General features: G+C 71.1%; 48 protein-coding genes and 5 pseudogenes (2 of these 53 running past the window's edge). 22 read left to right on the top strand and 31 right to left on the bottom strand.

Annotation, left to right across the window (positions count from 1 at the left end):
• From AC5DRG_RS42865 to AC5DRG_RS42835, 7 genes and pseudogenes are all read left to right on the top strand, one after another.
• Positions 1–44 (top strand): annotated as a pseudogene (locus tag AC5DRG_RS42865) (helix-turn-helix domain-containing protein); it begins 487 nt to the left of the window's first position.
• A 129-nt stretch (positions 45–173) separates the two neighbouring features.
• Positions 174–1,037: a Sco1979 family transcriptional regulator gene (locus AC5DRG_RS42860; protein WP_491805262.1), complete on the top strand. Its 864-nt coding sequence runs from the start codon at positions 174–176 to the stop codon at positions 1,035–1,037.
• Between the two features lie 103 nt (positions 1,038–1,140).
• Positions 1,141–1,956 carry an SAM-dependent methyltransferase gene (locus AC5DRG_RS42855; RefSeq protein ID WP_491805261.1) on the top strand — a complete coding sequence of 272 codons (816 nt, stop codon included), beginning with the start codon at positions 1,141–1,143 and terminating at the stop codon, positions 1,954–1,956.
• Between the two features lie 312 nt (positions 1,957–2,268).
• Positions 2,269–3,312, top strand: a pseudogene (locus tag AC5DRG_RS42850) (molybdopterin-dependent oxidoreductase); the annotation flags it as partial.
• On the top strand, positions 3,312–3,806 hold the full coding sequence (gene narJ, locus AC5DRG_RS42845) for a nitrate reductase molybdenum cofactor assembly chaperone (protein ID WP_491805260.1): 495 nt from the start codon (positions 3,312–3,314) through the stop codon (positions 3,804–3,806). The pseudogene AC5DRG_RS42850 and the gene narJ, both read left to right, overlap by 1 nt.
• Positions 3,803–3,982 (top strand): annotated as a pseudogene (locus tag AC5DRG_RS42840) (respiratory nitrate reductase subunit gamma); the annotation flags it as partial. The gene narJ and the pseudogene AC5DRG_RS42840, both read left to right, overlap by 4 nt.
• Positions 3,983–4,208: 226 nt before the next feature.
• Entirely contained in the window at positions 4,209–4,568 is a 360-nt protein-coding gene (locus AC5DRG_RS42835; protein WP_491805259.1) for a hypothetical protein, read from the top strand.
• 169 nt (positions 4,569–4,737) lie between these two features.
• On the opposite strand, the gene dnaK is transcribed toward AC5DRG_RS42835, so the two are convergent.
• The 8 genes and pseudogenes from dnaK to AC5DRG_RS42795 all read right to left on the bottom strand — a co-directional run bounded on the left by dnaK (position 4,738) and on the right by AC5DRG_RS42795 (position 15,111).
• Complete coding sequence (gene dnaK / locus AC5DRG_RS42830; RefSeq protein ID WP_491805258.1) at positions 4,738–6,609, bottom strand: molecular chaperone DnaK; 1,872 nt, start codon at positions 6,607–6,609, stop codon at positions 4,738–4,740.
• 111 nt (positions 6,610–6,720) lie between these two features.
• Complete coding sequence (locus tag AC5DRG_RS42825) at positions 6,721–7,521, bottom strand: glycerophosphodiester phosphodiesterase family protein (protein ID WP_491805257.1); 801 nt, start codon at positions 7,519–7,521, stop codon at positions 6,721–6,723.
• Between the two features lie 6 nt (positions 7,522–7,527).
• Positions 7,528–8,940, bottom strand: coding sequence for a magnesium transporter CorA family protein (locus AC5DRG_RS42820; RefSeq protein ID WP_491805256.1), 1,413 nt, complete (start codon positions 8,938–8,940; stop codon positions 7,528–7,530).
• Between the two features lie 130 nt (positions 8,941–9,070).
• Positions 9,071–9,499 carry an OsmC family protein gene (locus tag AC5DRG_RS42815; RefSeq protein ID WP_491805255.1) on the bottom strand — a complete coding sequence of 143 codons (429 nt, stop codon included), beginning with the start codon at positions 9,497–9,499 and terminating at the stop codon, positions 9,071–9,073.
• Between the two features lie 65 nt (positions 9,500–9,564).
• Positions 9,565–11,300: pseudogene (locus AC5DRG_RS42810) on the bottom strand (vWA domain-containing protein).
• Positions 11,301–11,362: 62 nt separating this feature from the next.
• Positions 11,363–12,424, bottom strand: coding sequence for an ATP-binding protein (locus AC5DRG_RS42805; protein WP_491805254.1), 1,062 nt, complete (start codon positions 12,422–12,424; stop codon positions 11,363–11,365).
• Between the two features lie 78 nt (positions 12,425–12,502).
• Positions 12,503–14,581 carry a phage holin family protein gene (locus AC5DRG_RS42800; protein ID WP_491805253.1) on the bottom strand — a complete coding sequence of 693 codons (2,079 nt, stop codon included), beginning with the start codon at positions 14,579–14,581 and terminating at the stop codon, positions 12,503–12,505.
• Positions 14,582–14,673: 92 nt separating this feature from the next.
• Positions 14,674–15,111, bottom strand: coding sequence for a hypothetical protein (locus tag AC5DRG_RS42795; protein ID WP_491805252.1), 438 nt, complete (start codon positions 15,109–15,111; stop codon positions 14,674–14,676).
• Positions 15,112–15,196: 85 nt separating this feature from the next.
• On the opposite strand from AC5DRG_RS42795, the gene AC5DRG_RS42790 reads away from it, so the two are divergent.
• Together AC5DRG_RS42790 and AC5DRG_RS42785 are read left to right on the top strand one after the other, a co-directional pair.
• Entirely contained in the window at positions 15,197–15,970 is a 774-nt protein-coding gene (locus tag AC5DRG_RS42790; RefSeq protein ID WP_491805251.1) for an MBL fold metallo-hydrolase, read from the top strand.
• Positions 15,967–16,587 (top strand): DedA family protein, encoded by a 621-nt coding sequence (locus AC5DRG_RS42785; RefSeq protein ID WP_491805250.1) that lies wholly within the window; start codon positions 15,967–15,969, stop codon positions 16,585–16,587. Before AC5DRG_RS42790 ends, AC5DRG_RS42785 begins: the two co-directional genes overlap by 4 nt.
• A 56-nt stretch (positions 16,588–16,643) precedes the next feature.
• Here AC5DRG_RS42785 and AC5DRG_RS42780 read toward each other — a convergent pair whose 3' ends face one another.
• The 7 genes from AC5DRG_RS42780 to AC5DRG_RS42750 all read right to left on the bottom strand — a co-directional run bounded on the left by AC5DRG_RS42780 (position 16,644) and on the right by AC5DRG_RS42750 (position 23,558).
• Positions 16,644–17,732 carry an MBL fold metallo-hydrolase gene (locus AC5DRG_RS42780; protein WP_491805249.1) on the bottom strand — a complete coding sequence of 363 codons (1,089 nt, stop codon included), beginning with the start codon at positions 17,730–17,732 and terminating at the stop codon, positions 16,644–16,646.
• Positions 17,729–18,976, bottom strand: coding sequence for an aminotransferase class I/II-fold pyridoxal phosphate-dependent enzyme (locus AC5DRG_RS42775; protein WP_491805248.1), 1,248 nt, complete (start codon positions 18,974–18,976; stop codon positions 17,729–17,731). The genes AC5DRG_RS42780 and AC5DRG_RS42775 overlap by 4 nt, the downstream gene beginning before the upstream one ends.
• Positions 18,977–19,028: 52 nt before the next feature.
• Positions 19,029–19,523 carry a hypothetical protein gene (locus AC5DRG_RS42770; RefSeq protein ID WP_491805247.1) on the bottom strand — a complete coding sequence of 165 codons (495 nt, stop codon included), beginning with the start codon at positions 19,521–19,523 and terminating at the stop codon, positions 19,029–19,031.
• Between the two features lie 344 nt (positions 19,524–19,867).
• Positions 19,868–20,662 (bottom strand): RNA polymerase sigma factor SigF, encoded by a 795-nt coding sequence (locus AC5DRG_RS42765; protein ID WP_491805246.1) that lies wholly within the window; start codon positions 20,660–20,662, stop codon positions 19,868–19,870.
• 191 nt (positions 20,663–20,853) lie between these two features.
• Positions 20,854–21,087, bottom strand: a complete 234-nt coding sequence (locus tag AC5DRG_RS42760) for a DUF6158 family protein (protein WP_491813310.1) — start codon at positions 21,085–21,087, stop codon at positions 20,854–20,856.
• Between the two features lie 98 nt (positions 21,088–21,185).
• A complete protein-coding gene (locus AC5DRG_RS42755) occupies positions 21,186–22,805 on the bottom strand; it encodes an ABC-F family ATP-binding cassette domain-containing protein (protein WP_491805245.1) in 1,620 nt (539 codons plus the stop codon).
• 60 nt (positions 22,806–22,865) lie between these two features.
• Positions 22,866–23,558, bottom strand: coding sequence for a histidine phosphatase family protein (locus tag AC5DRG_RS42750; protein WP_491805244.1), 693 nt, complete (start codon positions 23,556–23,558; stop codon positions 22,866–22,868).
• A gap of 68 nt (positions 23,559–23,626) precedes the next feature.
• Between AC5DRG_RS42750 and AC5DRG_RS42745 the strand changes: the two genes are divergently transcribed.
• Positions 23,627–25,120 carry a bifunctional phosphatase PAP2/diacylglycerol kinase family protein gene (locus AC5DRG_RS42745; RefSeq protein ID WP_491805243.1) on the top strand — a complete coding sequence of 498 codons (1,494 nt, stop codon included), beginning with the start codon at positions 23,627–23,629 and terminating at the stop codon, positions 25,118–25,120.
• A gap of 123 nt (positions 25,121–25,243) precedes the next feature.
• A complete protein-coding gene (locus AC5DRG_RS42740; protein WP_491805242.1) occupies positions 25,244–26,065 on the top strand; it encodes a class I SAM-dependent methyltransferase in 822 nt (273 codons plus the stop codon).
• Positions 26,066–26,073: 8 nt separating this feature from the next.
• Here the strand turns inward: AC5DRG_RS42740 and AC5DRG_RS42735 are convergent, their stop codons facing one another.
• The 3 genes and pseudogenes from AC5DRG_RS42735 to AC5DRG_RS42725 all read right to left on the bottom strand — a co-directional run.
• Positions 26,074–26,355 carry a gas vesicle protein K gene (locus AC5DRG_RS42735; protein ID WP_491813309.1) on the bottom strand — a complete coding sequence of 94 codons (282 nt, stop codon included), beginning with the start codon at positions 26,353–26,355 and terminating at the stop codon, positions 26,074–26,076.
• The gene (locus AC5DRG_RS42730) at positions 26,352–26,525 is read right to left on the bottom strand and encodes a gas vesicle protein (protein WP_491813308.1); all 174 of its coding nucleotides are present in this window, start codon (positions 26,523–26,525) and stop codon (positions 26,352–26,354) included. Before AC5DRG_RS42730 ends, AC5DRG_RS42735 begins: the two co-directional genes overlap by 4 nt.
• A gap of 31 nt (positions 26,526–26,556) precedes the next feature.
• Positions 26,557–27,831, bottom strand: a pseudogene (locus tag AC5DRG_RS42725) (transketolase); the annotation flags it as partial.
• A gap of 183 nt (positions 27,832–28,014) precedes the next feature.
• Here AC5DRG_RS42725 and AC5DRG_RS42720 point away from each other — a divergent pair.
• Positions 28,015–28,362, top strand: coding sequence for a VOC family protein (locus tag AC5DRG_RS42720; protein ID WP_491805241.1), 348 nt, complete (start codon positions 28,015–28,017; stop codon positions 28,360–28,362).
• Positions 28,363–28,380: 18 nt separating this feature from the next.
• Here the strand turns inward: AC5DRG_RS42720 and AC5DRG_RS42715 are convergent, their stop codons facing one another.
• The gene (locus tag AC5DRG_RS42715; RefSeq protein WP_491805240.1) at positions 28,381–30,342 is read right to left on the bottom strand and encodes a DUF5107 domain-containing protein; all 1,962 of its coding nucleotides are present in this window, start codon (positions 30,340–30,342) and stop codon (positions 28,381–28,383) included.
• Positions 30,343–30,484: 142 nt separating this feature from the next.
• Between AC5DRG_RS42715 and AC5DRG_RS42710 the strand changes: the two genes are divergently transcribed.
• Entirely contained in the window at positions 30,485–30,832 is a 348-nt protein-coding gene (locus AC5DRG_RS42710; RefSeq protein ID WP_491805239.1) for a DUF6204 family protein, read from the top strand.
• Here AC5DRG_RS42710 and AC5DRG_RS42705 read toward each other — a convergent pair.
• From AC5DRG_RS42705 to AC5DRG_RS42680, 6 genes are all read right to left on the bottom strand, one after another.
• On the bottom strand, positions 30,804–31,355 hold the full coding sequence (locus AC5DRG_RS42705) for a GNAT family N-acetyltransferase (RefSeq protein WP_491805238.1): 552 nt from the start codon (positions 31,353–31,355) through the stop codon (positions 30,804–30,806). The genes AC5DRG_RS42710 and AC5DRG_RS42705 overlap by 29 nt on opposite strands.
• A 32-nt stretch (positions 31,356–31,387) precedes the next feature.
• Positions 31,388–31,630, bottom strand: coding sequence for a LapA family protein (locus AC5DRG_RS42700; protein WP_491805237.1), 243 nt, complete (start codon positions 31,628–31,630; stop codon positions 31,388–31,390).
• 229 nt (positions 31,631–31,859) lie between these two features.
• Entirely contained in the window at positions 31,860–32,801 is a 942-nt protein-coding gene (locus AC5DRG_RS42695; RefSeq protein ID WP_491805236.1) for a S66 peptidase family protein, read from the bottom strand.
• The gene (locus AC5DRG_RS42690) at positions 32,798–34,750 is read right to left on the bottom strand and encodes a S9 family peptidase (RefSeq protein WP_491805235.1); all 1,953 of its coding nucleotides are present in this window, start codon (positions 34,748–34,750) and stop codon (positions 32,798–32,800) included. The genes AC5DRG_RS42695 and AC5DRG_RS42690 overlap by 4 nt, the downstream gene beginning before the upstream one ends.
• Before the next feature lie 16 nt (positions 34,751–34,766).
• On the bottom strand, positions 34,767–36,071 hold the full coding sequence (locus AC5DRG_RS42685) for a M20/M25/M40 family metallo-hydrolase (RefSeq protein ID WP_491805234.1): 1,305 nt from the start codon (positions 36,069–36,071) through the stop codon (positions 34,767–34,769).
• Positions 36,064–36,897: a M55 family metallopeptidase gene (locus AC5DRG_RS42680; protein ID WP_491805233.1), complete on the bottom strand. Its 834-nt coding sequence runs from the start codon at positions 36,895–36,897 to the stop codon at positions 36,064–36,066. Before AC5DRG_RS42680 ends, AC5DRG_RS42685 begins: the two co-directional genes overlap by 8 nt.
• A 122-nt stretch (positions 36,898–37,019) precedes the next feature.
• Between AC5DRG_RS42680 and AC5DRG_RS42675 the strand changes: the two genes are divergently transcribed.
• From AC5DRG_RS42675 to AC5DRG_RS42655, 5 genes are all read left to right on the top strand, one after another.
• Positions 37,020–37,805 carry an IclR family transcriptional regulator gene (locus AC5DRG_RS42675; RefSeq protein ID WP_491805232.1) on the top strand — a complete coding sequence of 262 codons (786 nt, stop codon included), beginning with the start codon at positions 37,020–37,022 and terminating at the stop codon, positions 37,803–37,805.
• Between the two features lie 123 nt (positions 37,806–37,928).
• A complete protein-coding gene (locus tag AC5DRG_RS42670; RefSeq protein ID WP_491805231.1) occupies positions 37,929–39,983 on the top strand; it encodes an oxidoreductase in 2,055 nt (684 codons plus the stop codon).
• 49 nt (positions 39,984–40,032) lie between these two features.
• Positions 40,033–41,286, top strand: a complete 1,254-nt coding sequence (locus tag AC5DRG_RS42665) for an aromatic ring-hydroxylating oxygenase subunit alpha (RefSeq protein WP_491805230.1) — start codon at positions 40,033–40,035, stop codon at positions 41,284–41,286.
• Positions 41,283–42,317 carry an FAD-binding oxidoreductase gene (locus AC5DRG_RS42660; protein WP_491805229.1) on the top strand — a complete coding sequence of 345 codons (1,035 nt, stop codon included), beginning with the start codon at positions 41,283–41,285 and terminating at the stop codon, positions 42,315–42,317. The genes AC5DRG_RS42665 and AC5DRG_RS42660 overlap by 4 nt, the downstream gene beginning before the upstream one ends.
• A gap of 82 nt (positions 42,318–42,399) precedes the next feature.
• A complete protein-coding gene (locus AC5DRG_RS42655; RefSeq protein ID WP_491805228.1) occupies positions 42,400–43,197 on the top strand; it encodes a hypothetical protein in 798 nt (265 codons plus the stop codon).
• Between the two features lie 18 nt (positions 43,198–43,215).
• On the opposite strand, the gene AC5DRG_RS42650 is transcribed toward AC5DRG_RS42655, so the two are convergent.
• Together AC5DRG_RS42650 and AC5DRG_RS42645 are read right to left on the bottom strand one after the other, a co-directional pair.
• Positions 43,216–45,576, bottom strand: a complete 2,361-nt coding sequence (locus AC5DRG_RS42650) for an ABC transporter permease (RefSeq protein WP_491805227.1) — start codon at positions 45,574–45,576, stop codon at positions 43,216–43,218.
• Positions 45,573–46,262 (bottom strand): ABC transporter ATP-binding protein, encoded by a 690-nt coding sequence (locus tag AC5DRG_RS42645; protein WP_491805226.1) that lies wholly within the window; start codon positions 46,260–46,262, stop codon positions 45,573–45,575. Before AC5DRG_RS42645 ends, AC5DRG_RS42650 begins: the two co-directional genes overlap by 4 nt.
• Positions 46,263–46,569: 307 nt before the next feature.
• Here AC5DRG_RS42645 and AC5DRG_RS42640 point away from each other — a divergent pair, with 307 nt between their 5' ends.
• Both AC5DRG_RS42640 and AC5DRG_RS42635 read left to right on the top strand, forming a co-directional pair.
• The gene (locus AC5DRG_RS42640; protein ID WP_491813307.1) at positions 46,570–47,733 is read left to right on the top strand and encodes a sensor histidine kinase; all 1,164 of its coding nucleotides are present in this window, start codon (positions 46,570–46,572) and stop codon (positions 47,731–47,733) included.
• Positions 47,730–48,407 carry a response regulator gene (locus tag AC5DRG_RS42635; RefSeq protein ID WP_491805225.1) on the top strand — a complete coding sequence of 226 codons (678 nt, stop codon included), beginning with the start codon at positions 47,730–47,732 and terminating at the stop codon, positions 48,405–48,407. The genes AC5DRG_RS42640 and AC5DRG_RS42635 overlap by 4 nt, the downstream gene beginning before the upstream one ends.
• A 20-nt stretch (positions 48,408–48,427) precedes the next feature.
• Here the strand turns inward: AC5DRG_RS42635 and AC5DRG_RS42630 are convergent, their stop codons facing one another.
• From AC5DRG_RS42630 to AC5DRG_RS42615, 4 genes are all read right to left on the bottom strand, one after another.
• Positions 48,428–49,153 (bottom strand): methyltransferase domain-containing protein, encoded by a 726-nt coding sequence (locus AC5DRG_RS42630; RefSeq protein WP_491805224.1) that lies wholly within the window; start codon positions 49,151–49,153, stop codon positions 48,428–48,430.
• A gap of 164 nt (positions 49,154–49,317) precedes the next feature.
• On the bottom strand, positions 49,318–51,798 hold the full coding sequence (locus AC5DRG_RS42625) for a SpoIIE family protein phosphatase (RefSeq protein WP_491805223.1): 2,481 nt from the start codon (positions 51,796–51,798) through the stop codon (positions 49,318–49,320).
• A 143-nt stretch (positions 51,799–51,941) separates the two neighbouring features.
• Positions 51,942–54,365, bottom strand: a complete 2,424-nt coding sequence (locus AC5DRG_RS42620; protein WP_491805222.1) for an MFS transporter — start codon at positions 54,363–54,365, stop codon at positions 51,942–51,944.
• 152 nt (positions 54,366–54,517) lie between these two features.
• Positions 54,518–54,961, bottom strand: a complete 444-nt coding sequence (locus AC5DRG_RS42615) for an SRPBCC family protein (RefSeq protein ID WP_491805221.1) — start codon at positions 54,959–54,961, stop codon at positions 54,518–54,520.
• A 170-nt stretch (positions 54,962–55,131) separates the two neighbouring features.
• On the opposite strand from AC5DRG_RS42615, the gene AC5DRG_RS42610 reads away from it, so the two are divergent.
• Positions 55,132–56,169 (top strand): Rv2578c family radical SAM protein, encoded by a 1,038-nt coding sequence (locus AC5DRG_RS42610; protein WP_491805220.1) that lies wholly within the window; start codon positions 55,132–55,134, stop codon positions 56,167–56,169.
• Between the two features lie 134 nt (positions 56,170–56,303).
• Positions 56,304–57,164: the 5' portion of an alpha/beta hydrolase gene (locus AC5DRG_RS42605; RefSeq protein WP_491805219.1), read on the top strand. 723 nt of this gene lie beyond the right edge of the window; the window shows 861 of its 1,584 coding nt (coding positions 1–861); it begins with the start codon at positions 56,304–56,306; its stop codon lies off the right edge, out of view.

The raw sequence follows: 57,164 nt of genomic DNA, 5'->3' as shown, positions 1-57,164 counted from the left end.
TCGAGACACTCCTCCCGGCCGACCCGGTGCCCGGGACCCGTTAAGCCCCACGACGCCGTCATCGAACAGGCCTGCGAACCCATCCCGGCAGGCGCCTCACCTTCACCCCTGTGAGAGTGCCGCGTGGACATGGCACACTGCCCGCATACTTCGGCGCGTAGGGGAGGCGTGGCGTGAGTGAGCGGCGGGCTGCGCCCACCGTTGGCCAGGTGGTGCTCGGCAGACGGCTCCAGGAGTTGCGCGAGGCGGCCGGCGTCAAGCGCGAGGAGGCCGCGAAGGTCCTTCGGGTGGCCTCGGCGACCGTACGGCGTATGGAGATGGCCGAGGTCGCGCTGAAGATCCCGTACGTGCAGGTGCTGTTGACGACGTACGGCGTGCCGGACGACGAGGCGGCCGTGTTCGTCGCGCTGACCGAGGAGGCCAACCAGCCGGGCTGGTGGCAGCGGTTCAACGACGTACTGCCGGACTGGTTCAGCCTGTACGTGAGCCTCGAAGGCGCCGCCCGCATGATCCGCTCGTACGAGCCGCACTTCGTGCCCGGGCTGCTCCAGACCGAGGACTACGCGCGCGCGGTGATGGACGCCGGGACCATCGGACAGACCAGCCCCGTGATGATCGAGCGGCACGTGTCCCTGCGGATGGCCCGGCAGCAGCTGCTGGAGAAGCCGAACGCGCCGCACCTGTGGACGATCATGGACGAAACGGTTTTGCGCCGTCCGGTGAGCGGACGCCCCGAGGTGATGCGCGATCAGCTCGACAAACTCCTGGAGTTCGCCGAGCGCGACCTGGTCACGCTCCAGATCGCCGAGTTCAAGGACGGCCCGCACCCGGGGACGTACGCGCCGTTCTCGCTGTTCCGCTTCGCCGAACCGGAGCTGCCGGACATGGTGTTCACCGAGTACCTGTCCGGCGCGCTCTACCTCGACTCCCGCAAGGAGGTCTCGGCGCATCTGGAGGTCCTGGACCACATGACGGCACGCGCCGCCTCGGCCCAGCGCACCAAGAAGATCCTGCGGGAGTACCGCGAGAACCTCTGACCACCCCGATAAGCAACACAACGCAGACGACACACGCCCCGCTCGACCCGTCCACCGCACCGCACCACACCGCCGTGAACCGCACCGCGAGGAGAATCGCCGCATGACCGGATCCGAGGCCGCACCCACCCACATCGACACCAGTCGGCCGCACCCGGCCCGTGTGTACGACTGGTGGCTGGGCGGCAAGGACAACTACCCGGTGGACGAGGAGCTGGCGCGCAAGATCCTCGCCGTGGACGGCACCGTGCTGCGCGGGGCGCGCGCCAACCGCCGGTACATGCAGCGGGCGACCCGTGCCGCCGCCGAGTCGGGGATCCGCCAGTTCCTGGACATCGGCACGGGCATCCCCACCGAGCCCAACCTGCACCAGGTCGCCCAAGGCGTCGCGCCGGACGCCAAGGTCGTGTACGCGGACAACGACCCGATCGTCCTGCGGCACGCGGAGGCGTTGCTGCACGGCTCACCGGAGGGCACCACCGAGTACGTGCACGCCGACGTCCGCGACCCCGACACGATCCTGAGCCTGGCCGCCGAGACCCTGGACCTCGCGCAGCCCGTCGCGCTGTCCCTGGTCGCGCTCACCCACTACCTGAGCGACGAGCCGGACGGCGACGACGTGCACGGCCTGCTGAAGCGGTACATCGACGCGCTCGCCCCGGGCAGCTACCTGGTTCTCTCCCAGGTGACCCCGGACCTCAACCCGGCGGCCATCGAGAAGGCGGCCGAGCACTTCCGGCGCAGCGGCACCCCCTTCTACCCCCGCTCGCTCCCCGAGTTCGCGCGCTTCTTCGAGGGTCTGGAGCTGCTGGGCCCCGGAGTGATCCCGGTGTCCGGCTGGCGCCCGGACCCGGAGGACGTGGCCCTCCAGGCGGAAGGCATCGTGCCCGTGTACGCGGGGGTCGCCCGCAAGGCCTGACCAGTACGGGAACCCGTACGGGTGCCGTGAACAGGTGCGCTCCCTTGCCGGCCCCTAGGTTGGAAGCCAGGGGCCGGCAAGGGAGCGCTTGTGACCGAAAGTGGCAGGAGCCACGACAAGGTCTTGAACCCTCCCCTGCCTGACGGCAGGGAGTTCCTGGCTCACGCTGCTCAGTCGCTCAGCGAGCGATCAAGTCTTACGCGATCATCACCAACCGGGTTGGAACCAGGCCGGTTGTCCCAAAGACCACGGGCGCTACTACGCCGGCTTGGTTCTCGCTCAGCACACGATCGGTTTACCAGCCGTCGCAGGCAGACCCAGCAGACGGACTACCCGCCGGTAGGCCCCGACCGCCCCGAGTACGAACCCCGCGGCGCCGCCTTCTCCTGGTACACGTACTCCCCCACCCGCGTGCGCTACCCGTACATCCGCGGTGTCCTCCTGGAGTTGTACCGCGAGGCCCTCACCCGCCTCGGCGACCCGGTCCTGGCCTGGGCGGACATCCAGGCCGACCCCGAGCGCCGACGCCGCTACCAGCAGGCCCGCGGCAAGGGTGGCCTGGTCCGCGCGACCTGGGACGAGGCGGTGGAGATCGTCGCCGCCGCACACGTCCACACCATCAAGGAGTACGGCCCCGACCGCATCGCCGGCTTCTCCCCCATCCCCGCGATGTCGATGGTGTCGCACGCGGCGGGCGCGAGATTCCATTCGTTGATCGGCGCGCCCATGCTGTCGTTCTACGACTGGTACGCCGACCTCCCGGTCGCCTCGCCGCAGGTCTTCGGCGACCAGACGGACGTACCGGAGTCGCGCGACTGGTGGGACGCCGCGTATCTGATGATGTGGGGCTCGAACGTCCCGGTCACCCGCACCCCCGACGCGCACTGGATGGCGGAGGCCCGCTATCGCGGCCAGAAGGTCGTGGTGGTCGCCCCCGACTACGCGGACAACGCCAAGTTCGCCGACGAGTGGCTGCACCCACACCCCGGCACGGACGACGCGCTCGCTCTGGCGATGGGCCACGTGATCCTCCTGGGCGACGAGCCGGAGAAGACGATCGCGGAGTCGGTAGGCATGACGACGACGGAGATCGAGGAGATGTACCGCCTGCTGGCGATCGCGAAGTACGAGGACCGCTACGTCATCCCGACGGCCGCCGTGGGCGACGCCCGCCGTCTGGAGGAGTCCGCCCTGCCGGACGACTGCAGCCTGGACTACGACGGCGGCCCCGGAATGGGCGGCGACGGCCCGTTCGGCCAGGACTCGGGCCGCAAGCAGCTGCCGCTGGTGTCGGTGGAGAACCTCCACGCGCTGCGCAAGCGACAGACATCCGACGAGGCGGAGGAAGAGACCTGATGCCAGGATTCGAGGTGCTGTACCAGGCGTCGGCACTCTGCCTGACGTACCCGGACGACGACTTCCGAGCCCGCCTGCCACTACTCCGCGAAGCGGCCCCACAACTACGGGAGTTCGTGGACCACGCGGCGATAACCCCCGCCCAGGAACTGGCCGCGCACTACGTCCAGGTCTTCGACTTCAAGAACCGCCACAGCCTGTACCTGAGTTGGTGGAACGACGGCGACACGAGGAGACGCGGCATGTCCCTGGTCCGCTTCAAGGAGGTATACCGAGCCCACGACTTGGAATTCACGGGCGAGGAACTCCCGGACTTTCTCCCGGCGGTACTGGAGTTCGCGGCCCGCACAGGCAACACGGACCTGCTGACGGACCACAGGGACGGCCTGGACCAACTCCGCGCCCGCCTGACGTCCTTCGGCACCCCGTACGCGTCGATATTGGACGCGGTATGCGCGACGCTGCCGCCGACAAGGGCGGGGGCCGCCCGATGAAGACATTCCTGTGGGCAGTCCTCCCGTACGTGGCCTTCGCCTCGCTCATCGCGGGCCTGATCTGGCGCTACCGCTACGACAAGTTCGGCTGGACAACCCGCTCGTCCCAGATCTACGAGTCACGACTCCTCAACATCGCGTCCCCGGCGTTCCATTACGGCATCTTGTTCGTGCTGGTGGATCCTGCTACTGATCTACCGCCGCCGCTCCCACCCCCGCCGCGTCCGGAGCGGGCGGGGTCCTGAGCTCTGTCTCCTGGAGGCTCCTGGTACGCCAGCCGTAGATCGTGCCGTGGTGCGGAGATTCGGTTGCGGCCACTGGTGATCACTGTGGGGAATGCGCTTCGCTCCGGTCGCTTACCCGACCGCCCACGCGGTGCCGACTCGGGTGGATACTGACTGAGTGCGCCAAGCATTCGTCCACGAAGCGATCGTGATCATGGAAGCGGGCGGCGATGCGCGAGCCCCAGGAGCGGCCATCACGGTCGCGCTCTGCGGGCACTGGGAGCACGAGCCGCCGTGCCCGCTCGCGCCGCACCACACCGCCGTGGAACGCTCCGGCGACAAGGTGCGACTACGAGTGCTGTTCGTAACCGAACCTGCGGCTGAGGCCGAAGTCCGCAGCCGGATCGAAGCAGCGTTGTCCCAGGCCGGCCTCGACAACCCGGACGGTGCCATCACGCGGTGGCAGTTCCGCAGCGCCCGGCCCGGCCTCGTCCGGGAGGATGAGGCCGGGCACGCCAGGCGACTCGTCCAGACCTAGAGAACGTCCTGAAGCCGGGCGCCACCCTGCCCGACGTCGGTGATGAGAACCGCAGTCGGCAGATCGGCTCCGCTACGACGGTCGTGAGCGCGGCCAGCGAGTGGAAGACGATCAAGCTGCCGTTCGGCTGAGCCGGGTCAGGGGCGGTGCACACCAACGCGGCCCACCCCTACGCCGCCCCACCCTTCGTATCCCTCTCCTCATCCACGATCTCCGCATCCACCACCCCCTCCTCATCCTGCGGCGACGCATGCTCCTCCCCGGGCGCCGCGTCCGAAGGGGCCTGCTGGGCGGCCTGGGCGTACATCGCCTGGCCCATCTTCTGGCTGACGGTGGCCAGTTTCTCGACTGCCGCCCGGAGGGCGACCGTGTCGGACTCGCGGTCCAGGAGGGACTTGACGTTCGTGATCTCCGATTCCACCTCGGACCTGGTGTCCGGCGGGATCTTGTCCTCGTTCTCGCGGATGAACTTCTCCGTCTGGTAGACGAGTTGTTCCGCCTGGTTGCGGGTTTCCGCCGCCTCGCGGCGTTTGCGGTCCTCGTCCGCGTACTGTTCGGCCTCGCGCATCATGCGGTCGATGTCGTCCTTGGGGAGGGCCGAGCCGCCCGTGACCGTCATCTTCTGTTCGCGGCCGGTCGCCAGGTCCTTCGCCGACACGTGCATGATGCCGTTGGCGTCGATGTCGAACGCGACCTCGATCTGTGGGACGCCGCGTGGGGCGGGCGGGAGGCCCGTGAGGTCGAAGACGCCCAGCTTCTTGTTGTAGGCGGCGATCTCGCGTTCGCCCTGGTAGACCTGGATGCCGACCGAGGGCTGGTTGTCGGTGGCCGTCGTGAAGATCTCCGAACGGCGGGTCGGGATCGTCGTGTTGCGTTCGATCAGCTTCGTCATGATGCCGCCCTTGGTCTCGATGCCCAGGGACAGCGGGGTGACGTCCAGGAGCAGGACGTCCTTCACATCGCCTCGGATCACGCCCGCCTGCAGCGCCGCGCCGACCGCCACCACCTCGTCCGGGTTCACGCCCTTGTGCGGGTCCTTGCCGGTCAGTTCCTTCACCAGGTCCGTCACCGCCGGCATCCGGGTCGAGCCGCCGACCAGGATCACGTGATCGATCACCGCGAGCTTGATGCCCGCGTCCTTGACCGCCTGGTGGAAGGGGGTCTTGCAGCGGTCGAGAAGGTCGGCGGTGAGCTCCTGGAACTGGGCGCGGGTCAGCTTCTCGTCAAGGTGGATGGGGCCCTCGGCGGAGGCGGTGATGTAGGGGAGGTTGACGGTCGTCTCGGAGGACGACGACAGTTCGATCTTCGCCTTCTCCGCGCCCTCCCGCAGGCGTTGCAGCGCCATCTTGTCGTTGCCGAGGTCGATGCCGTTCTGCCCCTTGAAGCGCTTGACCAGGTATTCGACCACCCGCTGGTCCCAGTCGTCACCGCCCAGGTGCGTGTCACCGTTGGTGGCCTTCACCTCGATGACGCCGTCACCGATCTCCAGCAGCGACACGTCGAAGGTGCCGCCGCCCAGGTCGAAGACGAGGACGGTCTGCTCCTCGCCCCGGTCGAGGCCGTAGGCGAGGGCGGCGGCCGTGGGCTCGTTGATGATCCGCAGGACCTTCAGGCCGGCGATCTCCCCCGCCTCCTTGGTCGCCTGGCGCTGGGCGTCGTCGAAGTAGGCCGGGACCGTGATCACGGCGTCCGTGACGTCCTCGCCCAGGTACGACTCGGCGTCCCGCTTCAGTTTCTGCAGGACACGGGCCGACAGCTCCTGCGCCTGGTAGCGGGTGCCGTCCACCGCGCCCTGGTCCGGGAAGCGCCAACTCGCCTCGCCCATATGGCGTTTCACCGAACGGGCGGTGCGCTCCACGTTCGTCACGGCCTGCCGTTTGGCCACCTCACCGACGAGCACCTCGCCGTTCTTGGCGAAGGCCACGACCGACGGTGTGGTCCTGGCCCCCTCCGCGTTGGCGACAACGGTGGCTTCGCCGCCCTCCAGGACGGCCACCACCGAGTTCGTGGTCCCGAGATCGATACCGACCGCACGTCCCATCGCCATCCCCTTCCGCCAGGGCGCTTCCAGGACTCCAGCACAAAACTTGAGTGCGCTCTTGTCAAGGGAGCGTAGAAGCAGACACCGGGGGAAGGGCGCCTGAGCGCGCGCTCAGGCCTTGTCCTCCGCGGCCGCCAGACCGCGGCCGCCGCCCGCGGCCCCGGCCTCCCCCGCAGCCCCTGCCTTCGGTGGCTGGTCCCGGAGAGATACCGCGCGCCGGGGCCGGTTCGTGATCAGTACGTCCACGCGCGGGTCGTCGAGGAAACGGCGCATCCTCGCCTCCTCGTCGACCGTCCACACCATCGTGAAGAGGCCGTGCCTTGCGGCCTCACGCAGCACATTGGCGCGCGCGAGCCGCTGGTGGACGGCGACACCGTGCGCCCCGCACGCGCGGATCCGCCGCATGGGGAACAGTTCGCCGAGCCGGGTGCCGGGCAGGCGCAGCAGCCCCGTCTCCCTGCGGTTGCGGCCCAGGGACAGGAGGGTGCGCACGCCGGGGAAGGTCTCCGTGATCGTGGCGATCGACGAGTCCTCCAGGGTCGTGGCGACGAAGCCGTCCACGCCGAGCAGGGCGATCGCGCGGTCGATCAGCTCACGCTCGTACCCGACCTCCTTCGGGTCCAGATGCCCGATCAGCTTGCCCGCGATCAGCGACATGACCTCGTCCACGACCGGTACCGGGTATCCGGCCCGGTCGCTCAGTTCCGCATGGGTGATACGGGACAGCAGCGGGCCCGTGTGAGCGACCCTGGCGTCGTGGTAGACGACGAAGACGCCGTCCGCCGTGCGCCGGATGTCGAACTCGACGTACTCCGCGCCCGACCGCAGCGCGTCCTCGTAGGCCTGCCACGTACCGGGGGTGGTCCTTTCGGATCCTCCCTTGTGCGCGGAGACAGCGGGTCGTCGCGGCATGGGCGGTCAACTCCCGGATGGATTGCGCGGAGGGGGAAGGGGAGCGGGAACGGGAGTGGGCAGCGGGACGGGGCCGTTGCCGGGCGGTGAGAGCACCGAGCCCGAGAACCCGCTGACCCGTCTGCGCAGGACGACTCCGATCACCGTCAGAACGATGAAGGGCAGCCAGGCCACCACGTACGCCACCCCGTACTCCCGCAGATCGAAGATGGAGCGGCCGGGGTCCACGTCCGTGGCGTTCACCCCGAAGTAGGCCAACAGCAGAGTGGCCGGCAGGGCGATCAGGGTGGCCACCGCGAGGAGGCCGGAGACAGTGCGCTCTCGGCGGTCGCCCCGTTCCGCGAGGGCCGCGTCGAGGGCCGCCGAGCGGGCGTTGATGACGGAGGTGAGGCGCTCGACCATGCGGGCCGAGTTGTCGAGGCTGTCGCGGATGCCGAGCGTGTCGCGCAGCGAGGCCTGGAAGCCCTCCATGAGCATCTCCGGGATCAACAGGCTGTCCACGTAGGCCTCGACGCCGAAGGCCAGGTCCAGTTGCAGTTCGTTCACCCCGGCCGAGAGACCCGAGATGAGCGAGCGGACCTCGTACGGCGAGTCCGTGGGCGCCTGTTCGTTGGCCCGCATCATGTCGAAGGCCGCGAGCCGGGTGCGCTGGAGGACGGCCAGGGCGGAGATCATGCCGAGGGCGACGAGGGTCAGGCCGTTCTCCACGTGCGGGGCCCAGCCGGCCAGCACGGAGACCCCGCGGCCGTGCGCGGACAGGGTTCCGCTGTGGTTCCGCAGGTTGGGCGGCATGGTGACGGTGAGCCGTGGGGTGCCGGGCGAGGGCATCCTGCCGCGGTAGACCATGTCGTTGAGGAGGACGGACAACCGCGTCTCGTCGTCGATGTCCACGCCGAGCAGGTCGTCCAGCAACTGGCCGCCGGGGAAGACGAGTTGATGCACGTTCTGTCCGAAGGCGAGGGGTTCGGGCGCGCCCAGCCGCTCGCTGAGCACGTCGAGCAGCGGCCTGCCGTCGAGTTCCATGGCGGCCCGGTCGAAACAGGTGGTGGCCAGCCAGGAGGCGAGGGCGCCCGAGGCGGTCTCCCCCTCGAAGTCGCAGTCGACGATCAGGGTCGCGTCACCGCGCGGGGTGGCCATGACCAGCACAGCGGCCGAGGCGAGGGCGAGCCCGTGGTCCGTGCCCGGTAGCCGCAGCGCCTGCGGGCTCACGGCCTCGGCCAGTACCGCCACGGGCAGCACCGCGTCGCTGGACACCAGGTGCGGCTCGAAGCGGCCGAAGTCCCAGCGGTCGACGAGCCGGCCCGCCCCGCCGCGCTCCGGTCGGATCCGGCCGGCCAGGCTGAACAACAGCAGGACGCGGGTGCGCTCGCGGATCGCCGAGTCGAGCACCGTCCCGTCGCTGGTCGCTCCCGGCACCATCCAAGTCCTTCCGACACCTGTGCGTACGACGTTCCTACCCCACCCAGGCCACGGCGACCCCGGACGAACAGCCGCGCGGACCACCTGCGACAGGCGGCCCACGCGACATACTGCTCGATGGTGGTGCGGCTCAGGCGAGCTTCGCGGACAGCGTGATCGGTACGGCCTTCAGGGCCTGGCTGACCGGGCAGTTGACCTTGGCGTCCTCGGCGGCGGCGACGAACCCGTCGTTGTCGAGGCCGGGCACCGTGCCCTCGACGGTGAGGCTGATGCCCGTGATGCCCTCACCCGGCTGGAAGGTGACGTCGGCCGAGGTGAGGAGCTTGGTGGCCGGGGTGCCCGCTCCCGCGAGGGCGTGCGACAGCGCCATGGAGAAGCAGCTGGAGTGCGCGGCGGCGATCAGCTCCTCGGGGCTGGTCTTGCCGCCCGCGTCCTGGGAGCGCGAGGCCCACGTGACCGGCTGCGCCTCGATGGCACCGGAGGAGTCGAAGTTGACGACACCGCTGCCCTCGAGAAGGCTGCCTTCCCAGACGGTGTGTGCGGAGCGCGTGGTTGCCACGATAAGTCCTTCCGAAATTCCGGCTGTGTCTTGTCCCTGCTGTGCCCATCCGATCACATTCCGGCTCACCGCACGTGGAACACCGGCCCACGTGCGGTGAACGGCAGTCGGGCGTCCTGGGGAACAGATAGGCGTGCTCGCGCCGCACCCGCAGCACGTCGCACCACCCGTCCGTGATCACCAGGATCGGCGCGCCGGGCGGGAAGTCGTCCGCGCGGTGCAGCAGGTCGATGCCCGGCTGCAGGACCGTACCGCCGCGGCCACGCACCCGTACGCGCCCCGCGATCTCCGTGACCGGGAGATAGCCCGCGTCGTGCGGTGCCGCGTCGCAGAAGACGACGCGTGCGGCCGGTACGTCACGGGCCTCGGCGTACGAGGCGATCGCGCCCAGCGCCTTGCCGAGGAGGGTGCGGCTCATGGAGCCGGAGGTGTCCAGGACGACGCCGAAGGTGCAGCGGGCGATCTCCTCGGGCGGGAAGTAGTGGCCCGCGCGCGGAATGTCGGGGGTCGAGGACTGGCGGCGCGAGGGACGGGCGTACGTCCGTACCGGCTCCGGGCGTGGCACGAGCTCGTCGAACCAGCGGGCGAGTTGGGCGTCCCACGGCAGCGGCGGATGGCTGAGCGCCCGGATCTCCTCGACCAGACCGCCGGGCAGGTATCCGCGTGCCTGCTGCTGGTGCAGGTCCAACCCCCGTGCCAGGCCTCGGCGGTAGAGGTCGTCGAGGTCGACGTAGTCGCGGGGCGGGCCGAGCGGGCCGCCGAGGATGTCGCCGGCGCCCTTGCCGCGCAGGGTGGACAGGCGGCGCATCCGGCGCAGGTCGCCGGCGATCCGGTCGTAGACCTCCTCGGCCGAGAGGTCCTTCAACTCCGGGTCGAACAGGAGGCCTTCGGGCATCGTGCCGATGTCCATCTCGCACAGCCAGCCGTTGATGACGTAGTCGGCGGCGATGTTGAAGAGGTACGGGTCGCGGGTGCCGCAGCGGTCTCCGTGGCGCAGGGCCGCGTGCAGCATTTCGTGGGCGAGGATGAACCGCCATTCCTCGTCCTCGAATTCGCGCAGCGGGTTGACGTAGATCTCGCCGGCCTCGGCGTTCACGGCCGCTACGGAGATGTCGTGGGCGCGGGCGAGTTCGGCGTCGGCGACCAGGGTGATGCCGGCCGCGATACCGCCGAGCAGCGGGTAGGAGGAGACGAACCAGCTCAGCGCCCGCTCCCACGGCTGGAGCCGGGTGGGGCCGCCGCGCATCGAGGCGCGGCGGCCGCCGGCCACGTCCATCGCGGTGGCCACGGTGCGGGTGAGGGCGTGTGCGAAGGCGAGCTGCCAGTTCGGCGGGGTGCCGCCCCGCCAGGTGTCCCAGGGCACGAGCAGCTGGTCCGGTTCGCCGCCCGCGGTACCGCAGCGGTCGTAGGCGGGCGGGATGCCGTCGCGGCGCCAGCGCGCGGCGAGCTGTTCCTCGTCGCCGTCGGGGTAGGACGGGGGCAGGTCCTCGGGGGTGGTGCCGACGGGGAAGCCGAGCAGGAAGCGGTTGACGACCGCGCAGCGGGCGGCGAGGTCGTAGCGGTCGGGCTGTTCGCGCCGGCCGGCCGCCGCCGGGACGTGGCCGAAGCCCAGGTGGATGACGCCGTGCGCGACGGCCCAGGCCCAGTCGGCGGGTTCGGCCCGGCGGGTGGGGTGGATGTGCAGCACGCCGTCGGAGTCGACGCGGACGAGGCCGTTCGTGGGGGCGTCCGCGCACTTCTCCTGGCGGCAGGTGCTGAAGCCGATGGCGGCGAGCGCCCGGTTGGCGCGCACCAGGCGCATGCCCTCGGCGAACGCCTCCGCAGCGAGGTCCTTCTTGGCCTTTTCCCGGCCACGGGCGCGGCTCACTGCCGCGCCTCCACCAGCCTCGGCATGTCGCGGGCCGCCTCGACCAGGAACCACGCCGGCAGCAGGGGGTTGCCGTCGGTGTCGGGGGCGATGACGCTCTGCGCGACCTCGACGGAGATCTCGGCGAGCTGCACGAGCAGGGACTTGGCGCGGTAGGCGGTCTGCTGGCCGTTCGCCGAGAGGTGGTCCTTGCTGGCGGGCAGCTCCTTGACGAGCCGGCCGCGGAAGGATTCGGCGAGGTAGTAGAGCAGGTCGCGGTCCTCCATGCGGTGGGGCCAGCGGGCGTCGCCCTTGATGATCGCCTCGATGCCGTACTGGCTGCGCACGATCTTGACGTAGCCGCAGAAGGCGACCGCGTGCGCGGGCGTCAGCGTGCCGTGCGCGATGACCTTCAGGGTCTCCTCGTCGAGGCCCTGGCCGAAGGAGTGCAGCGCGTCGGAGAGCATGTGCCAGGAGCGGGGCGTGGAGAACGGCTCCTCGGTCTTCGGCGGCTTGGACCACAGGTGGTCGGGCCGGTCGGTGAGGTGGTCGAGGATCCACGGGTGGATGCCGTTGCCTGCGGCCCAGCCGAGCCAGTCCTTGGCGGAGGCCTCCAGGTGGACATGGGCGAGGCGGTTGACCAGCGCGGAGGCGATCGGGCGGGCGAGCGCGTTGTCGGTCGCGCGGTTTCCGGCGCCGATGACGATCGAGCCCTGGGGCAGCTCGTAGTTGCCGATACGGCGGTCGAGGATGAGGGAGTAGAACGCCTTCTGCACATCGGGCGTGGCCGCGTTCAGCTCGTCCAGGAACAGGCAGTACGGCTCGTCGCGGGCGATGGCCTCCGGCGGGCAGAACACGGACCGCCCGTCACGGATCTGCGGCACGCCGATCAGGTCCTCGGGGGCGAGCTGCGTACCGAGCAGACTCACGCATTCCAGACCCAGCGACTCGGCGAACTCCCTTACCAGGGAGGACTTTCCGATGCCGGGAGCGCCCCAGAGGAAGACGGGACGCACGGTCGCGAGGCCGAGCAGCAGTTCGGGTATGCGGGCGGGAGTGACGGTGACAGCTGCTTGCAAGCAGCGGCTCCTTGAGAGGTTCGAGAAGGGCCGAATGCGAACAGTGTGTGCCTACGACTCCCCCGGCGCACCCGGTTTTCAGGCGACCCGCTCCTCGGGCTCCGCCTCCAGCGGCACCTGCGGACCGTCCGACTCGCGCAGCCAGCGTCGCAGGACGCGGTGGATGTGCTCGGCGCCCACGAGTTCCTCCCCGTCCTCGACCGACATGGAGAAGGCGAACGGCGACAGCAGGAACGGTCTGCCCTGGGCGCCGCCGAGGCCGCCGTGCGAGCCGATCTGCTCCTCGAAGGCGAGGACCTCGCCGTCGGCGGGGTCGTACCAGGAGTTGACCATGATGTCGGCGGTGTGCGGGAAGGAGTGGGTGCGGCGGACGACGTCGGCGGCGCCGGGCCCGAAGTCGGCGAGCGGGCCTGGCCGTTCGCCGAGCTGGTCGAGCGGGATCTCGGCGCCGTGCGCGCCCAGCACGACCCCGCCGTGCTCCTCACTCCGTACGAGGACGAAGCCGACGCCGGGATGGTTGGCGAGCGTCGTCAGCAGCGCGGGGTGGCGGGCGTCGATCTCCTCCTTGCTCATCCGGTGCGGCACGTCCGGGAAGGAGATCAGCCCGAGGTTGCCGGAGGCCAGCACGATCGGCTCCGAGCGGCGCGAGGGGCGGTACTCCTCGCGCCCCTCCTCGACGGGCCGCCGCAGCGCGGCGCGCACGGACGCACGCGCCTCGGCCCCGCTGTGGGTGCGTCGCGCCTTGCGCGGTACGGGCAGCCCGCAGCCGGCCCGCACGAGGTCGCCGAGGGAGAGGCCGTAGCGGCCGCGGAAGGTCTCGCCGGGGCTCTGGCCGTGGTCGGAGAGAACGACCATCCGGTACGGGCGCGGGGCGTGCTCGGCGACCTTGCCGATCAGCGCGAGCGAACGGTCCAGGCGCTGGAGCACCTGCTCGGTGTCGCGGCTGTGCGGCCCGGAGTGGTGCGCCACTTCGTCGTACGCGACGAGGTCGGCGTAGACCGCGCTGCGCCCGGCGAGCAGGTCGCCCATCACCGCGGCGACGACGACGTCCCGCTCGACGACGGTCGCGAAGGCGCGGATGAGGGGGTAGAGGCCGCCGCGCTTGACGCGGGGGCGCTGCTTGCGGGCGCGGGCCCGGAGGGACTGGCCGATCTCGCGGCCGACCTCGGCGACGAAGGACAGGGCGGTGCGGACGGCGTTGGCGGGGTCGGAGAAGTACGCGAAGTAGCCCGCCCGGGAGCGGTTCTCCTTGCCGCGTCGGCGGGTGGCGATGGACAGCACGAGGGCCTGTTCGTCGGCGCCGCCGCTGAAGAGGTTGCCGCGGCTGGCGCCGTCGAGGGTGAGGAGGCCGCCGTCGCCGGTGAACTCGACGGCGCGGTGCTGGAGTTCGGCGGCGCTGGCCGGGCGGTTGCAGACCATCACCTCCTGGTTGTCCTTCTCGTACCAGCGGAAGGCGGGGATGTCGTGGTTGCTGCCGTGCAGGATGCCGAGCTGGCTCGCGCCGGTCTGACTGGACCAGTCGGTGCGCCAGGGGGTGAGCCGGTGGGTGGCCCGGCCCTCGGCGCCGAGCCACCGGGCGACGGTCGGCATCAGCCCCTTGCCGATCGCGTCGAGCAGGACGTCGTGGCCGACGCCGTCGAGCTGGAGGAAGAGGGTGCCGGGGCTGGACGGGCCCGGGGGCAGTGCTCTGCGGCGGCGGTCGGCGAGGCGGTAGAGCCTGCGCCGGTAGGCGTCGTCGTCGCGCACGGCCAGGGCACCGCCGGTGGCGGAGGCGACGGCGGACATCACCGCGGCGACGACGACAGCGGTCTCGGGTGCCACCTCGCCGCGTCCGGACGGGTTGATGCGCAGGGCGATCAGCAGCAGCGACCCGTTGAGCGCGAAGACGAGCAGCCCAAGGACGAGCGCGGGCACGAGCAGCAACAGCCGGACCAGGAGGGGCCAGACGAGCGCCGACAGCAGACCGAAGGCACCGGCGCCGAGAGCCGCCGTGACGGCGATACGGGTGGCGCTGTCGCCGTCCGGCGACTGGAGCTGGAAGTCCGGCAGGACGCCGGCGAGTACGAGCATGGTGACCGTGGAGACGGCCCACACCGCGACGCTCCGCCCGACCTGGCTGACGACCCGCCGCCAACGCCCTCCGCCCACGCCCAGCACACCTCACGTCCCGGCCCGTCGTCCGCGTGGGCCTGTACCCACAGTGTCACAACGGCTGGGGGCAGCCCTTTGTCACCCGGACCCGGCCCGCTCTAGCGACCGTCGTACCCCGCCGTCGGCATCGACAGCCGCCGGTGCACACGCGCCTTCATCTGGGCGTCGTACGCCGGTTCCGCCCGCCCGACCGTCTCGACCCGCACCCCGCGCCGCGCGCACTCGGCGGTGAACTCCTCGACGGACGCCAGCGCGCTCTCCAGGACCCGGCGGCTGGGCGCGACGAACAGGTCGAGGCCGGGGCGGACGCCTTCCCACAGGGCGCTGTGGTCGGGGCGCAGCCCGCGGACGAGGAGTTCCCGGGTGACGACATAGCCCCGCTCGGCAGCCCAGCGGGCGCACATCGCGTGCTGGCTGCGGGAGTCCACGAGGAAGGGATCGTCGTCCAGTTCCTCCAGCGGTGTCAGACTCGCGATCGCCGTGACACGGACCGGTGTCGCCGCTGACCCGCCGGGGGCACCCCGTACCTGTCCCATGGCGTCCCCCTCACCTCCGGGTTTCAGGCGCCGAGACTACTCCTGCCCGTAGGCTTCGGGGGAGTCGCGCGAAGGAGGCAAAGAGGTGCCGGTGGAGATCACCTGGTGGGGTCACGCCACCTGCACGGTCGAGGACTCGGACGTACGGGTGCTCACCGACCCTCTGTTCGCCCGCCGGCTCGCGCATCTGCGCCGGCGCCGCGGGGCGGTGCCGGCGCCCGACGCCTGGCGCGCGGACGTGGCGCTCGTCTCCCATCTGCACGCCGACCACCTGCACCTTCCCTCGCTGGCGAAGCTTGCCGAGGGCACGCGCCTGCTCGTGCCCCGGGGCGCACGACGGGCGGTACCGGGGCTGCGTCGGCTCGGCCACCTCCAGGTCAGCGAGGTGGAGGCCGGCGACGAGACCCGGGTCGGCGCCCTTGTCGTACGGGCCGTGCCCGCGCGGCACGACGGGCGGCGGCTGCCGGTCGGGCCGCACCGCTCCCCCGCTCTCGGCTATGTCGTCGAGGGCGAGGCACGAACGTACTTCGCCGGGGACACCGGTCTGTTCGACTCCATGGCGAAGGAGGTCGGTCCGGTCGACGTGGCGCTGCTGCCGGTGGGCGGCTGGGGGCCGTATCTCGGCGAGGGGCATCTGGACGCGGGGCGGGCCGCCGAGGCGCTGGCCCGGCTGGCGCCGCTGAGCGCTGTTCCGGTGCACTACGGCACGTACTGGCCGATCGGGATGGATGCCGTGCGCCCCCATGAATTCCACACGCCGGGCGACGAGTTCGTGCGCCTCGCCGCCGAGTACGCGCCCGGGGTCGCCGTGCACCGGCTCGGGCACGGGGAGAGTGTGCGCCTGGAGGTCGCACGGTGACGCTGCTCGCCGTGGCCTCTACGGCCGTGACGCCGGAGAGCACCCAGCAGGCGATCGGCTATCCGTCGCTGTTTCTGCTGGTGTTCTTCGGGGCGTTGGTGCCGGTGGTGCCTACGGGGGCGCTGGTGAGTTCGGCGGCCGTGGTGGCGTTTCATCAGACGGCGCCGTTCGCGCTGGCGTTGGTCTTTGTGACGGGGGCGCTGGCCGCGTTTCTCGGTGACGTGACGTTGTACTGGCTGGGGCGGCGGGGGATGGGGTCGAAGAACGGGTCGCGGTGGCTGGAGGCGATTCGCTCGCGCGCGCCTGAGGAGCGGCTTGCGCAGGCGCAGGTGCGTCTCGCGGATCACGGGGTTGCGGTGCTGGTGTTGTCTCGGCTGGTGCCGGCCGGGCGGATTCCGGTGATGCTGGCCTGTTTGATTGCCAAGTGGCCGTTGCGTCGGTTTGCTCGGGGCAATCTGCCTGCCTGTCTGGCGTGGGCTGTGACGTACCAGTTGATCGGGATCCTCGGTGGGTCGCTGTTCAATGAGCCCTGGGAGGGCGTGGTTGCGGCGGTCGCGCTGACCGTTGCGATCAGCGCGGCGCCTAGCGTTTGGAAGCGGGTTCGATCTGCTGGGTGACGGTGCATTGCGGAGTGCGGGATTCGTTGTGGCTGGTCGCGCAGTTCCCCGCGCCCCTAGGTGAGCTGCAGTACCCGTGAGCCTCCAACTGGAAGGTCCCACAGGTTCTCTCTCGCCAGGCCCGCCTTCTCCCACGCCGCCCTCGCCCGCGTGAGCGGCTCAAGAACCGGCTCCGCCGACAGGACGAACGTTGCCCAGTGCATGGGGGCCATCCGTTGTGCGCCCAGGTCCTGGGCCGCCCTTACCGCCTCCTCCGGGTCGCAGTGGACGTCGCTCAGCCACCAGCGTGGGTTGTAGGCGCCGATGGGGAGCAGGGCCAGGTCGATGCCGGGGTAGCGGCGGCCGATGCGGGAGAACCAGTGGCCGTAGCCCGTGTCGCCCGCGAAGTAGACGCGCTGGCCGTCGGAGGCCGTCAGGACCCAGCCGCCCCAGAGGGAGTGGCAGGTGTCGGTGAGGCTGCGCTTGGACCAGTGGTGGGCCGGGACGAAGTCGAAGCGGACGCCGTCCAGTTCGGCCGCCTCCCACCAGTCCAGCTCGGTGACGCAGGTGAACCGGCGGCGACGGAACCAGGTGCCGAGGCCGGCCGGCACGAACACCGGGGTGTCGCGCGGGAGCCGGCGCAGTGTGGGGGCGTCCAGGTGGTCGTAGTGGTTGTGGCTGATGACGACCGCGTCGACGCGCGGCAGTGTGCTCCAGGCGACGCCGACGGGGGTGATGCGGGCCGGGGTGCCGAGGATCCGGCGGGACCAGACGGGGTCGGTGAGGACGGTGAGCCCGCCGATGCGGACCACCCAACTGGCGTGGCCCGCCCAGGTGACGGCGACCGTGCGCGCGTCCACGCGGGGCAGCGGGCCCGGTTCGAAGGGCAGCCGTGGGATGTCGGCGAGGCCTTCGGGGCTCGGCCGCACGGAGCCCTCGCGGGCGAAGCGGGCGACGGCCTTGAGGCCGGGGAGGGGCGCGGTCAGGCGGTCGTGGAAGGTCCTCGGCCATACGCGCCGCTCGCCCAGAGGGAGGGGGTCGGCCAGTGGCGGGGAAGGGGGCGCGAAGGGGGGTATGGGTGCCGTGGCTGTCGGGTCGCCGGGGGCGTGCGGGGACGTGGGCGGGGTGGTCGCGGTGGCCGTGGTCGACTCGGACTGCTGCGTCATCGAGGAGGCTCCCATCGCTGAGCGTCGTCGCGGAGATCGTCGAAGACCGACGTCACATGGATCAACGCGCGTTGCACGTGTGGCAGTTCCAACGGCAAGGGTGACATGAGGCATTCCGCGCGTTCCGCATCAGTTCCGGCCAGCAACGCGCCCGTGGACAACCGCACGCGCAGCGCCCCGAGATCGTCGCCGAAGCGGTGGCCCCCCGGCGCGGGCATGCCGAGCCGGACGGCGAGGAAGTCCTCCAGATCCTGCGCGTCGCCGACGCCGTGCGCGGTGAGCGCGGTACGCAGCGGGCCGAGGTCGACATACAGATGGCGGCCGGCCTGCGGGGGCCGGGCGAGGGCGCCCGCGGAGACGACGGCCCGGTGCGCGGCGGCGGCCACGCGCGCGTGCAGGCCTACGGCGGCGGCCAGCCGCGCGGTGACCGGCTCGGGCTCTGAGAGCGCGTATGCGGCCGCCTCGGCGACCGGGGCGGCGACGCAGGCGCCGAGCGCGGTGAGCACGTCGAGCACGCGCGCGTGCAGCCCGTCCCCGGTGTCGCCCGCCGGGAACCTGGCCACCGCCGCCGGCCAGCCCGACGGCAGCAGGGCGCCGGCCAGGTCGGTGACGACGGTGACCCGGTCGGGCAGCATCTCGGCGGGGCTGAGCAGCACGGTGGCGTGCGGGGCGTGCACGGTGTCGCGCCAGGTCTCGTCGCTGACCAGGTGCAGCCCCTCACCGGTGGCGGCCTCGATGGCCTCGTGCAGCACCTCGGGCGGTGCCACGGTGGCGGTGGGGTCGTCGGCGACGGACAGCACGAGCAGCCGCGGATCACCGCCCTCATCACGCACCCGGCGCACGGTCTCCAGCAGGGCGTAGGGATCCGGGACACCCCCGCATTCGACCGGTGTCGGCACATGGAACACGGGTCTTCCCAACAGGCGTGCGTACGGCGCCCACCAGGCGGCACAGGGCCGCGGGACCAGGACGTCACCTCCGATGGCGGCGGTCAGCGCGACCAGCAGCGCGGGCGCGCCCGGGGTGGCGGCCACCCGGTCCGGCTCGGCGGGCAGGCCACGCCGGGCCCAGTACCCGCACGCGGCCTCCCGGAGACCGAGCCCGCCGCCGACCGGCTCGGCCCCGGCGCGGGAGGCGGCCGCGGCGAGCACCGCGGAGAGCTCGGGCAGCACGGGCAGCCCGTCCTCGGGAAGAGGCGGCCCGAAACGGACGGGCCCATGCCCTTGAAGGTCCGTCCGCCGCATCCGTACCTCCGCAGTGGTTCGTCTCAGTGGTCCCTGCGACGCGGTCCTACCCTCAGGCGTCGGCCCCGGGCCCCCTGCGGCGCACCCGGTAGGCGGCGCCACCGAGCGCACCCGCGATCAGCACACCCCCCGCGACCAGCGCCGGAACGGAACCGGTGAAGGCACCGCCCTCCCCGGCCCGCACCCCACGCTGAATCACGGCCGCCTCACAGGACTCGGTACGTGGCTCCACGCACTCCCGGCCGCCGTCACTCCCCCCGGACACCGACACCGTGAACGTCGCACTCCACTGCTTCTCCTGCCCACCGTGCGCCCCCGGACAGGTCCCGTCGACGGTCCACGCGGAATGCTTGCTCAGCGGGGCGCCCTCGAAGTCACCGGCGGGGGCGATTCGCGCGGTGCCGCGATAGGCAGGCCCGGAGGCGGGGTCCTCGTTCCCGGTGACCAGCCGCAGCGAAGCAGTCCCCTCGTCGAAGGCCTGAGAGGTGGCGTCGATACTCTCGGCCGCCTGCCCACCCCCCGCATCACAGGACACGGAAACGGTCACACTCCCACCCGGAGAAGCACTGCCAGGACTGACCTCGGCGGCGGGATCCGCGGCCACGGCGGAACCGCCGGCACTCAAGGCAACACCAACCAACACGGAGACGGACAGGACACGGGCGGCGATGCGGCACATGGACCGAGCTCCTAAGACGGACGGCTGCGGGAAGGACGTACACACCCATCACAGCCCGCCGACCGACACCCCGCGCGCGCCCACCCCCCATTGGCGGGCGTCAAAGGGGCCGAGCGAGTGATCGGGGGATGTGCAGCCCACCTAAAGGGGCGCGGGGAACTGCGCGACCAGCCACAACGCACCCGCACTCGCCCCACAAACCGCCAGAGGCACTACGCGGCGTCTTTCATCACCTGATCCCGAAGCCGACTGCAGCACCGACTGATCAGCCGAGACACATGCATCTGAGAAATCCCCAGCTGCTCGGCGATCCGGCTCTGCGTCATGTCCCCGAAGAACCGCATGTACAAGATCACCCGCTCCCGCTCGGGCAACGCGGCAAGCCGAGGCCTGACAGCCTCCCGGTCCACCACGATGTCCAACGCGGGATCGGGCCCCCCGAGAACATCGCTCAGGGAGTACCCGTCCTCACTACCGGGCAACTCCGCGTCCAGCGAAAGCGCCGTGAAACTCTCCAGCGCCTCCAGCCCGATCAGCACATCCTCCTCGCTCATCCCCGCATGCTCGGCGATCTCGCCGATCGTCGGCCGCCGCCCGGACACGGTCTGCGACAGCTCCTGACACGCGAACCGCACCCGGTTCCGCAGATCCTGCACCCGGCGCGGCACATGCAGCGTCCACATGTGGTCACGAAAATGCCGCTTGATCTCCCCGGTGACCGTGGGAACGGCGTAACTCTCGAAGGCATTGCCGAGCTCGGGATCGTACCGATCTACGGCCTTGACAAGGCCGAGGGCGGCGACTTGACGCAGGTCGTCAAAGCTCTCGCCGCGGTTGCGGAACCGCGCCGCGAGCCGGTCGGCCATGGGCAGCCAGGCCTCCACGATCTCCGCGCGGAGCGCGTCGCGCTGCGGGCCCGGGGGAAGCGTGGCGAGCCTGTGGAACGCCTTCGCGGTGTCGGGGGCGTCGTCGTGGGGATGGTGCTTCGCGCTCGCTCGGTTTCGCATGGTGCGTCGCAACTCCCTTGTACATGCTCTGGGATGGACGGTCACCGTGGGAGCGAGGCCGAGAGTCGGACAGACGCGCCCGGGGCGGCCGTTCGCCGCTCCCACGGGGGTGCCTCCTGTCCGAAGCACTGACCATGCGCCTGCCCCCGGCCTTCCGCGACAAACACCTCCTGCGGGCGGCCGAGAGCCGGTCATGCGTTGCCGTGGTTCCTTTCCCGGGCTCCTTCCCGGGTGCGGCCCGCGGCGACGAGGCGGCGGGGGTTGCGGCGCAGATACTCGCCTTCGAGCTGCGCCATCCGTACGTTGTGGATCCGCAGCGCGTCGTTCGAGCCGTACAGCAGGGTGTCGTGGCGTGTGCGGTGGATGGTCTCCAGCTCTTTCATGAGCTGCTGGTCGTCCAGCCGACCCGGGTCGACTCCGGTCATGGTGGTGCCCCACTCGTCGAGGTGTCGTCCTGAATCCACTCTACGAACATCCGGGGCCGGAGCCATCCCCAGGCTTTCCGGCCTGCGCCCGGCACCCCCTACCTCGCGCGCTCCACCCGTCGCTCGTCCCACACCGGCTCCGGGGTCTCGCGGACCCGGCCGTCGCTGCCGAAGACCAGGTAGCGGTCGAAGGAGCGGGCGAACCAGCGGTCGTGGGTGACGGCGAGGACGGTGCCGTCGAAGGCCTCCAGGCCCTCCTGGAGGGCCTCGGCGGACTCCAGGTCGAGGTTGTCGGTCGGCTCGTCGAGGAGGAGGGCCGTCACGCCCTGGAGTTCCAGCAGGAGGATCTGGAAGCGGGCCTGCTGGCCGCCGGAGAGCCGGTCGAAGCTCTGCTCGGCCTGGTTCGTCAGCTCGTAGCGGCGCAGTCGGGAGGACGCCGCTCCGCGGTCCTGGGCGTGTTCCTTCCACAGGATGTCGAGGAGTGTGCGGCCCAGCAGTTCGGGGTGCGCGTGCGTCTGGGCGAAGTGTCCGGGCACGACCCGCGCGCCGAGCTTCCAGTCCCCCGTGTGCGCCACGGTGTCGCCGGCGAGCAGCCGCAGGAAGTGCGACTTGCCTGAGCCGTTGGAGCCGACGACGGCGACCCGCTCGCCGTAGAAGACCTCCAGGTCGAAGGGCTTCATCAGGTTGCTGAGCTCAAGTCCCTTGCAGGTGACGGCTCTTACGCCGGTACGGCCGCCCTTGATCCGCATCTTGATGTCCTGCTCACGCGGCGGCTCGGGCGGCGGTCCGGCCTCCTCGAACTTCCGCAGCCGGGTCTGGGCGGCCTGGTAGCGGGACGCCAACTCGTGGCTGATGGACGCGGCCTGACGGAGGTTCAGGACCAGCTTCTTCAGTTGGGCATGCTTCTCGTCCCAGCGCCTGCGCAACTCCTCGAAGCGGGCGAAGCGTTCACGCCGGGCCTCGTGGTAGGTGGCGAAGCCGCCGCCGTGCACCCAGGCGTCCGCACCGGCGGGCGAGGGCTCCACGGAGACGATCTTCTCGGCGGAGCGGGAGAGGAGTTCGCGGTCGTGGGAGACGAAGAGCACCGTCTTGCGGGTCTCCTTCAGCCGCTCCTCCAGCCAGCGTTTGCCGGGCACGTCGAGGTAGTTGTCCGGCTCGTCGAGCAGCAGCACCTCGTCCGTGCCGCGCAGCAGGGCCTCAAGGACGAGCCGCTTCTGTTCACCGCCGGAGAGCGTACGCACCTCGCGGAACTGCGCCTTGTCGTACGGGACGCCGAGCGCGGCCGTGGTGCACATGTCCCAGAGGGTCTCGGCCTCGTACCCCTGGACCTCCGCCCAGTCGGAGAGCGCCTGCGCGTACTGCATCTGCGCGGCCTCGTCGTCGACGGTCATGATGGCGTGCTCGGCCTTGTCGACCGCCTGGGCGGCCTTCCGGATCCGGGGCTGCGCGACCGACACGAGCAGATCCCGTACGGTCGTCTCGTCCCGTACGGAGCCCACGAACTGGCGCATCACACCCAGGCCGCCACTCACCGTGACCGTGCCGCCGTGCGGTTTCAGTTCGCCCGAGATCAGCCGGAGCAGGGTCGTCTTGCCGGCGCCGTTGGGGCCGACGAGGGCCACGACGGCCCCCTCTCCCACCCGGAAGGACACATCGCCGAGCAGCGCCCTCCCGTCGGGGAGGTAGTACTCGAGGTGTGCGGCTTCCAGGTGTCCCATGAGGACGCATTCTGCGGGCCGCCGGGGAGGGCGGGCAAACGCATATCGCCGTCGCCCGGCCTATTCGGCGTCGACGCGCTGTCCTGCGGGGCCTCCCCCACCCTTCGGGCGGGGGGACCCCCATCTCGCTTCGCTCGCTCCGGCCGGCTCCACGACCGCTCCCGCCCACGACAGCGCCTTCCAGCCGTCGGACGGTGAGCCCTCCAGGATCACCACACCGGTGTTGTCCAGGGGGTGGGCGGCGGCGAAGGGCACGTCTACGTTGTCGGCGCGGGCCGCCGTCCACATGCGGATCGCGGCGCCGTGGCTGACCATGGCGACCGCCTGGGCCCCGCTGTCGGCGGCCTCGGCGACGACGGCGTCGTAGCGTGCCAGCGCCTCCGTGCCGCTCTCCCCGCCGGGCATCCGCAACTCGGTGTCACCGGCCGACCACGCGAACACGGTCTTCATGTACCTGAGACCGTCCTCCGAATCGCCGGGCAGCATTTCCAGGTCGCCCGCGGACAGCTCCCTGATGCCGGCGCGGACGATCACGTCGAGGCCGCGGGCGGCGGCCAGCGGGGCCGCGGTGAGGTGCGTACGGATCATGGTGGAGACGTACAGGGCCTCGATGTCCTCGCCCGCGAGGGCCTCCGGCAGGAGGGCGGCCTGGCGTTGTCCGAGCTCGGTCAGGCCCGGGCCCGGGACGGCCGTGTCCAGCAGGGACAGCACGTTGGAGGGTGTCTGGCCGTGGCGGATGAGAAGCAGGCGCATGTACGGGGTCCTCCTGGAACTCGGTCCGCCGAAGAGCAGAACGGCCACTTCAGGGTACCCGGCACCCTATGAGCCCAGATGTCGACCTCACCCTGCCCGTGCCCGGCCGGCACGTCCTGCGCGACCGGCTGCTGGCCCTCGACTCCCGGCTGTTCGAGGTGGCCGCCGAGCGCCACTGGCCGGGCGCCGAACCCGTCCTGCCGAGGCTGAGCCACAGCGCGAACCACGGGGTGCTGTGGTGCGTGACGGCGGCCGCGCTGGCGGCGAGCCGTACGCCCAGGGCCCGCCGGGCGGCGGCCCGTGGTCTCGCCTCGCTCGCCCTGGCCTCCCTCACGATCAACACGCTCGGCAAACGCTCGGTGCGCCGTCCGCGGCCCGTCCTGGATCCGGTGCCGTCGGTCCGGCACCTGAAGCGGCAGCCGATCACCACGTCGTTCCCGTCCGGTCACTCCGCGTCGGCGGCGGCCTTCGCGACCGGTGTCGCCCTGGAGTCCCCCGGGTGGGGTGCGGTGGTGGCCCCTATGGCGTTCTCGGTCGCCATGTCCCGCGTGTACACGGGCGTCCACTTTCCGAGCGACGTACTGGCGGGTGCGGCGCTGGGCGCGGGCGCCGCGTTCGCCGTACGGGGCATGGTGCCGACCCGCGCGCAGATCAGCCCGCTGGCCCGGCCCCGCGCGGAGGTTCCGGCGCTGCCGGACGGCGCGGGTCTTGTCCTCGTGGCCAACATGGCTGCGGGCAGCGCGGACCGGGCGGGCGTGTTGCGGGACGTGTTGCCGGACGCGGAGGTGGTCGAGTGCGAACCCGCCGATGTGGGCCCCGAGTTGGAGAAGGCGGCGCTGCGCGCCCGGGTGCTGGGCGTGTGCGGCGGCGACGGCACGGTCAACGCGGCCGCCGAGGTGGCCCTGCGCCACGGCCTGCCGCTGGCGGTCCTCCCCGGCGGCACGCTCAATCACTTCGCGTACGACCTGGGCGTGGAGGACGTACGGGATCTGAGCCGGGCCCTGCGGGACGGCGAGGCCGTGCGCGTCGACGTGGGCCGGTTCCGCTGCGGGAAGGTGCGGGGCGTCTTCCTCAACACGTGCAGTCTGGGCGTCTATCCGGAGCTGGTGCGGGTACGGGACCGCTGGTCGCCCCGGATCGGCGGCTGGCCGGCGGGGGTGCTCGCGGTGCTGCGGGTGCTGCGCGCCGACCGGCATCCGCTGGAGGTCGAATTCGACGGCCGGACCCGCCCGTTGTGGCTGCTGTTCGCCGGCAACGGCACCTATCACCGCATGGGCCTCACGCCGGGCCGCCGGGTGGATCTGGCGGACGGGCGGCTCGACGTACGGGTCGTGCACGGCGGCCGGATGCCCGCGCTGCGGCTGCTCGCCGCGGCACTCGCGGGCCCGCTCACCCGGTCGCCCACCCATGCGGCGGTGCAGGTGGGCCGACTGCGCCTGGCCGGTGTCGCGCCGGGCACGCTCCTGGCGTACGACGGTGAAGTCACCGAGGTGGAGGGCGAGGTGACGCTGGAAAACCTGCCCGAGGCGCTGACGGTCTACCGCCCGCTGCCCGGCCACTGATCATCCGTCAGTCCACATTCCGAAACGCGGGTCTCATTATGCGGCTGGCGCGCGTAGCGTGATGCGCACCGCACGACGGGGTCGCGGGCTCCGTGCGGCGGTACGACGAGAAGGGGTAGAGCCATGCCGAAAGCGCAGGAGACCGCTGTCTACACGCACGGACACCACGAGTCGGTGCTGCGTTCGCACACCTGGCGGACCGCCGCCAACTCCGCGGCCTACCTCCTGAGTTCACTGAAGCCGCACATGAGGATCCTGGACATCGGCTGCGGCCCGGGCACCATCACCGCCGACCTGGCGGAGCTGGTCCCCGACGGCCATGTCACCGGCGTCGACCACGCGGCGGGGATCCTGGACCAGGCCCGGTCCACCGCGGCCGAACGCGGGCTCACCAACGTCGACTTCGGGGTCGCGGACGTACACGCCCTGGACTTCCCGGACGGCTCGTTCTGCGTGGTCCACGCCCACCAGGTGCTCCAGCACGTGGGCGATCCGGTGCAGGCGCTGCGCGAGATGCGGCGGGTCACCAGGCCGGGCGGGTTCATCGCCGTACGCGACTCGGACTACGCGGCGATGACCTGGTACCCCGAGGTGCCGGGGATGGACGACTGGGCGGACCTGTACCGGCGGGTGGCCCGCGCCAACGGCGGCGAGCCGGACGCCGGACGCCGACTGAAGTCCTGGGCGCTGCGGGCGGGCCTGAGCGACATCACGGCCACGTCGGGCACCTGGACCTTCTCGACGGCGGACGAGCGGGCCTGGTGGAGCGGCCTGTGGGCGGACCGCACCCTGGCGTCGGCGTACGCGGAACGCGCCACGGAGGGCGGCCACGCCACCGCGGAGCAACTGCGGGCCGTGTCGGACGCGTGGCGGGAGTGGGGGCGGCGGGAGGACGGCTGGTTCAGCGTGCTGCACGGAGAGATCCTCTGCCGGAAGGAAGCCTGACCCTGCGGTCAGCTCCTGGGAAGCAGAGGTCCGAGCGGCCCGAGGTCCAGATTCAGGTCCTCGGGCCGCACTCCGTAGCGCTCGCACAGTTCGGTCATACGGTCGTCGAGCAGCATCAGGGTGAGCCCGATGCGCTCCTCCTGATCCTCCGTCAACTCACCTGTGTCGAACCGGCGCACGGCCTGGCGCTCCATCAACTGGCGCAGCAGTTCCACGACGGTGAGGACGAGTCTGACCAGGTCGCGCTCGACGGTGTCCGGTTCGAGGTCGAGGCGGTTGCGTCCCGTCATGACAACTCCCTCCAGGGTGAGGGGACTTGTTCGTTCACGGAGCTGATGAGCGCGTTCAGGTCGATCCGCACCAGGTCCACGTCCGCGATGCGCAGGGTGATGTCCCCGGTGACGACGACCCCGCCGGCGAGCAGCCGGGCGGTGGGCCGTCTGGTTGGCGTCGCACGGATACAGCACGGTGGAGCCGTGCACCGCCCGGAACATCGCCAGGTCCTCCAGACCCATCTGCGAGGGCCCGTCCTGTCCGATCGAGACGCCCGCGTGCGAGCCGACCAGATTGATGCCGGAGCCGCTGACCGCGGCCATGCGGACGAAGTCGTACGCGCGCGTGAGGAAGGCCGCGAACGTCGAGGCGTACGGTACCCAGCCGCGCGTGGCGAGTCCCACCGCGGCGGCGACCATCTGCTGCTCGGCGATGTGGCACTCGAAGTAGCGGTCGGGGTGCTCCTTGGCGAAGAACTCCGCGCGCGTGGAGTCGCCGACCTCGCCGTCGAGAGCGACGACGTCTCCTCGCGCGATGCCGAGTGCGGCGAGCGCCTGTCCGTAGGCGTCCCGCGTCGCCACCTCCTCGCCCTTGTCCCAGCGGGGCAGTTCGAGGTGTCCGGTGCGTACGGCGTGCAGCATCCGGGCGGCGGGCGGCTCCTGCACCCGGACGCGGAGGTCGCGTACTCCACCGAGCTCGGCGATCGCCTCGTCGGCGTCCGGCAGCGGCTTGCCGTGCAGTCCCTCGCGGTCCTGGACGGACTCGACGCCCTTGCCCTTGAGGGTGCGGGCGAGGATCACCGTCGGCTGCCCGCTCGTGGACGCGGCCTCGCCGTATGCGCGGTCGATCGCGTCCACGTCGTGTCCGTCGACCTCGACGGTGTGCCAGCCGAAGGCCCGGAACCGGCGCGCGTACGCGTCGAGGTCGTGTCCGTGCCGAGTCGGCCCGCGCTGGCCGAGCCGGTTGACGTCGACGATCGCGGTGAGATGGTCGAGATGCTCGTACGACGCCTGCTCGGCGGCCTCCCACACGGAACCCTCGGCGAGCTCGCTGTCCCCGCACAGCACCCACACCCGGTAACCGGTGCGCTCCAGCCTGCTACCGGACAGCGCGATGCCGACACCCACGGGCAGCCCCTGTCCGAGCGAGCCGGTCGCCGTCTCCACCCAGGGCAGCCGCCGCGGCGTCGGATGCCCCTCGAGGCGGCTGCCCAGCGCGCGGAAGGTGAGCAGTTCGGCATCGTCGACGGCTCCGGCTGCCTTGTAGGCGGCGTACAGGAGCGGTGAGGCGTGGCCCTTGGAGAGGACGAGGCGGTCGTTGCCGGGGTGGGCGGGGCGGTCGAAGTCGTAGCGGAGGTGGTGGGCGAGCAGTACGGCCATCAGGTCGGCGGCGGACATGGAGGACGTCGGATGCCCTGAGCCCGCGGCGGCGGAGGCGCGCACACTGTCCACGCGGAGTTGCTGGGCCAGCTCGACGAGTTCTCGGGTGTTCATGAGTCTCCTCCCCGCGGGTGACGGCCGGCCGATGTCGTTGGTACGGGGTTTCCGCGTCCCCCTGCCACAGCGCCCAAACGCGACGACGCCAGGCGTTTCGCCCCGTCGCCGCGGATGAGCGGCGCGGCGCCGATCGTCCGGAACGATCTCCTCCCCGGTTCGCCCCCCACTAGGCTTTTCCGCATGGAGATTCTGGGAGCCACGCTGCGCGTCTGCGTCGACGACCTGGAGGCCGCGGTCCCCTTCTACGAACGGCTCGCGGGCGGCAGAGCGCTTCGCTTCGAGCGCGGTGGTGTGTCCGTCGCCGCGGTCGGCTGCTTCCTGCTGATGAGCGGGCCCGCGGCCGAGCTGGAGGTGCTGCGCAAGGTCGCCGCGACCATCGCCGTCAAGGACGTCGACGAGGCCCACGAGGTGCTCACCGAGCTCGGTGCCCGCATCGTCGCGGGCCCGGTGGAGACACCGGGGGGCCGCAATCTGATCGCGGTGCATCCGGACGGGGTGGTGTACGAGTACGTGGACCGGCGCGGGTGACACCGCCCGGCCCGCGTCTCATGGCGTGGGCGGTCGCATGCGGAAGTCGTACGGGGCCGGGAGCGGCTCGTCGCTGACGCGGGCCCACAGCCGGCCGATGGCCTCCGCTCCTTCGCGCAGGTCGGCGACCTCGAAGCCCGCGTCGAACACGGCCCGCGCGTCCTGTGGGCGGCCCTCCGCGAGCAGCAACTCGGCCTCGATCAGCCGGAACCGGCCGCGCGCCCGGGTCGCCGGGTGCAGCCGCTCCCACACGGAGCGCGCCTCCACGACCCGGCGGGCCTTGAGGAGCGCCTCGACACTCTCGCGACCGAGCGCGGCGGTGACGGCCGTCCAGCGCTCCCCGTCGTCGCGCCGTTCCCGGCACAGGTCGTCGAAGGCCTCCGCGTACCGGTCGGCGGCCCGCTCGGGGTTGCCGGACTCCTGGTCGGCGACGGCGAGGCAGCGCAGCAACGGCCAGAGCGAGGGCGCGAGTTCGAGGGCGCGCTCCCAACTCCGCACCGCCTGTGCCCGGTCGTCGGCGTGCCACTGGGAGACGCCGAGGTGGTACTCGGTGAGCGGGGTCGCCGGGGCGGTCTCCAGCATGTCCCGCCAGTGCCGGGCGACGAGGGTCTCACCGGGCGGCTGGACGCGACGCGGCTCGGGGAGGGCCCCGGCGCTCAGCAGCTCCAGCCAGGGCGCCTGGGCCTCGCCTAGGGTGGACTCGTCGAAGGGCGTGCCGGGCAACTTCCAGCCGGCGCGCAGTACTTCGAGCGCGCCCCAGCCGGAGCCGACGGCCAGGATCTCGCCGGGCTCGGTGTCGGCGCACGGCTTCCAGGCCTCGTAGGCGGCGTCGACGTCGGCACGCGGCAGGACGCTTTCCAGCCGTGCCGCGGCCGCGTCCACCACATCGCCCCACTCCCCTTCCGGGGACGCGTCGAGGGGCCCGTACGCCTCCAGCCAGGACACCTCGCCCCCGGCCTCCAGCCGCACATGCTCCAGCTGGGTGCGGGCGAGCCCGGCCTGGATCTCGCAGTAGCCGCCGGTGCCGGGTTCGGTGAGCCACTCCTGCCAGCGCCGCCCGCCGCTGCCCGTGCCCCACACGAACAGCTTGCGGCCGCGCAGCACATCGGTCGACGTCTGCACCAGCCCGTGCCCGTCCGCGTCGAGCGCGGCGATCCAGCGCCGCCGCCCGTCGGGGACCTCGTAGAAGTAGTCGGCGGCGTAGGTGCTGTTGAGCGGGTACGTCCGGTCGATTCCGTCGTACGCCGGGACGGGCACCCGGCGCAGTCGCCGCTCGTACCCGAAGTGCCACGCCTCCTCGGCGGGTGCGAGGACCCGGCACTCCTCGGGCACGGCGATGTTGGACCACCAGTAGGTGGGCGCGGGTTTCTCGTGCGGATTGCGGACGCGGACGCCGACGTGGAGGAAGTCGGAGCCTTCCGGCAGCCAGAGGTCGACCTGGAAGGGGAGGTCGCGCAGCCGCTCCCACTCCCACAGCCGGAGCATCTCGCCGCCGTCGGGGGCGGGGACGCGGGCGGCGTGCAGGGGTGAGCAGGAGAGGGTGGTGTGGCCGGTGGCGCCGATGTTCCATTCGACGCCGCCGGAGAACCAGGCGCCGTTGAGGGCGAAGTTGGCGGGCCGCAACACCGGGTTGCGGTAAAGGAGTTCGCGGCCGGTCGGCTTGTGGAAGAGGGAGGCAAGCCGTCCGCCGAGGCCGGGGAGGACGGTGGCGCGGAGGCGTTCGTTCTCGATGACGAGCGCGTCGATGTCGCGGGACTCGCCCGTTCTGTCGTAGCCGTCCCTGATCCGTACGGGCAGCAGGCTGCGCAGTGGCTCGTAACCGATCTGCCGGGCCATGTCGCGTGGCAGGTCGTCCCGGTCGCGTTCGTCGATGCGGTGTACTTCGTCGAGCGGCCGCAGCGGGGGCAGGGGGTTGTCGGGCCCCAACTCGGCGGCGGGCAGCGTCACTACGTCACGTCGGATCGTCGTCACGATCACCATGGAACCCGTTCACCGGGGACCTGACCAGGGTCGCCGCCGGTCAGGATTCCGCAAAGGCGGCCACGGCGATATTCCGCGTGCGGTTTGTCCTCACCGACGTAGAGTCGGCCGGACAGCGGATTCGAGAGGGGCCGAGCGACACATGAGCGAGCAGCACACCTACCGGGTGATCGTCCGGGGCACGTGGGACGCGTTGACGGACGCGGCGCGGGAGCGGCTGCTGGCCGAGGCCGCCGACCACGGGATGACGAGCATGCGGTTCACCGAGGAGGGTTCGCTCTCCTACGAGCCGTCGCCGCTCAAGCACTTCTCGCTGCGGTACGTGGTGGTGTCGGACGCGGCTGACGGTGTGGAGATGGCGGCCGCGATCGCGGAGGACCGGGCCGAGACCAGCCTGCGCGGCCTCGGCTACGGCTTCGGGGCGCTCAAGTCCACCGTCACCGACCTGGACACCATGAAGGTCAACCGGAAGTCCGCGTCTCGGCGGTGATCGCCCACCTCTCGTGGTCCCGCCAGGCGCCGTCGATGTAGAGCATGTTCGGTGAGAAGCCCTCCAGGCGGAAGCCGCAGCTGCGGGCGAGGGCGATCGACGCGGTGTTGTCGGGCTGGACGTTGATCTCCAGCCGGTGCAGCCGCATCGCGCCGAACGCGTACCGCACCACCAGGGTGAGCGCCTCGCGCATCAGCCCGCGCCCGGCCGCGTGCGCGAAGGCGCCGTAGCCGAGCGCCCCGCTGAGGAAGGCGCCCTCGACGATGTTGTTGATGTTGATGAATCCGGCGATGCCCCCGCCGTCCTTCTCGCAGACCAGGAACCCCACCTTGGTCGGATCCTCGATCAGCCGGCTCGCGTAGGAGACGTACGCGTTGGCGCTGGTCGGGGGGAACAGCCACGGCTGGTGCAGGTCCTTGCTCTCCCGTGCCCGGGCCGTGAACTCGGCGCCGTCCTCGTAGGTGAAGTGGCGTATGCCCACACGGGGGCCCTCGGCGAGGTAGCGGGAAGCGATGTGCGGCATCCCTTCACCCTACGACGGCACGTCGGCCGCCGTTACTGGCGCCGTTTCATGAAGTACGCCCCGCACAGCGCGCCGATGACCGTCGTGCCGAGCAGCGCCATCCACAGCGGCATCGTCACCTCGGGGATCAGCAGTCTGATCTTGGTGGAGGCGGTGTTCTCGAAGATGAAGGTCAGGGCGAGGACGCCGAGCAGCAGCACGATGATCCTGGCGGGGGTCATCACCCCGCCCTTCCCGCCGGCCTTGCCACCGCTCTCGGAGGTCTTCGGACTCATGCGCCCAGGATGGGCCGCCCCCGGGCGGCACGCGCGGCGAGCGCCACCACTCCGGGTGCGGAGTGGGCCGTACGGGTGACAGCTCACCTCAGGACCGGCCTAGTCGGCCACCACCGGCAGCTTTCACGTACACCAGCGGAACCCCGGCGCGCTGGGCCTTGTAGGCGATGAAGCTGCCGAGCTGGTGGAAGGACCAGGAGTGCAGCGTGGCGCTCCCCCATGTTTGAGATCAGTAGCGGGCGGCGCAGCGCAGCGCCGGCTCGATCAGCGTCAACGTGCCCGCGTCCGCGTCCAGTTCGGCCGTCACCCCGAGGGGCATCGTCAACGCCCCCTCGCAGTGCCCGAACCCGAACTCCTCGACGACGGGGACCCCGAGCCCGGCGAGCCGGTCCGTGAAGAGCGGGCGGAGCCTGTCGTAGGGGCCGCACTCGGCCCACGACCCGAGCACGATCCCCCGGACACCGTCGAGCCAGCCGGAACGCAGGAGTTGGGTCAGATACCGGTCGAGGCGGTACGCGCTCTCGCCGACGTCCTCGATCAGGAGGAGCCCGCCGCTTGCGCCGGCGTGGGCGTGGGGCGTACCGAGGTCGGTCGCGAGCATGCTCAGGCAGCCGCCGAGTGTGACGCCCCGGGCCCGCCCTCCAACGAGCGCGCCGCCGCCCACGGCCTTGATGGTTCCCACCGACTCCGGATCCAAGAGGGTGGCTCGCAGATGTTCCTGCGCACGCGTGCTCTTGATGAAGTCGACGCCCGCCGCCGCGGGCCCGTGCAGCGTCGCCAGGCCCAGGCGGGTGGCGAAGGCCTGGTGCAGCACGGTGATGTCGCTGAAGCCGACGAGGATCTTCGGCCCGGCCGCGCGCATCGCCTCCCAGTCGAGCAGGTCGACCATGCGCTGCGCCCCGTACCCGCCCCGGGCGCACAGCACCGCGTCCACGGACGGGTCGCACCAGGCGCCCTGCAGATCGGCGGCACGGTCGGCGTCGGTGCCCGCCAGGTAGGCGAACTCGCCGTGCCGGTCCAGCACATGGGGCGCCACCACCGGGTCGAGGTCCCAGCCGCGCAGCACGTCGAGACCGGCCTGGAGCCGCTCCTCGGGCACGGGCCCGCTGGGCGCGACGACGGCCACGCGGGCGCCGGGGGCGAGTCGGGGCGGCCGGACGAGTGGCTTCACCTGACGAGCTCCAAGGTCGGGACACCAGGCGGGTTCAGCCCGAACACCTGGGCGTACAGGGAGAGTTCGGACTCCAGGACCCGCACCATGGTCTCGGCCCGCCGGAACCCGTGCCCCTCCCCCTCGAAGGCGATGTAGGCGTGCGGCACCCGCCGCCCCCGCATCCGGGCCAGGAACCGTTCGCACTGCGCGGGCGGGCAGATCACGTCGTCGAGGCCCTGGAGCAGCAGGAAGGGCGCGCTGATGCGGTCGGCGTGCTCGGTGGGCGAGCGCTCCGCGTACCGTCCGGGCACCTCGGCGAGCGGCCCGACCAGGGTGTCCAGGTACCGGGACTCGAAGTCGTGGGTCTCGCCCGAGGCCCAGCCGGCCAGGTCGAGGATGGGATAGATGATCGTGCCGCAGGCGTAGACGTCGGTGCTGGTGAGCGAGACGGCTGCGGTCCAGCCGCCCGCGCTGCCGCCCCGGACGGCGAGCCGGTCGCGGTCGGCGGTGCCCTCGTCGGCGAGGGCCAGCGCGACGGCCGCGCAGTCCTCGACGTCGACGACGCCCCACTGTTCGCGCAGCCGGTCCCGGTACTCCCGGCCGTAGCCGGTCGAGCCCCCGTAGTCGACCTCGACGACGCCGATGCCCCGCGAGGTGAAGTAGGCGATCTCCAGGTCGAGTACGAGGGGCGCCCGTCCGGTGGGCCCACCGTGCGCCCAGACGACGTACGGCGGCAGTTGGTCGTCGGGCGCGACGCACCCGGGGTGGTGGGGCGGGTAGACGTGCGCGTGGATGTCCCGTCCCGCCGGTCCGGTGAAGGTGCGGATCCGCGGCTCGGGGTAGTGGGCGGGGTCGACGGGGTCGTCGTGGGCGGCGCCGATCACCCGGGAGCGACCGGTCCTGGTGTTCAGCTCGACGACCTCGTAGGCGCTGCGCGGGCTGGCCCCCACGGCGACGACCCGCTCGCCGTGCACCGTGAGTGTGGGCGCGAACTCGGTCCAGGGGCCGGCCGCGTCGACGACCTCTCCCGTCTCGGGGTCCAGTATCCCGAGGGCGGTGGCGCCGCGGCCGTGCACGACGGCGATCAGACCGCTGTCCAGCGGGGCGAACCAGCGGTGCCCGAGCTTCCACAGGGGCCCGCCGAACTCCTCCTCGCGCGGGCACAGTGGCTGCCCGTCCCGGTAAAGGTTCCACCAGCCGCTGCGGTCGCTCGCGTACAGCAGGGAGCCGTCGGGGGCCCAGTCGGCCTGGGCGATCGACTCGCCGGGCCCACCGGCGACGGTCCGCGCCTCGCGCAGGGTGCCGTCGCTCTCCACCTCGGCGACGACCAGTTCGGTCCCGTCCCAGGGCATCCACGGATGGTCCCAGGCGAGCCAGGCCGCGCGCCGCCCGTCCGGCGAGATACGGGGTCCGTTCACGAACCGGCGCCGGTCGTCGGTGAGTTCACGTACGGCGTCCCGTTCCTGCGCGGCCGAGCCGTCCAGCGGCACGGCGGCGAGCACCCGGCGCACATCGATGGGCCCGTCGCCGGTGAACTCCTCAAGGACGCACCAGACTTCACCGAGGTCGAGGCGCAACTGCGGTTCGGCCCAACGCAGTCCGCCGCCCACGAGGGAGACTGGAGTGAGGGGCTGCGGCTCGCTCCCGGGCTCGTAACGGTAGAGCCGTTGGTCGGCGAAGTTCACGAACACGACGAGCGGTTCGCCGTCCCGCACCACCCCGGCCCACGGCTGGCCGCCGTACTCGATGACGCGGCTGCGCACGTTCCAGGGAGCGGGCAGCACCGGCTCCTCCACCCCGTCGGCGCGGCGCCGCACGAGTGTGCGCCGGCCGCCCTCGGTGGGCCGCGGCTCGGTCCACCAGGCCTCGTCGCCGACGAAGCCGACGTACTCCGGATGGCCGTCGTGCGCGGCGGCGAGCGCCGCGTCGATGGGCGAGGGCCACGAGCCGTACGCCAACGTCCGCACGTTCTCCCCCACTTGGCTAGGCCGTCCGCAGGAACCGGTCGAGGACACGGACGCCGAAGTGCAGTGCCTCGACCGGGACGCGCTCGTCGACGCCGTGGAAGAGGGCCTGGTAGTCGAAGCCCTCGGGGAGCTTCAGGGGTGCGAATCCATAGCCGGTGATGCCGAGGCGGGAGAACTGCTTGGCGTCCGTACCGCCCGACATGCAGTACGGCACCACGTGCCCCTCCGGCGCGAACTCCTCTACGGCCGCACGCATGTTGGCGTACGTGGCCGAGTCCAGCGGTGCCTGGAGGGCCACTTCACGGTGGTGGAACTCCCAGTCCACGTCCGGTCCGGTGAGCCGGTCGAGTGTCGTACGGAACTCGTCCTCGCCGCCCGCCAGATAGCGCCCGTCGACGTAGGCGACGGCCTCGCCAGGGATCACGTTGACCTTGTAACCGGCCGCCAGCATCGTCGGGTTGGCGCTGTTGCGTACGGTCGCCTCGACGAGCTTGGCCGCCGGGCCGAGCTTCTCCAGGAGGCCGTCCACGTCGTCGAGGTCGGCGTCGACGCCGTAGAGCGCGGCGAGTTCGGTGAGGGCCGCACTGACCGTCGGGGTCAGCCGCAGCGGCCACTCGTGGTCGCCGATGCGGGCGATGGCGGCGGCGAGGCGGGTGACGGCGTTCTCCCGGTTGACCTTGGAGCCGTGTCCGGCGCGCCCGCGCGCGGTGAGCTTGAGCCAGCCCGTGCCGCGCTCGCCGGCCGCGATCGGATAGAGCTGCCGTCCGCTCCCGTCGTGGAAGGTGAAGGCCCCCGACTCGCTGATGCCCTCGGTGCACCCCTCGAACAGCCCGGCGTGCCGGTCGGCGAGAAAGCCCGAACCATCCTCGGCGCTGGCCTCCTCGTCGGCGGTGAAGGCGATGACGAGGTCCCGCCGGGGGCGTACGCCCTGCCGTGCCCAGGCGCGCACGACCGCGAGGATCATGGCGTCCATGTTCTTCATGTCGACCGCGCCCCGCCCCCAGACGACGCCGTCGCGGATCTCCCCGGAGAACGGATGCACGCTCCAGTCCTCCGCCTGCGCGGGCACCACGTCCAGATGACCGTGGACGAGCAGCGCGTCCGCGGACGGGTCGGTGCCCTCGATCCGGGCGACGACGTTGGTCCGCCCCTTGGTGCGTTCCAGCAGGACGGGTTCGAGTCCGGTGTCGGCCAGCTTTTCCGCGGCGTACTCGGCGGCCGGCCGCTCCTGGCAGTCACCGCCCCCGCGGTTGGTCGTGTCGATGCGAATGAGGTCGGAGGTGAACCGGACGACCTCGTCCAGCACCTGTTCGTCAGCCATACTGCTCCTCCACCGCGGCCGAGACGATCGTGGTGACCGCCTTGAAGGTCCGGATCCCCTCGTACATGGTCCCGCTGGTGTACGCCACCTTCCGCTCCCCGACCCGCCCCACACCCGGCACGACGGTGGCGGCCATGGCCAGGTGCTCGGCGTCAAACTCCAGGGCGATGGTGAACGGGCCCCCGACGACTGGCTCCTGACGCACCGCCAGCCCGGCCGCCTCCTTCGCCGCGGCCCGGATCTCGGAGGCGGCCCGGGCCGGCGTACGGCACACGGCCGCGTATCGCGACACATGGTCCTTGACGGCGACCTTCAAGGCCTGAGGCGCATACCCGAGCGCGTCCTCGCAGGCGACGTCGTCACCGGTGACGAGCACGACGGGCACCCCGTACTCGGCGACGACGTGGGCGTTGAGGAGCCCCTCGCTCGCCCGTACGTCGTTCAGCCACACCCCGGTGATGGAGTTGGCGAGGTAGGTGTGGGCGAGGACGCCCTCCATGCCGGCGCCCGCGTGGTAGCCGACGAAGGCGATGCCGTCCACGTCTCCGTGCTGCACGCCCTCCACCATGGAGAGGGACTTGTGCCGCCCGGTGAGCATCTGTGCCCGCTCGTCGAGCCGTTCGAGGAGCAGGTTGCGCATGGTCCAGTGCGCCTCGTTGACGAGCACCTCGTCCGCGCCGCCGTCGAAGAAGCCGAGCACGGCGGCGTTGACGTCGGAGGTGAACATCGCCCGGCACCGCTCCCACTGCGGTGTCCCCGGCAGCACGTCGGCCGGCCAGGTCACACCGGTGGCGCCCTCCATGTCGGCGCTGATGAGGATCTTCATGGTGCATCACGTTACGCATCGGCAGGGGGAACCGGCCACAAGGAGGCGAGGGTGTTCCTGGGGCTCGGAAGCAGTGGCCCGGGGCTCGCGGCCGGTGTCTGCCGCTCGGTTACCCTTCCGCCATGACCAGCAAGGGGAGCCGCCCGCGTGATCACTCCGTGCAGTCCGTGGACCGGGCGGTGTCGATTCTGCAGGTGCTGGCCACCCGGGGCCCCAGCGGCGTGACCGAGATCGCCGAGGAACTGGACATCCACAAGTCGACGGTGTTCCGGCTGCTGGCGACCCTGGAGTCACGGGGCCTGGTCGAGCAGGACACCGAGCGCGGGCGGTACCGCATCGGGTACACGATGGTCGAACTCGCCGCCGGGGCAAGCAAGGTGAACGACCTGTCCCTGCTGAGCCGCCCCGTCTGCCAGGAGCTCGCCGCGGCCGTGGGCGACACCGTGAACGTGGCGATCCATGACGGGCACCACGTGATCAGCATCGACCAGGCGATCGGCGCGGCGGCGATCACGACCATCGACTGGGTCGGCCGGCGCACCCCGATGCACGCCACCGGGGCGGGCAAGCTCTTCATGGCGCACATGACCCCCGACCAGGTCGCGGAGATCCTCGCGAAGGGGCCGGAGAAGTACACCCCGCACACCATCGTCGACCCGGCGCGTCTCGCGGCCGAGCTCAAGGTGATCCGCGAGCGGGGCTACTCCACCACCAGCGAGGAGCACGAGATCGGGCTGGCCGTCATCGCCGCCCCGATCCGCGCCCTGGACGGCAAGGTCATCGCGGCCGTCACCCTGTCCGGACCGACCTTCCGGATCAACGAGGACACCGTTCCCGGTCTCGCGGAGCAGGTGCTGGCAGCCGCCGCGAAGATCTCCTGGCGCCGGGGGTACGTGAAGCGCGGCTGAGCGCGGCACGCGATTCGAGTTAACACAGCGGGCCTTGACGGCCGGGGATTTCCAGCTTCACCATTTGTCTCGTATGGCGATGCTGTTCCGCATCGCGAAACACGCGCCCTTCGAGGAGCTGCCGTGCCCTCAACCGTCCTGGATCCCCTGCTCCAGCCCTTCCGGCTCAAGCACCTCACCCTGCGCAACCGCGTGGTCAGCACCTCCCACGAGCCGGCGTTCGGTGAGGACGGCCTGCCCAAGGACCGCTATCGGGCCTACCACCTGGAGAAGGCGCGGGGCGGGGTCGGCCTGACGATGATCGGCGGCTCGGCGGTGGTCTCCCCCGACAGCCCGCCCGCGTTCGGCAACCTGCTCCTGTACCACGACGACATCGTGCCGTGGCTGCGCCGGCTCGCCGACGACGTGCACGAAGCCGGGGCCGCGGTCATGTGCCAGGTCACCCATCTCGGCCGCCGCACCAGCAACTTCACCGGCGACTGGCTCCCGGTGGTGTCCGCCTCACCGCTGCGCGAACCCGCGCACCGCGCCTTCCCGAAGGCCGCCGAGCCCTGGGACCTGGACCGGATCGTCGCCGACTACGCCACCGCGGCGGTCCGTTGCCAAGAGGGCGGCCTCGACGGCATCGAGCTGGAGGCGTACGGACACTTCCTGGACAGCTTCCTGTCCCCCGCGACCAACCACCGCGACGACGAGTGGGGCGGCAGCCTGGAGAACCGCATGGCGTTTCCGCGCCGGGTGATCCGCGCCATGCGCGAAGCCGTCGGCCCGGACTTCGTCGTCGGGATCCGGATGTCGCTGGACGAAGCACGACTCGGCGGCCTCACCTTCGACGAAGCGCTCACCGCCGCCGAGCAGTACGCCGCCGACGGCATCGACTTCCTCAGCGTCATCCACGGCACCATCGAGAGCGACGCGTCCCTGGCGAAGACCATCCCGTCCATGGGCACCCCGCTCGGGCCGTTCCTGGACTTCACCGGCGAGATCAAGCGACGGCTCTCCATCCCCGTGATGCACGCGGCACGCATCGCCGACGTCGCCACCGCGCGGCACGCCCTGCGCGAAGGACTGCTGGACCTGGTCGGCATGACCCGCGCGCAGATCGCCGATCCACACCTGGTCGCCAAGGTGAAGGCCGGCCAGGAGGACCGCATCCGGCCCTGCGTCGGGGCGAGTTACTGCCTCGACGCGATCTACGACTCCGGCGACACCAAGTGCGTGCACAACCCGGCGGCCGGCCGGGAACTCCACGTACCCCACGTCATCTCCCCCACAATCGGCCGCCGCAGGAAGGCAGTTGTTGTCGGAGGGGGTCCGGCCGGTCTGGAAGCGGCACGCGTACTGGGCGAACGCGGCCACGCCGTCGTCCTGTTCGAGGCGAGCGACCAGCCCGGCGGGCAGATCAGGCTCGCCGCGTCGAACCCGCGCCGGGCCGACCTGATCCAGATCGTCGACTGGCGCCTGGCCGAGTGCAAACTTCTCGGCGTCGACCTGCGCCTGGGCACGTACGCCGAGGCCGACGACGTGATCGCCGAACACCCCGACCTCGTGATCGTCGCCACCGGAGGCATGCCCAACCGGAGCTTCCTCACCGCCGGCGAGGGCCTGGTCACCGACACCTGGGACGTGATGACGGGCTCACTGCGCCGCCCACGGGGCGAGATCCTCGTCTACGACGACCACGGCGGCTACCCGGCAATGGACGCCGTGGAGGTCCTCACCGCGTCTCCCGACATCCGGATCGAGTACGTCACCCCGGAGCGCACCCTCGCCCCCGACGTCGGCAGCATGAACTCCCCCGCCTATCTACGGGCGTTCACCCGGCACGGTGTCACCACCACGCTCGCCCAGCGGCTGCGTTCCGTGCGCCGCACCGGGGACGGCCGGCTCGCCGCGACCCTCTACAGCGAGTACACCGAGGCCGAGACCGAGCGGATCGTGGACCACGTGATCGTGGAGCACGGGACCCTGCCGATGGACGAGCTGTACGTCGAACTCCTCCCCGGATCGACCAACCTCGGCGAGGTCGACCACCGTGCCCTGCTGGCCCACGAGGAGCAGTCGGCGGTCCGCAACGAGGCGGGCCACTACCAGCTTTTCCGTATCGGCGACGCCGTGGCCTCCCGCAACATCCACGCCGCGATCTATGACGCGCTGCGGCTGTGTCTGCCGGTCTGAACGCCACCGTTTCCGCACGTCAACTCCCCCGTCGTACCGGAGAGATGAGATGAAGCAAGCGACATCCGACGTCCGCGGCCTCGTGGCCCGACGTCCCGTCGGACAGAGCCTCGAAGCCCCGTTCTACGTCGACGAGGAGCTCTTCGACCTCGACATCGAGGCCGTCTTCGCCCGGCACTGGCTGTTCGTCGCCGCCGAGGCGGAGCTTCCCGAGCCCGGCGACTACGTGACGGTCACCCTCGGGTCATACTCGGTCATCGTCGTCCGCGACGACGACGAGGACGTACGGGCCTTCCACAACGTCTGCCGCCACCGCGGCGCGCGCATCCTCAACGAGGAGCGCGGCTCGGTGGGCAACATCGTCTGCGGATACCACCGTTGGACGTACGGCGTGGACGGCAAGCTGCTGTACGCCGAGTCCCAGGCGCCCGGCTTCGACCCGTCGTGCTTCGGGCTGAGGTCCGTGCACGCGCGCACGGTGGCCGGGCTGCTCTTCATCTGCCTGGCCGAGGAGCCGCCGGAGGACTTCGACGAGGTCGCCGCCCGCATCGAGCCGTATCTCGCACCGCACAACCTCGCCAAGGCGAAAGTCGCCACGCAGATCGACCTGATCGAGAACGGCAACTGGAAGCTGACCATGGAGAACAACCGGGAGTGCTACCACTGCGTGGGCCACCCCGAACTCCAGGCCTGCTACTTCCCCATCTACGGCTACCAGGAGAAGGACATCCCGCCCGCGCTGCGCCCTGCCTACGAGCGCTTCCTCGTGGCCGACGCCGAGGCCCGCACGACCTACGACTCACTGGGCCTGCCCTACGCCGAGATCGAGGAACTCGACACCCGCCCCACCGGTTTCCGCATCCAGCGCGAGCCCCTCGACCTGGCCGGGGAGTCCTACACCCCGGACGGCACGGCCGCGTGCAGGCGCCTGCTGGCGGACTTCCCGACGGCCCGCCTGGGCAGGCTGTCCATGCACCTCCAGCCCAACTCCTGGTTCCACTTCATGGCCGACCACGCGATCACGTTCTCCACGATCCCGCTCGGCCCGGACCGCACCCTCGTCCGCACCACGTGGCTCGTGCACGCCGACGCCGTCGAGGGCATCGACTACGACCTCGACACCCTCACCAAGGTGTGGCAGGCCACGAACGACCAGGACGCGGTGCTGGTCGCCCGCGCCCACCAGGGCATCAGCAGCCCGGCCTACATGCCCGGCCCTTACGGCCCGACGGAGGAGCAGGTCGAGGCGTTCATCAACTGGTATGTGACCAGGCTCAAGGCCCACCTGGGGCAGCAGCCATGACCGAGACCGAGGAACTGCTGGTGTGCCGTCAGGTCCACCCGCTCACGCACGACGTCGCCACGTTCGTGTTCGAGTACGCCGAACCCCGACTGTTCCGGCACGACCCGGGCCAGTTCCTGACACTGACCCTCGACATCGACGACCGGCCGGTCCAGCGCTGCTACACCATCTCCTCATCCCCCACCCGCCCGTTTCTCCTCTCGATCACGGTGAAACGCATACCGGGCGGACTCGTGTCCAACTGGCTGCACGACCACCTGAGTCCCGGCGACACCGTGCGGGCGCACGGACCGCTCGGCGAGTTCTCCACCGCCCGGCATCCGGCGCCCAAGTACCTCTTCCTGTCCGGGGGCGTAGGAGTGACGCCGTCGATGTCGATGACCAGGACGCTGTACGACCTCGCCGACCCGGCCGACGTGGTGTTCGTGCACAGCGCCCGCACCCCGGCGGACATCGTCTTCCGCCACGAACTCGACCTCATCGCCGCGACCGCGCCCAACATCCGGGTCGTCCACATCTGCGAGGAGGACCGCCCGTACGCCCCCTGGGGCGGATACCGCGGCAGGCTGACGATCGAGACGCTCCGGCAGGTCGCGCCGGACTTCCTGGAACGGGAGGTCTTCACCTGCGGCCCCGCCCCCTACATGGCCGCCGTACGGCACATGCTGTCGGACGCGGGCCTGGACATGGACCACTACCACGAGGAGAGCTTCACCTTCGAGACGCCGGCCACGCCGGCCGACACCTCGCCCGCCGCCTCCACGGATACCGGTTTCAAGGTCGAGTTCACCCGCAGCGGACGCACCATCGAGTGCGACAGCGACACCTCGCTCCTCGCCGCCGCGTCCCGGGCCGGCCTCAGCCTGCCGGCCTCGTGCGCGCAGGGCATGTGCGGCACCTGCAAGACGACCCTGCTCTCCGGCTCCGTCGACATGCAGCACAACGGGGGCATCCGCCCACGCGAGATCACCCAGAACAAGATCCTGCTCTGCTGCTCGAAACCGCTGGAAGACGTCGTGATCGACGCGTGAGCAGGCGGGTTGCGTGAACCTGTTCCGCAGGACCCCGGCGGGCTGGAACACTGCTGGCGACGTCACCTGGGGAGGGCGAACGTTGGAGACCGTTGTCTGGGTGTTGCTGATCACGGTGGCAGGCGGGGCCGTGTGGGCGGGTCGGCGGCTGCTCCTCTTCCCGGCCGGCGGGGACAAGTGGCGCTACTCCCTCGCCCCTGGCCGGGAATTCAGCGAGGCGAGGCAGCGGCTCCACGACGTCCGCCTGCGAAATCGTGAGGTGGAGAGCGAGGGCAACCGAAAGGTGGCCCTGGCCGATGCCGGCCTCGCGGACATCGCGCGGAAGGGCGGGGAACGCGTCCTGACGCTGGAGCGGGAGCGCGCGGATCTCCTACGGCCGGTGCGGGGCGAACTCGTCCTGCGGCTCGGGGAGTTGGCGCTGTACCAGTGCACCCTGCAGTTCGTGAGGGAGGTTCCCGCGCAAGGGGAAGGCGAGACGACGGTGGAGGTGGACCACGAAGTGTCGCTGATCGGACTCAGCGCCGAGATCGAGTACGTCGACGACTACACCTTCATCCATGTGGAGTGGCCTGAAGCCAAACGCAGCGCGGGGTACCCGCGCGCGTTCGACCGGTTCGACGTCCTGCGTTTCGCCAATCAGATCGACAACGTGGCGCGGGAATACGAAACCGTCCGTAGAGGCCAGGAACTTCGGGCAGCGGAGATCACGACCGAGATCCAACGGGTCAAGGACGACACGGCTGCGCGGGAGGAGCAGGGCAGGCGCGAGCGCGAGGGCCTGCTCCAACAGCAGCATCAGGACCGGGCAGCCGCCGATGCCGACTGGCAGAAGGCGTGCGCCGCCTGGCAGAAGCTCACCGATCGCTCGCCGCGCCGGTGACGCACACCCTCCCCTCCCTCACTCCGCCCGCAACGCCCGCGCCACCCGGGTCCTGGCCGCCCACCCCGCCGGCAGCAGCGCGCCCGCTACGGCGATCACCACGCCGGCCAAGGCCAACAGGGTCAGGGTGAGGACGTCGTACACGTCGATGAGGGAGTCCGGGATCCGGGTGCCGACCGCGTTGCCCATGGCGGGCATGACGTACCCGTGCAGGAGCACGCCGAGCGGGACGCCGATCACACCGGCCACCAGGCCGATGGCCGCCACCGAGGTGAGGACCTGGGCGACCGTCTGGCGTGGTGACATGCCGAGGGCCTTGAGGATGCCCAGGTCACGGACGCGGTCGCGGGTGTCGAGCACCACCGTGTTGAGGACGCCCAGGCAGGCCACCACCACCAGCATGAGAGTGAGCGTCGCGATCAGTGTCTGCATGGCCAGGATGACACTCGACTCTCCCACCCCGGTGAGGAACGCCTCCGCGCCGGCCCCCTTCAGGTCCGCGTTGAGCGCCTCGACGTAGCTCTTGGCGTCCGCTCCCGAGTCGAGCGTCACGCTGAACTCGCTGGGCTGGTAGTCGATTTGGAGGGCTGACAGTGACAACATGGACGTGCGGAGTGTCAGCCCCTCCTCGCTCAGGTCGAAGACCTCTCCCACGATCTTCAGCGAGACCGTGCGGCCCTCCTCGGACAGCGTCACCGTGTCCCCGATCCGCTTGCCCGTCACCTGCAGGAAGCGCGAGGCCACCACCGCCTCTGAGCGCGCGGCGAACCAGCGGCCCGACACCATGGTGCGGCGGCCGTGCGCGAAGTCCCCGTCGTACGCCTGCACCGGCACCGCGCCCTTGAGACCCGGCACGCGTACCTCGGCACGAGCGGTGCGGTAGGTCGAGGCCGTCTCCGGGCGGGACTTGATCATCGCCCCGACCGTCGCCGGATCGGCCGGCCCGGCGGCCCCGGAACCGAATTCCACGCGCACCATCGTCCGTACTGTCACCTCCCCCGCCGCCCGGTCCGGTTCGCCGTTGCTCTGGATCGCGAACAGCGTGCTCCCCAGGCCCATCGCGAACGTCACCGCCAGCGCCCCGAACGCCACCGCCCCGGCCGTCGTAGCCGAACGGGCGGGCCTGGCGAACGGGCCCGCCAGCCCCAGGCTCACCGCTCGGGGCAGCGGCAGCCGGCCCAGCAGATGCCGTACGCCACGCCCCCGGGCGGCGGTCGCCGCGCGGCCCACGCCGAGCACCGACGCGGTACGCAGCCGGGCCGCCCGCAGCGCGGGGGCCAGCGCGGTCACGGCGACGACCGCGAGGACGGCGAGGGGCACCACGAGGTTCACCCACAGCGGGATCAGCAGTTCGCCCGTCCCGTAGGACGTGGCCACGTCCGCCATCAACGGCACGGCGAGCAGATCGCCCAGGAACACGCCCAGTACCGCACCCACCACCGCCGGGATCAGCGCCTGCGCCACATAGGCCCGCCCCACCTGGAACGGGGTGAGCCCGAGGGACTTCAGGATCCCGATGCGCCGGGTCGCCGCACTCACCGCACCGCTCACCACGATGCCGATCACCAGCACCGACATGGCGAGCCCCAGCAGCGCGAAGGCGGTGACGAAGGGAATGTAGGCGCCCGTGACCGCGTCGGCGGCCTGCTTGACGTCGAGATAGGACTGCGAACCGGTGAGCGTACGGTCCGGCACGGCGGCGGTGACCGCCTTGAGACCGGCGGCGACATCGGCGCGACTGTCCGCGTCGGTGAGGCGGTAGAGCATCTGGTACGAGGGTTTCGCGTCCAGCGCCGTCAACTGCGCCGGTACGACCCACGCGTCGGCGCTCTCCCCCACCGACTCGGCGATCCCGACCACGGTGAGCTCCACGTCGCCGGCGCTCACCGTGTTGCCTATCTGCATGGCCGGGTTGACGGAGCCCGCCTCCACGACGATCTCGCCCTTCGCCTTCACCCAGCGGCCGTTGACGAGGCTGACGTCGTCCACGGCGGCGTCGGCCGACGCCCGTCCGGCCACGGTGAACGGTGCGGGCGCGACGCCGGGCGGTTCGCCCGCGGTCGCGTGCAGCCGGGCGGAGGTCACGGCGAAGGGGCCCGCGGCCGCCTCAATTCCCTTCACGGACGCGGTCTTCGAGAGCTGCGACGCCTCAACTCCCTTGAACTCGGCCGTCAGATGGGCCCCGTGCTGTCGCGCGAAGGCCTTGTCGAACGGTGCCTGCGAGGCGACCAGCAGCCCGACCGCGAGCACGGACGCCGCCACCGACAGCAGCGTCGTCAGTACGATCACCGTCGTCTGCACGTGTCGCCTGCCGACCCCGGCGCGCACCACTTTCCCGAGGGCACCGAGACGGCTGCCCAGCACGTCCGGCCGGCTCACGACACCACCGCCGGAACGTCGCTCGCGATGCACCCGTCGACCAGCTCGATCGTCCGGGTCGCACAGGAGTGAGCGAGCGTCAGATCATGCGTGACCAGCACGATCGTCTGCCCGTCCGCGTTGAGTTCGCGCAGCAGCTCCCGCACCTCCGCCCCGGATGCCGTGTCCAGCGCCCCCGTCGGTTCGTCGGCGAGCAGCAGCGGCGGGCGGTTCATCAGCGCCCGGGCCACGGCGACGCGCTGCCGTTCACCCCCGGAGAGCCTGCCGGGGTAGGCGCGGGCGTGCCGGTCGATGCCGAGGTACGTGAGCAGTTCGGCGGCGCGGGCGGCCGCCTTCGCCCGGGGCATGCCGGAGAGCTGGGCCGGCAGCAGCACGTTGTCGGCGACCGTCAGATCGTCCAGGAGGTTGAAGAACTGGAACACCATCCCGATCCGCGAGCGCCGGTAACGGGCCGAGGCGCTCTCGCTCAACTCGTCGACGCGCAGCCCGTCGACGGTGACGCTGCCCTCGGTGGGCCGGTCGAGGCCTGCGATCAGATTGAGCAGCGTCGACTTGCCGCTGCCGGACGGCCCGAGCACCGCGAGTGCCTCCCCGGCACGCACCCGCAGTGTCAGGCCGTCCAGCGCCGGCGGGCCGTCGTCGTACGCCTTGCGCACCTCGCGCAGGTCGATCAGGGGTTCGTTCATGGCTCTCCTCCACGGCTCGATGTCTGGGCCGAAGCTAGGTGTGAGCCATGAGCGGGCACGTCGGCCGCGATGGGGAAGGTCCGTACCCTGCTCGGTGGAGCGGCGGGGGTGTCATCCCCGCGATGTACGCCGGAGGTCCGCGTTCCTGCTCCGCAGGGGGGATCCCCGGAGGCGGTGGGCTTGGCACACTTGCCCGGTGAACATCGCGGTTCCCCTGTCCGGTGCGCTGCCGAGGCTGTCCCGTTGGGCCTGGGCGGCGGACGCCGTGCTCGCCCTCGTGCTGGCCGTCGGCACGATCAGCGCCAACATGGACCGGGCGTACGTGGACGACGTGCCGCGGGAGTCCGGCGAGGTCAAGATTCCGCTGGAGGACCGGCCGCTGCCGCCCGTGCCGCCCCCGGCCGGTGTGATCGTCCGGGCCTACGAGCACACCCTGGGCCCCATCCCCTGGTGGGCGATGGTCCTGGCGGTACTCACCGCCGCGCCGCTCGCCTGGCGCAGGCGGTCTCCGCTGGCCACGTTCTGGGCGGTGCTGGGCGCCACGGCGCTGTTCCATCTGAGCGAGGTCAACGAGGACGCCACGGCGGTCACGTTCGCCTCGGTGCTGATCGCGGCGTACAGCGCCGCCATGTACAGCCCGCACCGCAAGGCCGCCGGCGCGAGTCTCGCGGCCGGTGCCGTGGTCCTCGCCGTCGTCGATCTGGTCCCGGACGTCAGCCGCACCCTGATCCCGCTGCTGGTGCTGACGCCGATCGCGGTGGCCGCCAACGGCCTGCACGTCTGGCGCCAGCGGGTACGGGCCCTGCAGGCGGAGCAGGAGGCCGCCACCCGGTACGCCGTGGACCAGGAGCGGCAGCGCATCGCCCGTGAACTGCACGATGTGGTCACGCACAACGTGAGCATGATGACCATTCAGGCCGGCGCGGCCCGCAAGGTGCTGGACGTGAACGTGGACCAGGCCCGCGAGGCGATGCTGGCGGTGGAGGCGGCCGGGCGGACGGCGATGTCGGAGCTGCGGCAGGTGATGGGCCTGCTCACCATGGCCTCGGACGGCTCGTCCGCGCCGGGGAACCTGGACCTGGCACCGCAGCCGGGCCTGGACCGGCTGACCGAGCTGCTGGACGGCGTGCGCGGCACGGGAGTTCCGGTCGAGCTGACCGTCACCGGGGCCCGGTGCGAACTCCCGCCGGGTGTGGATCTCGCCGCCTACCGCGTCGTACAGGAAGCACTGACGAACGCCGTGAAGCACGCGTCGGGGGCGAGTGTGTCCGTGGCCGTCGAGTACGCGCCCGGTGAACTGCGGGTGGAGGTGCAGGATTCCGGCGGTGTGCCGACGTCCGCCGACGGGAACGGTCGCGGGCTCATCGGGTTGCGGGAACGGCTCGCGGTGTACGGCGGTACGCTCCAGGACGGCAGGCGCCCGCGCGGGGGGTATCGCGTGCGTGCCGTGATCCCGGTGGAGGAAGCGTGACCGAGGCACCCCGGGTGGTGATCGTCGACGACCAGGCCCTGGTACGCACCGGTTTCCGGATGATCCTCGCGGCGGACGGCATCGACGTGGTCGGGGAGGCCGCCGACGGCGAGCAGGCGGTCGCGGTGGTGCGGCGCACGCTCCCGGACGTCGTCCTCATGGACATCCGGATGCCGGGCACCGACGGCCTGGAGGCGACGCGCCGGATCCTGGGCGGCGGCGAGTCCCCGCCGCGCGTCATCATCCTGACCACGTACGACCTCGACCAGTACGTCTACGCCGCGCTGAGCGCCGGTGCCAGCGGCTTCCTCCTGAAGGACGTCACCCCCGAGCATCTCGCCGCCGCCGTCCGTCTGGTGCGTTCCGGCGACGCCCTGCTGGCCCCCGCCATCACGCGCCGACTGGTGGAGCGTTTCGCCACGGCCGACATCCGTACGGCCTCCCTGCACCGCGACCTGTCCGCGCTCACACCACGGGAGTTGGAGGTGCTCGGGGCGCTGGCCCGCGGCCACAGCAACGCGGAGCTCGCCCGGGGCTTCCGGCTCAGCGAGGCCACGGTGAAGACGCATGTGGCGCGCATCCTGTCCAAGCTCCAACTCCGCGACCGCGCCCAGGCGGTGATCGCCGCCTATGAGACGGGGCTGATCACTCCCGGCTCGGGAACGGACGGCTAGCTCCAGTCCTACGTGGCGTGTCAGGCCGTACGTCCCGCCACCAGCCACTTCGACGGCAGCTCGATCCGGGTGCCGTCGGGCGTGAACTCCGTGGTGGTCAGAGGCAGTTCGCCGCTCGCCAGGACCGTGAGTCCGGCCGATCCCAGATACACGGGCACCGCGTCGTCGGCCACCTCGCCGGGTGCGATGCCGTGCCGGAAGATCGGCGCGAGTTTGGGCGGCGGCCCCCCGGGGCTCTGCGCCAGGCCCATGAGGACGGGGCGGGCCGCCTCGGAGAGTTCGACGAGGAAGACCCGGCCGCGGTCGCCGGCGAGCGTGGCGATCCCGTCCACCAGGGACTGCCGGTCGTCGGGTTCGACCTGGTGGAGCACGCCGCGCATATAGACATTGGCGTCGCCGAGTTCCGCGTGCAGCGTCTCGGCCTCGGTCTTCTCGGTGGCGTCGAGGAGTCGGTACGTCGCCTGGCCCGCCGGGTCGGCCTGCCGGGCGTGGTCGAGGGCGGCGGCGGCCAGGTCGGCGCCCATGACGTGCCGGAACCGGTCGGCGAGGTAGCGCGTCTGGGTGCCGTTGCCGCAGCCCAGGTCCACCAAAGGAAGTTGAGGGTCCGTCAGATATGGCTCGAAGAGGGCGAGATGGAGGGCCGCGGTCAGGACGGGCGACGCGTCCCAGAACACGGCTCCCTCGTCATCGGAGGCTTCTCGCCAGAAGCCCTCCCAGGCTTCCCGGTACCGACTCGTCACGCTCATGCCGAACCCCCAGGTGGCGACACCGAACCCGTCGTAAGTGACGGGCCAGTACGGTTTATCGCGCCCTGGTTACAGCCACAAGCGCATGGCGCATTCCTTCACCGCTCATTCGAGTGGTGTACGCGGTTGCGCGCCCCCTGCGCCCCTTGATTCCCGGCATGCCGTCAGCGTCGCGGCAACGTCAGTTCGAACCAGACGGTCTTTCCGGCCGCCGTACGGCTGGTACCCCACTCCCGGGCCAGCGTGCCGACCACGTGCAGACCGCGCCCGATTTCGTCACCGGATCCGGCGGTGAGCAGGCTCGGCAGCTCGTGATCGTCGTCGTCCACCTCGCACAGCAGCGTGTCACCGCGCACGAGGCGCAGTTGTACGGGGCGACTGCGGGAGTGCCGTACGGCGTTGGTGACGAGCTCGCTGACCAGCAGCTCGGCGTTGTCCGCCAGCTTGGCCAGGCCCCACTCGTGGAGCTGTTCGCGGACCACCGCACGCGCCCTGCCGACCTCGATCGGGTCGACGGGGAGCCGCCATTCGGCCACGTCGTCCTCCCCGATGCCGTTGAGTCGGGCCAGCAGGAGGGCCACGTCGTCCTTGCGGCCGCCGCGAGTGTTGAGGGCGCGGATGATGGTGTCGCAGGCGTCGTCCATGGACGCGGCCGGGTGGGCGGCGGACTCGCAGAGCGTGGCGAGGCCTACGCCGATGTCCTCGCCGCGCACCTCCACGAGGCCGTCGGTGCACATCACGAGCCGGTCGCCGGGCTCCACGCGCACGCGTACCGCCTCGAAGGGCACCCCGCCGACGCCGATGGGCGCGCCCGTGGGCAGGTCGAGCAGCTCGCTGCGGCCGTCCTCGGCGCGGACCAACACCGGTGGAATATGGCCCGCGTTGGCGATGTGGAGCTCGCCGGCGATCGGGTCGTAGACGGCGTACAGACAGGTCGCGAGGTAGGTGTCGCCGAGGCGCTGGGCGAGGTCGTCGAGGTTGCGCAGGAGCTGTTCCGGGGGCAGGTCGAGGGCGGCCATGGTCTGCACGGCTGTTCGCAACTGGCCCATCATCGCGGCCGAGTTGAGGCCGTGGCCCATGACGTCGCCGACGACGAGGGCGGTGCGGGCGCCGGGCAGCTTCACCGAGTCGAACCAGTCGCCGCCCACGCGGCCAAGGAGCGTGCCCGGCAGATAGCGGGTGGCGATGTCGCAGCCCGCCATGCGCGGCGGGATGTGCGGCAGCATGCTGTCCTGGAGGGTCTCGGCGACGCTCTCCTGGTAGGTGTACATGCGCGCGTTGTCGAGCACGAGGCCCGCGCGGGCGGCGAGTTCGGCGCCGGTGACCCGGTCCATGTCGTTGAACTCGACGCGCTCGGGGTGGCGCAGCAGGATCATGAAGCCGAGGACGACATTGCGTGCCTTCAGCGGTACGACCAGCATGGAGCGGCCGGTGATCAGCGGCCGGATGTCGCGCTTCTCGAACTGCGAGGCGATGGCGTGGCCCATCTCCTCGCTGATGCGCGGCACGAGGACGGGGTCGCCGCTGGTCATGCACTGGAAGAACGGGGTGTGGGCCGGGAACGGCATGGCCTCGCCGACCGGCACGACGTCGTCCCAGCGGCCGGGTTCGTCGGTGTGTTCGACGGCGACCCGGTGCCACATGGTGGTCGTGTCCGGCACACCGTCCGGGAACCCCTCGCCGGCGACGACCTGTTCGCGCAGATAGGTGCCGGCGACGTCGGTGAAGCGCGGGACGACGGCCCTGCTGACCTCGATGATGGTCTTCGCCAGGTCGAGCGAGGTGCCGATGCGGCCGCTGACCTCGTTGAGGAACTCCAGGCGCTCGCGTACGGCGACGTATTCGAGGTCCTCGGCGTCGTCGGCGTTCTCCTGCGGCGTGGGCAGGCCCTCGGCCGCGGCGAGCGCCGCCCGCTCGCGGCGGGCCTTGCGCTCGGCCCGGCGGGGTACGCCCCAGTCGGGGGTGACGGGGACGCGGTCGTTCTGGCTGAACTCCAGGACGGGATAGCCCAGTTCGAGGATCTGCGCGACGATCCGGGCGCCCTCGTCGACACTCATGCTGGGCAGGATCTCGGGGAGTCTGCGGGCGAGTTCCTCGGCGCCGGGGAAGTCGGTGTGCAGGGCGAAACCGGGCGCGATGCGCTCGAACGCCACGTCGTCGGCGAAGTCTTCGGAGTCCTCGGATACCTCCGGCCGCAGTCCGTCCGCGTCGGCGGCCAGTACCAGCAGCTTCTCCCGTCCCGGTCCCACCAAGGGGTACGCCCACCACAGGACGTCCACCCGGCCGGTCTCAGGCACGGTGAGGCGGGCGCGGCCGGCCGCCGGGTAGGACAGCCGTCCGTCGAGGGACGATTCGAGGTCGGGTCCGAGGCCGTCGTACGCCGCGTACGCCCCGTACGGGGTGACGTCCTCCTCTTCGGGCAGGGCTCCGGAGACGGGGAGAAGGTCAAGCGCCGACCGGCCGATCGCGTCCTCCCTGGAGGCGCCGAACAGCCGCCGCGCGCCCCTGCTCCAGTGGGAGACCAGCCCCTCGCGGTCGATCACGACCACGGCCAGGGGGATGCGGCCGGTCGCGGCATGTTCCACCACCGCGCCGTTCCCAGCTCCGCGGCTGGGAGGTGCGTCCCTCTCTGCGCCACGGTCCATGGCCAAGGCCCTCTCTCCCCACGGCTCCGCAAGATCTGTGCCGCCTCACCACGGTACGGCGTCGGCCGGTTGCGAGGGGTGGCAATTCGGGAATTGGTCGCGGGCGACGGCTCCGGCGTGCGGGATTGGCCGGAGAGATCGGCTCAGTCCTCATGTCCCAGCTGGAGGTCTCGCTCCGTCCTTCCCCCTCCCGCCACTTGGAGCACGGTGGCCACGGGCGGGTATCCGGCGGCGATGACCGTGTACTCGCCGGAGGAGAGGTCGACGAAGCGGAAGGTGCCGTCGGGGCCGGTGGTGAGCGTGTCGACGACGTTGCCGGCGGCGTCGAGCAGCGTGACGCGCGCGTCCTCGACGGGCCTCCCCCACCCTCCGGGCGGGGGGACCCCCATCTCGCTTCGCTCGCCGCCGGACCGCACGGTGCCGCGCAGCACGGCGCCGCCCGCGAGTTCGATGTCCTGGCGGGTCTCCCGGGACGCCTGGACGGTGATGGGGAGCGCGGCCGGCCGGAACGCTGGCGCGCCGGCGGCGAGGGTGTACTCGCCGGCCACCAGTTCGGTGATGACGTAGCCGCCCTCGCGCCCGCTGCGGGTGCTGGCGACGACCTCGCCGTGGACGTTGGTGAGCGTGACGGTGGCGTCCCGGACCGGGGTGCCGTCCCCGGTGACCACGGTGCCCGCGAGGCGTCCGGCGCCGCCGAGGACGACATCGAGCTCCACGGGGCACTCGCCGACGGTCACGGAGACGGCCTGCGGCTGGTGGCCGCCCGCGGCGGCGATGAGGACGTACGCCCCCGAGCCGGGCGTGGACAGCGCGTACCGCCCGTCCTCGCCGCTCGCGCCCCGCCCGATCTGCGCCCCGGTGACGTCGATGAGCGTGAGGGCCGCGCGGGGTACGACGGTCCCGTCGGGGTGCTGGACGGTCCCGCAGACGGGGATTCCGGCGGTGTACGGCGAACGGGCTTGCGGGATGGGGGCGTTCACGGTCTCCGTCTCGGGGGCGTGGGGGGCGGCTGCTCTGTTCAACAGGGGGGTCTCCTTGAGGAAGAAGGAGATGAGCAGGCCGAGGACGAGGACCGGCACGAGGTAGAGGAAGATCCGCGGCATGGCGTCGGCGTAGGCCCGGATGTAGCCGTCGCGCAGCGCGGGCGGCAGGGCGTGGACGAGCTGCGGGGTGATGGACTCGGGGTCGGGCAGCCCCGTATGCGTGGGGAGGCGCTGTGCCAGGGAGTCGGTGAGCCGGTCCGCGAAGAGGGTGCCGAAAATCGCCGCGCCGACGCTTCCACCGATCTGCCGGAAGTAGTTGTTGGCGCTCGTCGCGGTACCGAGGTCGGCGGGGTCCACGGAGTTCTGCACGGCGAGGATCAGGACCGGCATCACCATGCCGATGCCGGCGCCGAGGACGGCCATCCAGAGGCTGTAGTGCAGCCGGGGCGTGTCGATTTCGAGCCGGGACAGCAGCCACATGCCCAGCACGGAGAGCAGGCTGCCGAGGATCGGGTAGACCTTGTAGCGACCGGTGACGCTGATGAGCTGTCCGGAGACGACCGAGGCGCCGACGATGCCGCCCATCATGGGCAGCATCAGCAGACCCGACTCGGTGGCGCTCGCTCCGTCGACCATCTGCAGGAAGGTCGGCAGATAGCTCGCGGCGCCGAACAGCGCGACGCCGATCACGAGGCCCACCAGGCCGGTGATGTTGAAGACGGAGTCCTTGAACAGCCGCAGCGGCATGAGGGGTTCGGCGGCGAAGTGTTCGGCGACGAGGAAGAGGACGATGGCGGCGCCCGCTCCGGCGCCGAGGCCGAGGATGACGCGCGAGTCCCAGGCGTACTCGGTGCCGCCCCAACTGGTCAGCAGGACGAGGCAGGTGGAGGCCGCGGCGAGCAACAGCGCGCCGGGGACGTCGAGTCGGGCCTTCGCCGCTGGCTTCGGCAGTTTGAGTACGACGGTGACGACGGCCAGGGTGAGCAGGCCGAAGGGCACGTTGATGTAGAAGCACCAGCGCCAGGAGAGGTGGTCCGTGAAGTAGCCGCCCAGGAGCGGGCCCGCGACGGAGGCGAGCCCGAAGGCGGCGCCGATCAGGCCCATGAAACGGCCGCGCTGCCGTGGCGGCACGATGTCCGCGATGATCGCCTGCACACCGATCATGAGCCCGCCCGCACCGACGCCCTGGACGGCGCGGAAGGCGATCAGCTGGTCCATGGTCTGCGCCCGGCCGGCGAGCGCGGAGCCCACGACGAAGACGACGATCGCGAACTGGAAGACGCCCTTGCGGCCGAGGAGGTCGCCGAGCTTGCCGTAGATCGGCAATCCGATGGTGGCCGTGAGCAGATAGGCGGTGATCGCCCAGGACATCTTGTCCAGGCCGTGCAGCTCGCCGACGATCTTCGGGAGCGCGGTGGCGACGATCATCTGCTCCAGGGCGGCGAGGAGCAGGGCGAGCAACAGCCCGATGAAGACCAACCGCACCTGGCGCGGCCCGAGTTCGACCGCCGCGGCCGGAGCCGCTGGGGGATCCTCCGGGGGCGTCGCGACCGGTTCCGCCTGCACCAGAGTCGTCCCGCCCACGTACCGCTCCCCTCGTCGCGCCTGTCGCACAATTCCCGCGTTATGCGACAACTACGAACAAGCACGACGAGTTACGGCCTCAATCCGACCGCGGGGAGATCCACTCGAACCGGTGAGAAGATCAACGACCGTCGGCGATCGGGGCGTTGGAGCTACTTCTCGACCTCGGTGGCGAGTTTGTCGAGCACCTCGTCGTAGATCCGGCCGAGACCCTTGGGCGCGAAGGTCCGCTCGAAGAAGCCGCCGATGCCACTGGCGCCGTTCCAGGTACTCGTGACGACGACCCGGGACTTGCCCTCGCCGGCCGGGGTGACCCGCCAGGTGGTGACCATCGTGGAGTTGCGGTCCTTCTCGACGAGTTCACCGTTGGTGGGCTCGCTGACCTCCAGGAGGCAGTCGCGGACGCGCTTGCTGGTGGCCTGGAGCTTCCAGTGGACGAGGGTGCCCTCGCCGTCGCCGCCCTCGCGCACCTCGTACTCGCTGAAGTGATCGGAGAGCAGTTTCGCGCGCGTGCCGGTGTAGTCGGCGAGAGCGTCGAACACCTTCTCCGCGTCCGCCGCGACGACCCGCTCAGTAGTGGCTTCGACCTGCGCCATTGCTTCCTCCAGGACCTGATTTCTCGGGGGTTGGAGCAAGCCAACCACCCCGCTGCCCGGCCACCCAAATCGGGGGCCTCGAAGTGATCGGAACACGCCGGAAAGGCAAGGTCGCACGATCAAGGGAACAAGTGTTCTATTATGTGGCGCAGCGATACCGAGGAGGCGTCATGCGCTGGGAGAACCTCACAGCGGAGTCCACCGTCGGCCCGGCCGACGCCGCGCTGTTCGGCGCGGACGCGGTCACCACCCGCACTTTCGACACGCCGGAGTTCCGTGGAATCACCTTCCACGAGATCCGGGCCAAATCGATCATCAACCGCGTGCCGGGGGCCTCCCGGATGCCCTTCGAGTGGACGGTGAACCCCTATCGGGGCTGCACGCACGCGTGTGTGTACTGCTTCGCCCGTAAGACGCACAGCTATCTGGACCTCGACACGGGGCTCGGCTTCGACTCGCAGATCGTGGTCAAGGTGAACGCGCCGGACCTGCTGCGCCGCCAGCTCGGCTCACGCCGCTGGCTCGGCGAGCACATAGCGATGGGCACCAACGTCGACTGCTACCAGCGCGCGGAGGGCCGCTACGGGCTGATGCCGGGCATCCTCTCCGCCCTGCGCGACCACGCGAACCCGTTCTCGATCCTGACCAAGGGCACGCTGATCCTGCGCGACCTCGACCTGTTGGTGCAGGCCTCGCAGGTCACCGACGTAGGCGTCTCGGTCTCCGTCGGCTTCACCGACCCCGAGCTGTGGCGCACCGTCGAGCCGGGCACACCGGCGCCCGAGCGCCGACTGGACGTCGTTCGCACCCTGAGCGAGCACGGTATCGGCTGCGGTGTCCTGATGGCCCCGGTGCTCCCGTTCCTGAGCGACCACCCGGCCCAACTGCGCGCCACGGTAAGGGCGATAGCCGCCTCCGGGGCCACGTCCGTCACCCCGCTGGTGCTGCATCTGCGCCCCGGCGCGCGCGAGTGGTTCATGGCCTGGCTCGGGCAGCACCACCCGCATCTGGTCCGGCGTTACGAGCGGCTGTACGCGGACGGCGCCTACGCCCCGAAGTGGTACCAGCGCCGGATCACCCGTCAGGTCCACGAACTGGCCCAGGAGTACGGCATCGGCCCCGAGCGCGCGGAGATGCCACGCCGCGTCCGGGAGCCGGAGCCGGCGCAGCCCGCGATGCCCGAACCGACCCAACTCACATTGATCTGAGAGCGTTCGAGCGCATCATTCGACCCAATCGGGTCATGTGTCGCCAGAACGAGTGGTTCCGGGCGCCCTTTCCGGGACGATGCGGCCCAGGTCGTGACCTTCGCGACCCGAAGCCCCTCCGCCCTGGGAGACTCATGAGGAAACGCGCAACCGTACTGTGTGGCGCCGCCGTCGTGCTGGCCGGAACCTTCACGGCCGTCCCCGCCGACGCGAGCGCGCCGCGCGTCGCGGAAACCGCCCAAGCCGCGGCACTCACCTGGAAGAAGTGCGGCACCACCGCCTACCCGAGACTCCAGTGCTCGTCCGTCGAGGTGCCACTCGACTACGCGAACCCCAGCGGGCGGCGGATCACGCTCGCGCTGTCCCGCGTCCCGCACACCGCGAAGAAGTACCAGGGCCCGCTGCTGGTCAACCCCGGCGGTCCCGGCGGCAGCGGCCTGTCGCTCGCCGGGCACGTGACGTCCGCGCTGCCCAAGGCGGTGGCGTCCCAGTACGACGTCATCGGCTTCGACCCGCGCGGAGTGGGCGCGAGCAAGCCCGCGCTGGACTGCTCGCCGGGCCACTTCGATCCGGCGCGCCCGGACTCCGTGCCGAGCACCTTCGCCCTGGAAAAGGCCAACCTCGACCGCGCCAGGTCCTTCGCCGACGCGTGCGGCACGAAGTACGCGAGCGTGCTGCCGTACATCAACACCGTCAGCGCCGTGCAGGACATGGACTCGATCCGCAAGGCGCTCGGCGCGGAGCGGCTCAACTACTTCGGCTACTCCTACGGCACCTACCTCGGCGCGGTGTACGCCAAGCTCTTCCCGGACCGCGTCCGCCGCCTGGTCCTGGACTCGATCGTCGACCCGACCGGCGTCTGGTACGACGACAACATCGCGCAGGACTACGCCTTCAACGACCGTCACCGGGCCTTCCTGGCCTGGGTCGCGAAGTACGACGCGACGTACAAGCTCGGCACCGACCCGGAGACGGTCGAGGCCATGTGGTACGCG

The sequence above is a fragment of the Streptomyces sp. JLBG701 genome, assembly GCF_058544905.1.
The sequence above is the reverse complement of the archived record's forward strand: the minus strand, read 5'-3'. Positions and strand labels throughout refer to the sequence as shown.

What these genes read in the sequence shown, in the direction of transcription:
- AC5DRG_RS42855 (WP_491805261.1), top strand. Translation starts at nt 1,141, where the DNA reads ATGACCGGATCCGAGGCCGCACCCACCCACATCGACACCAGTCGGCCG.
- narJ (WP_491805260.1), top strand. Translation starts at nt 3,312, where the DNA reads ATGCCAGGATTCGAGGTGCTGTACCAGGCGTCGGCACTCTGCCTGACG.
- dnaK (WP_491805258.1), bottom strand. Translation starts at nt 6,609, where the DNA reads ATGGGACGTGCGGTCGGTATCGATCTCGGGACCACGAACTCGGTGGTG.
- AC5DRG_RS42825 (WP_491805257.1), bottom strand. Translation starts at nt 7,521, where the DNA reads ATGCCGCGACGACCCGCTGTCTCCGCGCACAAGGGAGGATCCGAAAGG.
- AC5DRG_RS42820 (WP_491805256.1), bottom strand. Translation starts at nt 8,940, where the DNA reads ATGGTGCCGGGAGCGACCAGCGACGGGACGGTGCTCGACTCGGCGATC.
- AC5DRG_RS42795 (WP_491805252.1), bottom strand. Translation starts at nt 15,111, where the DNA reads ATGGGACAGGTACGGGGTGCCCCCGGCGGGTCAGCGGCGACACCGGTC.
- AC5DRG_RS42780 (WP_491805249.1), bottom strand. Translation starts at nt 17,732, where the DNA reads ATGACGCAGCAGTCCGAGTCGACCACGGCCACCGCGACCACCCCGCCC.
- AC5DRG_RS42775 (WP_491805248.1), bottom strand. Translation starts at nt 18,976, where the DNA reads ATGCGGCGGACGGACCTTCAAGGGCATGGGCCCGTCCGTTTCGGGCCG.
- AC5DRG_RS42765 (WP_491805246.1), bottom strand. Translation starts at nt 20,662, where the DNA reads ATGCGAAACCGAGCGAGCGCGAAGCACCATCCCCACGACGACGCCCCC.
- AC5DRG_RS42760 (WP_491813310.1), bottom strand. Translation starts at nt 21,087, where the DNA reads ATGACCGGAGTCGACCCGGGTCGGCTGGACGACCAGCAGCTCATGAAA.
- AC5DRG_RS42755 (WP_491805245.1), bottom strand. Translation starts at nt 22,805, where the DNA reads ATGGGACACCTGGAAGCCGCACACCTCGAGTACTACCTCCCCGACGGG.
- AC5DRG_RS42750 (WP_491805244.1), bottom strand. Translation starts at nt 23,558, where the DNA reads ATGCGCCTGCTTCTCATCCGCCACGGCCAGACACCCTCCAACGTGCTG.
- AC5DRG_RS42745 (WP_491805243.1), top strand. Translation starts at nt 23,627, where the DNA reads ATGAGCCCAGATGTCGACCTCACCCTGCCCGTGCCCGGCCGGCACGTC.
- AC5DRG_RS42740 (WP_491805242.1), top strand. Translation starts at nt 25,244, where the DNA reads ATGCCGAAAGCGCAGGAGACCGCTGTCTACACGCACGGACACCACGAG.
- AC5DRG_RS42735 (WP_491813309.1), bottom strand. Translation starts at nt 26,355, where the DNA reads ATGACGGGACGCAACCGCCTCGACCTCGAACCGGACACCGTCGAGCGC.
- AC5DRG_RS42720 (WP_491805241.1), top strand. Translation starts at nt 28,015, where the DNA reads ATGGAGATTCTGGGAGCCACGCTGCGCGTCTGCGTCGACGACCTGGAG.
- AC5DRG_RS42715 (WP_491805240.1), bottom strand. Translation starts at nt 30,342, where the DNA reads ATGGTGATCGTGACGACGATCCGACGTGACGTAGTGACGCTGCCCGCC.
- AC5DRG_RS42710 (WP_491805239.1), top strand. Translation starts at nt 30,485, where the DNA reads ATGAGCGAGCAGCACACCTACCGGGTGATCGTCCGGGGCACGTGGGAC.
- AC5DRG_RS42705 (WP_491805238.1), bottom strand. Translation starts at nt 31,355, where the DNA reads ATGCCGCACATCGCTTCCCGCTACCTCGCCGAGGGCCCCCGTGTGGGC.
- AC5DRG_RS42700 (WP_491805237.1), bottom strand. Translation starts at nt 31,630, where the DNA reads ATGAGTCCGAAGACCTCCGAGAGCGGTGGCAAGGCCGGCGGGAAGGGC.
- AC5DRG_RS42685 (WP_491805234.1), bottom strand. Translation starts at nt 36,071, where the DNA reads ATGGCTGACGAACAGGTGCTGGACGAGGTCGTCCGGTTCACCTCCGAC.
- AC5DRG_RS42680 (WP_491805233.1), bottom strand. Translation starts at nt 36,897, where the DNA reads ATGAAGATCCTCATCAGCGCCGACATGGAGGGCGCCACCGGTGTGACC.
- AC5DRG_RS42675 (WP_491805232.1), top strand. Translation starts at nt 37,020, where the DNA reads ATGACCAGCAAGGGGAGCCGCCCGCGTGATCACTCCGTGCAGTCCGTG.
- AC5DRG_RS42665 (WP_491805230.1), top strand. Translation starts at nt 40,033, where the DNA reads ATGAAGCAAGCGACATCCGACGTCCGCGGCCTCGTGGCCCGACGTCCC.
- AC5DRG_RS42660 (WP_491805229.1), top strand. Translation starts at nt 41,283, where the DNA reads ATGACCGAGACCGAGGAACTGCTGGTGTGCCGTCAGGTCCACCCGCTC.
- AC5DRG_RS42645 (WP_491805226.1), bottom strand. Translation starts at nt 46,262, where the DNA reads ATGAACGAACCCCTGATCGACCTGCGCGAGGTGCGCAAGGCGTACGAC.
- AC5DRG_RS42640 (WP_491813307.1), top strand. Translation starts at nt 46,570, where the DNA reads ATGGACCGGGCGTACGTGGACGACGTGCCGCGGGAGTCCGGCGAGGTC.
- AC5DRG_RS42630 (WP_491805224.1), bottom strand. Translation starts at nt 49,153, where the DNA reads ATGAGCGTGACGAGTCGGTACCGGGAAGCCTGGGAGGGCTTCTGGCGA.
- AC5DRG_RS42625 (WP_491805223.1), bottom strand. Translation starts at nt 51,798, where the DNA reads ATGGACCGTGGCGCAGAGAGGGACGCACCTCCCAGCCGCGGAGCTGGG.
- AC5DRG_RS42615 (WP_491805221.1), bottom strand. Translation starts at nt 54,961, where the DNA reads ATGGCGCAGGTCGAAGCCACTACTGAGCGGGTCGTCGCGGCGGACGCG.
- AC5DRG_RS42610 (WP_491805220.1), top strand. Translation starts at nt 55,132, where the DNA reads ATGCGCTGGGAGAACCTCACAGCGGAGTCCACCGTCGGCCCGGCCGAC.